Source organism: Streptomyces sp. NPDC107521 (genome assembly GCF_055598485.1).
The window spans coordinates 57,672-113,803 of record NZ_JBVKAT010000015.1 but is presented as its reverse complement, the minus strand read 5'-3'; the positions used below and the strand labels follow the sequence as shown (position 1 = coordinate 113,803).

The window sequence follows — 56,132 nt, the reverse complement described above, 5'->3', positions numbered from 1 at the left end:
TTATCCGATCCTGATCTGGAGGCCATCGGAATAACCCGCAGAGAACGTGATGTGCTGGAACTCATCATCCGCGGCTATTCCAATGCGGAGATTTCAGAAGCGCTTTTCCTCAGTGAAAGCACAGTGAAATCACATGTTCAGCGCATGCTGGACAAGCTCGCATTGCGCAACCGGGTGCACGCCGTGATCTACGCCTACGAAAAGGGCATAGTGCGGGCCGGCGGCAATATTCACTGACACCGTGCGGGACGGCCCCGGAACACCCGTCCCGCACCCGCCGCGCCGGCCGGACCGGGGGAGGGCGCACGAGCGCGCACCGGCACCCCCGGCCCGCACCGCCCGGCCCCGCGCCGGGCACCGGCGCCGGATCACACCACGGAAGACGGCAGGTCCCGCCCGGCCCCGCCCGGACGGGCACCGGCCCGCCGGGCCGCCCGCCGACGGGCACGGCGCCCCGGACCGGGCAGCCGACGCGAACGCCCCGGCCGCCGCGGAGCACACGGCCGCTGGCCCGCCGCCGCGGCGTCACATCCCGGAAGGACCCCGGCCCGTCCCGCCGCCGGCACCCGCCGGACCGGGACACACCCCGCGCCGGACCCCCGGCGGCGGGACCGCCCCGGTCCCCGGAGCCGTCCCGCGCGGCCAACGGCGGCACCCCGCGCGGAGAGCCCGGGGGCACGCCGGGACCCGGCGCCCGCCCGGCTCCGGAAGCGGACACACGGCAGGGCCCACCGTCTGCCGGGACGCGCGCGCCCCGGCCGGAACGGACCGCACACCGGCGCCGCCCCGGGCACGGTGGCCGGCGGGCGCCGCGCCACCGCGGCCACCGCGGCCGACGGGGCGGCCCCCGGAACCCCGGGGCACCGGGACCCACCCGCACCCGAACGAGCGGAGGGAAGGTGCGCGTTCACTGGTGCTCCCAAACGGACGTGGAGGGGGCGGAAGCCGGAACTCGTCCACCACCTGCGAACACAGCACGTCACCGGCGGCGGCCCCGCCATCAAAGAACGGGGCCCGCGCGGGCGGCAACCCAACGAAAACGCGGACTTGCGGCCCCGGGTACCCCGGGGCCGTACCCCCCGGAAGGAACCCCCGCCGCCCCGCCCGCGGCACCCGCCGGGCCGGGAACGGGACCCGGCGACGGCCCGGTCCCCGCGCTCCCGGACCCGCCGGGCACCCGGGGGAGGCGGACGGGACACCGGCGACGGGTGTGCCCGGCGGGCCGCCGGGCATACGCCTCCCGATTCACCGAACGGCGGGTACGGAGAAGGATCTTGGGACAGAATGTCGGCGTGTTCACGGGGAGTGTGGCGGACGAGCCGGGCAGGACGCGGTGTCGCGGGGCCGACTGACGGCGTCCACGTCGGCCGTCGGGGTGGAGAACGTCCTCGCGCTCGCCTACGGCTGCGCACGCGTCGCGACGATCCTGCAGATGCTGCCCTCACTGCCCCGCGGCATGGAGGTGAGCCAGAACCCCCGCCTCTACCTGGTGCTCTGGCTGCTCGCCGCCGCGAACGCCGCGGGCGTCGTCACGGTCGTCGTGCTGCGGCGCCGCGGACTGTCACCGGCCGGCGTCGCCGTGGACGTGGCCCTGTGCACCGCCTTCCTCGTCCTGGGCACCCTCGCGGTGCCGGTGCAGGACCGCGTCGGGACCTGGGTCGGCTGGGCACCCGGCTACTCCCTGGCCGTGGTGGTGGGCGTGGCCGGACTGAGCACGGCCGCCTGGTGCACCGCCGTCGCCACCGTCACCGCCGCCTACGTCTTCTTCGTCGCCGACGCCACCGCCGTCGCCGGCCACTCCACGATCGCCGGCAACACCCTGACCCTCCTCGGCCTCGGCGGCGTCGCGCGGATCGTCGTCCGCTACATCCGCCGCGTCGCCGCCGACGCCGACGCCGCGCGCGCCCGGGTCGCCGAACTCGCCCGCCACGAGGAGAAGCAGCGCGCCCAGCTCACCATGCACGACGCCATCACGATCATGCACCTGCTCACCGACCCCGCCCTGCCCGCCGACACCCGCGCCCAGCTCTGCGAACAGGCCGCCGCCGAGATCCGGCGGATGCGCGCCTACCTGCGCGGCGGGCCCTGCGCCCCGCGCCCGCCCGGCACCGGCGGCCCCGGCGCGGACGGCGACGTGACGCTCCGCGACGTCCTGGAGGAGGGGATGTCGGGATTCGCCGACCTCGGCCTCGAACCCGCCCTGGAACTGGCCGACGGCGTGACGGTGAACGCGGACGCCGGCGAGGCGGTGCGCGGCGCCGTCGCCGGCGTCCTGCACAACGTCCGCCGCCACGCCCGGGCCACGATGGTCATCGTCCACGCCGACGCCGAACGGGACCGCGCCCGCTGGATCGTCACCATCCGCGACAACGGCATCGGCTTCGACACCGCCACCACCGCCCTGGGCACCGGACTGCGCCGCCAGCTCCTCGCCGAACTCGAACGGCACGCGCTCACCGCGAGCATCGCCTCGGCCCCCGGCCTGGGCACCCGGATCACCATCGAAGGGACCCTCCGCCCATGACCGGCGGCCTCACCGCCGTCCTCATCGAGGACGCCACCGCGATCCGGCTCGGACTGCCCGCCCTGCTGCCCGACATCACCTTCGTCGCCGCCTTCGCCCGGACCGAGGAGGCCCTGCGCGCCCGCCCGGCCGCCGACATCGTCATCCTCGACCTCCACCTGGCCAACAGCGGCCAGCGCGACGCCACCCAGGGCGTCGCCGCCGTCACCGACCTCGTCGCCGCCGGATACCGGGTCTGCCTCTACACGCAGGAGGAGCGCCGGTTCGTCCTGGCGGCCTGCCTGGCCGCGGGCGCGCGCGGACTGATCCGCAAGTCCCTGCCCCTGCCCGAGGTCGCCGAGGCCATCGCGCAGTTCGCCGCGGGCCGGGTCGTGGTCCCCCAGAGCCTCGTCGCGCTCACCGAACTCCTCGTCCGCAGGGGCTCGCTGACCATCCTGTCCCCCCGCCAGCGCCAGGTCCTGGCCGGCCGGGCACGCGGCCAGACCTACACCGAGATGAGCCGCACCATGCACCTGTCGGAGTCGACCCTGCGCGGCTACTGGCACGACCTGGCCGCCATCGCCGCCGACCACCTCCAGCAGACCGCCCCCGCGGACATCGAACGCTCCCTGGGCCTGGCACCGGGCGACCTGCTCGACTTCTGGCCCTCCCGCCGCCCCGCCCGCCCCGCGCGGCACCGCCCCCGGCACGGCCCGCGGGAGGGGCCCTAGGGTCGCAGGCATGACAACGTCCCTCGCCGGCAGTGCCTTCGACTCGCTCCGCCTCGACGCCGTGCCCGACCGGGAGGCGCTGCGCCGGGCCTACGCGCTGCCCGGCGACGCCGCCGTGCGCAAGCAGATGACCGAACTCACCGAGCAGACCAGACGGCTGATCGGGTGCTCGTCGCTGGTCCTGGTCGCCAGCGCGGACGCCGGGGGCCGCTGCGACGTCTCCCCGCGCGGCGGCCCCGCCGGGTTCGTCACCGTCCTGGACTCGCGGACGGTGGCGGTACCGGACGCGACCGGCAACAAGCGGCTGGACACCCTGGAGAACGTCGTCGCCACCGGGCGGGCCGGGCTGCTGTTCGTCGTCCCGGGACGCACCACGACGCTCCGGGTCAACGGCCGGGCCTGTGTCTCCACCCGCCCGGACCTGCTGTCGCGGCTGACCGCCGTGGGCAGGCCGCCGGCCTCCGCGCTGGTGCTGGGCATCGAGGAGGTCTATCCGCACTGCCCCAAGTCGTTCCTGCGCGCCGGGGCCTGGAAGCTGGAGCAGTGGCTCCCGGCGGACGCCCAGCCGACCTCGGCCGAGGTGACGCTGGCCCAGCTGCGGAAGCCGGACCTGACGATCGCCGACATCGAGCGGACGGAGGCGGAGTCGCTGAAGTACCGGTACGAGTGACCGGCCGCCCCGCCCGGGCCCCGGGCCCGCCGTCACGCCGTCGGCCGCCCGGCCCCCGGGCCGGGGCACGCCCCTCCTGCGGGCTCAGAGCGCCAGGACCGGGCGGGTGGAGCAGTCCTCGTAGAGGTCCTCCCCGTCCGGCCCGTACACGAACTCGGCCATGAACGGGTTGCGGTGGGCGGTGGCCAGGGGGAGCCAGGCCAGCAGGGCGCCGTAGCCGCCGCACACCGACTCGCCCCCGTCGCCGCCGTGGACGGCGGTGACGTCGCTGCTCAGCTCCGTGCGGTAGGTGTCGTAGGCGATGCGCAGGCCGAAGGCGTTCGGCCGGTGCTGGGGGCCGGGTCGGTCCGCGAGGGGGACGTCGTCGAGGGGGCAGTCGTCGCCCCACCGGAACAGGGTGTCCGCCCCGGCGCCGCAGGCGTGCTCCCACTCGTCGGAGCTCGGCATCCGCAGCCCGCGGGCCGCGAGGACGGCCGGCATGCCGGCGGGGGGCTCGCTCAGGTCCTCGTCCTCGACGGCCATGAGCACGGTCGCCAGGTCCACGCTCCGGCGGGGGCTGAGCACCCGCGCGAGGTGGGCGCGCAGATCGGGCCCCTGGCCGTACCCCTGCTCCAGGCTCCCGGCGTAGTCGGCGGCCTGCTCCGGGGACGGCCGCCAGGCGTCCGGGTCGAAGCCCAGCGTCACCCGGCCCCCCGGCACCAGGGCGAACTCCCGGCCGTCCCGCTCGACGAGGACGCGGTGCAGCGGGCCGTCCGCGCCCTCCGTGGTCTCGACGAGCGCCACCCGGCCGCCCGCCCGGTCGGCGGCCTCCCGGGCGGTGCGCAGGGCGGCGGACCGGTCGAAGGACCGCCATTGACGGAGGGTGAGGCCGGACAGCGACATGGGCGGCAGTGTCGCACGCGGGGCCGGCCCCTCCTGCGACGGGCGCCCCTCCGGCTCAGGGCCTGGTCCAGGCGGGGCCGCCGGCCGAGAGGCGGTGCGCCAGGACGGCCACGCACCCGAGCAGGGGCAGGGTCAGCGTCAGGGCGAGCGCGAGACGGCCGTCCAGGACCAGCCGGGCTCCGCCGAGCGCGCCGAGGAACATGACGAGCACGGCCAGGACGCGGCGGCCCGGCCGGGGCGCCGCCCCGCCCGCGGCCGTGGAGTCCGCGGCCAGCCCCGTCAGGGTCAGGGTGAGGACGGTCGTGGTGAGGTCGGGCACGCCGAGGCGCCGCGCGACCGCGTTCTGCAGCCCCATGCCGAGGGAGAGGAGCACGATCAGCGCGTACTGGACGCCGGTCGTCACCCGCTCCCCGGCCGCCGCGGCGACCACCGCGGCGACCGCGAACAGGACGGCCTGGGCGGCGGACGCCCGGGACAGCAGCCTCCCGCGGTGCGCGGCGAGGCGGACGGAGAGCCGGCCCCCGGCGAGCGCCCCGAGGAGGAACGCCGCCCCCGCGGTCCCGGAGGCGAGCGCGGACAGCCCCGGCGCCCCGACCAGGGAGAAGCCCATGAAGACCACGTTGCCGGTCATGTTGGCGACGAACACCCTGCCCAGCGCCAGGAAGCTCACCGCGTCGGTCAGACCGGTGACCAGGGTCAGGACCAGCAGCAGCGGCGGCAGCGGACCGTGCCGCTCCTCCCGGGGCGGTACGAGGGTGCGGTAGGCGTCCGTCAGCAGAGCGCGCACACGGTCCTCCTCCCACCCCGGCGGGCGGCGGGGACGCCTCGGGGAACCTTCACGGACGCGGCGCCCTCCCCGGCGCGGGGGCGGGCACGGACGGTCCCCGATGCTCGCAGCCCCCGGCCGCCGGGAGCGCCCGGACGCGGGCGGCGCCGCCGTGAACCACCCGGACGTGTGCGCACGGCGGCGGCCCCCGGCGCGGACACGGGCCCCCTCCCGGAGGACGCCCGCCGGACCCGGGGAAGCCCGCAGGTCCCGGGCAACGGCCCCGGCGGCCCGCGCCGCCCCGCCCGGAACGGCCGCCCGCCGCCACCCCGCCCGCCCCCGGGCGTCCGGCGGCCCGCTCCCGGACGCCACCCCGCCCGCCCCCTCACGGGCTCACCGCCGCCGGTGCGGCGCCGCACCGCCACTCGCCGTCCGCACCGCCGCTCGGCGCCCGCCCGGCGGCCCCGGGCTCACCGCCGCCGGTGTGCGTGCCGCACAGTCACCCCGGCCGTACCGGTCCTTCCGCCCAGTGACCGGGGTCACCGGGACGCCTACCTTCAGCGGAATGTTCCGTTCCCGGCCCGGGAGACGCCATGGAAACCACCGCTGAGCAGCACGACGACCACGCTCTGAGCCGGGTGCCCGCAGACCGCAGGCACCACTGGTTCTCCCTCGCCGTACAGCGCTTCGGAATGCTGAGCTCGCTCGCCAGCTTCCTGATCGGCGCCACCCTCGGCTTCGGGATGAACTTCTGGGACGCGGTCCTCGCCATCACCTTCGGCGCGGTCGTCCTGGAGATCGTCACGATCTTCACCGGCATCGCCGGACAGCGCGAAGGACTGTCCACCTCCGTCCTCGCCCGCTGGACCGGCTTCGGCCGGGCCGGATCCTCCCTGATCGGCCTCGCCATCAGCATCTCGGCGCTCGGCTGGTTCGGCATCCAGAACGCGGTCTCCGCCCAGGGCCTGGTCAGCCTCGTCGGCGTCCTGCCGATGTGGGCGTGGGCCCTGGTCTTCGGCCTCGCCGTCACCGCCATCGTGATGCTCGGCATCGGCTCCATGGCCTGGACCGCCTACCTCACCGTGCCCGCGTTCCTGGCCCTGGCCGGCTGGTCCATCGTCAGCGAGCTGTCCCGGCACAGCCTCGGCGACCTGCTCCACGCGGCGCCCGCCGGACCCCAGCTCAGCCTGTTGCAGGGCACCTCCATCGTCGCCGGGGGATTCATCGTCGGTGCCGTCATCACCCCCGACATGAGCCGCTTCAACCGCACCTCCGGGGACGTGGTCCGGCAGACCGTCATCGGCATATCCCTGGGCGAGTACGTCATCGGCCTGATCGGTGTCCTGCTCGCCCTGGCCCTGCGCACCAACGACGTCGTGGCCATCGTCACCTCCACGTCCGGCTTCCTCGGCACCCTGGTGATCATCGCCGCCACCCTCAAGATCAACGACTGGAACCTCTACGCCGCCTCCCTGGGCATCGTCAACTTCGTCGACCAGGCCTTCGGCCGCCGCGTCCACCGCACCGCGGTCACCCTCGCCGCCGGCGTCCTCGGCTCCGTCCTCGGCGCGGCCGGCATCCTCGACCGCTTCACCGACTTCCTGGTACTGCTCGGCGTGATCTTCCCGCCCATCGCGGGCATCATGGTCGCCGAGTACTTCATCGCCCGGACCTGGCGCCCCGAACTGGACGCCTCGCGCGAGCGCGGCACCCTCCCGGACACCGCGCCGACCTGGGTACCCGCCGCCCTGGCGGTGTGGGCCTGCGCCTCGCTCTTCGGCCACTTCGTCGACTGGGGCCTGCCGTCCGTGAACTCCGTGGTCGTCGCGATGCTGCTCTACACGGCGGCGGCCCGGCTCGGCCTGGTCCGCGGCGCCGGCCGGTCCGCCACCCCCCTGCCCCCCACCACCACCGGAACGACGGCGAACCCCGACCGCCCGGCCGCCCGGTGAAGCCGAGCGAAGGAGAACGCACACCATGCTGAGACTGGGAATCGACGTCGGAGGCACCAACACCGACGCCGTCCTCATCGACGGGAACCGCGTCCTGGCCGCCACCAAGGCACCCACCAGCCCGGACGTCACCACCGGCATCGTCACCGCGATCGCCGGACTCAAGGAGGCGTCGGACTTCGACCCCGCCTCCGTGGCCGCGGTGATGATCGGCACCACCCACTTCATCAACGCCCTCGTCGAGGGCGACCGGCTGGCCCCCACCGCCGCCATCCGCTTCGGACTGCCCGCCACCAGCGCCCTGCCGCCCCTGGTCGACTGGCCCGACGGACTGCGCACCGCCATCGGCGACCACAGCTACCTGTGCCACGGCGGACACGAGTACGACGGCACCCGCATCGCCGACTTCGACGAACCGGAGTTCCGCGCCGTCCTGGACCGGGCCGCCCGCGCCGGCGCCCGCTCCTTCGCCCTCTCCTCGGTGTTCTCACCGGTCAACGCCGAGTTCGAGCAGCGCGCCGCCGAGATCATCGCCGAGGAACTGCCCGGCTGCCCCGTCAGCCTCTCCCACGAGATCGGCCGGATGGGCCTGCTCGGCCGGGAGAACGCCACGGTCGTCAACGCGGCCCTGCGCGAACTGGCCGAACACGTCGCCGCCGGACTCACCCGGACCGTCACCGCCGCCGGCATCACCGCCCCCCTCTTCCTCAGCCAGAACGACGGCACCCTGATGGACGTCGACTACGCCCGCCGCTACCCGGTGGCCACCTTCGCCTCCGGCCCCACCAACTCCATGCGCGGCGCCGCCTTCCTCTCCCGCCGGGCCGACTGCGCCGTGATGGACGTCGGCGGCACCACCACCGACGTCGGCATCCTGCGCAACGGCTTCCCCCGCGAGGCGTCCACCGACGTCGCCGTCGCCGGGATCCAGACCAACTTCCGCATGCCCGACGTCCTGTCCGTGGGCATCGGCGGCGGCAGCCATGTCACCCGGGACGGCGCACCGCGCGTGGGCCCCAGGAGCGTCGGCTCCCGGCTCACCGAACGGGCCCTCGTCTTCGGCGGCGACCAGCTCACCGCCACCGACCTCGCCGTCGCCGCCGGCCTCGCCGCCATCGGCGACCCCGGCCGCGTCGCCCACCTCGACAAGGACCTCGTCCGTGCCGGCCTCGACCACATCGCCGACCGGATGGCCGAGACCGTCGACCGGATGCGGATCTCCGCCGAACCCGTCCCCGTCGTCGCCGTCGGCGGCGGCAGCATCCTCGTCCCCGACCGGCTCCCCGGCGCCTCCACCGTCGACCGCCCCGAGCACCACGCCGTGGCCAACGCCATCGGCGCCGCCATCGCCGAGGTCGGCGGCGAGGTCGACCGGGTCTTCTCCGTCCAGCCCGGCCGCCGTGACGCCGTCCTGGACGAGGCCCGGCAGGAAGCGGTCGACCGGACCGTCGCCGCCGGCGCCCGCCCCGGCTCCGTACGGGTCGTCGACATCGAAGAAGTGCCGCTCGCCTACCTGCCCGGGAACGCCACCCGGATCCGCGTCAAGGCCGTCGGCGAACTCAGCCTGGGAGACAACGATGCGTGAGATCACCGTCCACGACCTGCCCGACATGGCCCGCGGCGCCGCCGTACTGGGCACCGGGGGCGGCGGCGACCCCTACATCGGCCGGCTGCTCGCACAGCAGTCGATCCGCCGCAACGGCCCCGTCCGCCTCGTCGACGCCGCCGCACTGCCCGACGACGCCGTGGTCATCCCCACCGCCTTCATGGGCGCCCCCACCGTCATGCTGGAGAAACTCCCCTCGGGCAGCGAGCTCACCGCCGCCCTGAAGGCCCTCGAGGACCTCATCGGCGCCCGCGCCACCCACACCGTCTCCATCGAGGCCGGCGGACTCAACTCGATGATCCCCTTCTCCGCCGCCGCCGAACTCGGCCTGCCCCTCGTCGACGCCGACGGCATGGGCCGCGCCTTTCCCGAACTGCAGATGCTGCTGCCCACCCTCGGCGGCGTCTCCGCCACCCCGATGGCCCTGGCCGACGAACGCGGCAACACCGTCGGCCTGCGCACCGCCGACAACTCCTGGGCGGAACGCCTCGCCCGCTCCGCCACCATCGAGATGGGCTGCAGCGCCGCCGTCAGCCTCTACGTCCTGACCGGCAGACAGGTCAAGGACCACATGGTGCACGGCACCATCACCCTGTGCCGGCACATCGGCACCGCCATCCGCGAGGCCCACGAGAACCACACCGACCCGGTCGCCGCCGCCGCGACCGTCCTCCGCGGCCGCCGCGTCTTCCAGGGCAAACTCGTCGACGTGCGCCGCACCACCGAGGGCGGCTTCGCCCGGGGCGACGCCGTCCTCGAAGGACTCGGCCCCGACCTCGGCGGCCGCATGGACGTCTCCTTCCAGAACGAGAACCTCGTCGCCCGGCACGACGGCCGGGTCGTCGCCAGCGTCCCCGACCTCATCTGCCTCCTGGACACCGACACCGGCGAACCCGTCACCACCGAGACCCTCCGCTACGGCCTGCGGGTCAGCGTCGTCGTCGCCCCCTGCGACCCGCGCTGGCGCACCCCCGGGGGACTCGCCCTGGCCGGCCCCGCCTACTTCGGCTACGACCACCCCTACGTCCCCGTGTGACCGCCCCGCCGCACCCCGGGGACCCCCCGCCGCCGTCTGCGATCATCAGCCCATGACGCCCAACCGGAACGATGTGCTCCGAAGCATCGCCGCGGAGCACATCGACGCCCTGGCCGCGGGCGCCACCCTGCTCGGCTCGGGCGGCGGCGGGGACGTCTCCCTCGCCGGACACCTCCTGCGCCGCGCCCTGGCACCCGCCGCGAGCCGCGTCGAGGTGGTGCCCGCCACCGCCCTCCCGCCCACCGCCCTGGTCGTCCACGCCGGCGTCGTGGGCGCCCCCGACGTGCTCGCCGAACGGCTCCTGGCCCCCGCCGACCTCGCCCACGCCGTCGAAGCCCTCGTCGGCCACCTCGGCGGCGGCCTCGCCGCCGTCGGCGTGATCGAGATCGGCGGACTGAACGCCGTGGCCGCCGTCCTCACCGCCGCCCGCCTCGGCGTCCCCGTCGTCGACGGCGACCTCATGGGCCGGGCCTTCCCCCGGATCAGCCAGACCACGGCCGCCGCCGCGGGCCACCCCGCCGCCCCGCTCGCCCTGGTCGGCCCCGCCTCCGACACCGTGATCGTCCCGGCCGCCTCCCCGGCCATGGCCGAAGCCCTCATCCGCGGCTGCGCCGCCACCATGGGCGGCGCCGCCTGCCTGGCGATGTACCCGCTCACCGCCGCCGCGCTCGCCGCCCACGGCGTCCCCGCCAGCCTCAGCGCCTGCCACGCCCTGGGCACCGCCTTCCTCGCCCACGACCCCGCCGCGGGCGTCCGCGGACTCGCCGCCCGGCTCGGCGCCCGGCCGCTGTTCGAGGGCCGGACCGACGAGATCCGCCCCCCGCTCGCCGGCGCGCCCGGCTGCGTCACCCTCACCGCCCCCGACGGCACCGCCACCGCCCGCCTCGACCACCACGAGGAGTTCCTCGCCGTCACCCTCGACGGCTCCACCGTCGCCCGCACCCCCGACATCATCGTCGCCCTCGCCGCCGGCAACGGCGCCCCGCTGCGCACCGACCAGCTCCGGCTCGGCCAGTCCCTCGCCCTGCTCGCCCTGCCCGCCCTGCACACCTGGCCCCCCGGCACGGACGGCCTCGTCGGCCCGTCCGCCTTCGGCCTCGACCCCGAAGCGGTGACCCCATGACCGGCCGTCCCCGCGTCGCCGACCTGCTCCACGACCCCGTGCTCGACGGTGTGCGCACCGTCGCCGGCGCGGCCGGCACCGAACGGACCGTGCGGGACGTGCGCTGGTACGACGGCGACTTCGACGGCATCGAGGGCCACCTCCTGCTGTGCGGCGAGAGCGACGTGACCCCCCTGTACCGGCTCGACGCCCTGGTCCGGCGGGCCCAGGAGGCCGGCGCCGCCGCCCTCCTCGTCGTCGCCGCCCCGGCCCAGCCGCTGCTCTCCGGCGTCCGCCTGGCCGACCGCCTCCGGATCCCCGTCCTCTGGCTGCGCGAGGACCACCCGGTCCGCCTGGTGCAGGAGCTGACCGCCCGGGTCCGCGCCCCCGAACAGGCCCACGCCCGGACCGTGGAGCGGCTGCTGCGCCGGCTCGCCGCCAGACGCACCGGCCGGGACATCCTGGCCGGCGCCGCGGAGATCCTCGCCGCCCCGCTCTCCCTGGTGACCGCCGAGGGCGACGCCCTCCTCGGCGACCCCGTCACCCTCGACCCCGCTCTCCGCCTCGGACAGCCCGTGCCCCAGCGCGCCGACCGCGTCCTGGTCCACCCCGTCCTCGACCCCGACGCGCACCGCGCGGCCGCCTGGCTGGCCTGCCCCTACGAACGCGTCGCCGGGTCCCGGCTGGACACGCTCGCCGTCGGACTGGCCATGACCGAGCCGTTCGTGCGCTCCTGGCTCTCCGCGCAGCGTGCGCGGACCGTCCGCGACTCCGTCTTCCAGTCCCGGATGCTCTCGGAGATCCTCACCGGCGGCGACTCGGTCAGCCGCGACGTCGTCCAGGGCGCCGTCTCGCTCGGCTGGCGGCTCCAGGGCTGGCACGTCGGACTGCACCTGGCCGCGGGCGACCCGGGCGGGCCCGGCGTCCGCGACCCCCTCGTCGAGGAGTTCCGCGCCGGACTGGCCCGGCACGGCGTCCCCCTGGACGGCGCCGTCAACCGGGGCGACGGATGGGCCCTGTGGACCACCACCGACAGCGAACCCGCGCCCGAGGACGCCCGCGCGACCCTGCGGGCGGTCCGCCGGGTGACCGCCGCCCTGCCCCGCGACCGCGACCTGACCGCCGGCATCGGACGCCCGCACCCCGGCCCCGGCGGCCTCGCCGAGACCCTCACCGAGGCCCGGGACGCCGCGGAACTCGCCCGCAGCCACGACCACCGCCCCGCCGTCGAGCACTCCGACGAACTGGGCGTCGCCCGGCTGCTGGCCACCTGGCAGCGCTCCGAGGCCACCCGCGCCTTCGCCGACACCTCCCTCGCCCCGCTGCGCGACCCCGCGCACACCCACCTGCTGGCCACCCTGCGGACCTACCTGGAGAGCGGCGGGTCCGTCGTCCTGACGGCCCAGGCCCTCGGCGTGCACCGCAACACGGTGACCGCCCGCCTCCAGCAGGTCCGCGAACGCCTCGGCATCGACCTGGACGACCCCAGCCGGCGCCTCGCCCTCCAGATCGCCTGCCGCGCCCTCGGCGGCTGAACGGCGCCCCCGGGAGGACGGCGCCCCACGGGAGTGTGCGGGACGCACAGCACACGGCCGCCCGCAGGGCGTCGCGCACCTTCCCGCCCCCGACCGGGCTGCCTACTCTCCCCGTACCCCCGCTACCGAAGGAGACGAGATGCGCATTCGGGTCATCCTCCCCGTGATCGGCGATGCCCTGATCGAGCACGTCCGCACGGAGGTGACCGGCTGGGCCGCCGCCGGGACCGAGGTCGACGTGGTGTCGCTGGAGCGGGGAACCGCCAGCATCGAGTCGGAGTACGACGAGGCCCTGGCCGCGCCCGGCATCCTCCGACGGGTCGAGGAGGCCGCGGCCCAGGGCGTCGACGGCGTCTTCGTCACCTGCTTCGGCGACCCCGGGGTGCACGCCGCCCGGGAGATCATCGACGCCCCCGTGGTCGGCGGCTACGAACCCGCCGTGCTCACCGCGCTCAGCCTCGGCGAGAGGATCGGCATCGTCACCGTCCTGCCCAACGTGCTGCCCATGCTCCGCTCGCTGGGCCGCCGCTACGGCATCGAGAGCCGGATCGGCACCATCCGCGTCGTCGACCTGCCGGTGCTCGGCCTGGAGGACCGCCGGGTACTCCTCGACCGCCTCTTCACCCAGGCGTCGGACGCGGTCACCCGGGGCGAGGCGGACGTCATCGTGCTCGGCTGCACCGGGATGCTGGGCGTCGCCGCCGAACTCCGCGACCGCCTGGCCGCCGCCGGCCACGCCGTCCCCGTGATCGACCCGACCGGCGCCGCCGTCACCTGGCTGGAGAGCTGCGTCCGCCTGGGCGTCACCCCGAGCCGCACCACCTACATGACACCGCCCGCCAAGACCCGCTCCGTCTGAGGACACCGGACCCGCGGCCCGCCCCGGCACCGGCCGGGCACCGGGCCGCGCCCGCGTGCCCGGCCGGTGCCGCCCCCGAGGAACCGCCGGCGGGCGGCCCGGCGGGGGCGGCACCCCGAGGGCGGGGGCTCAGGAGGTGCCGTCGCGGCCCTCCTCCCACAGCGCGGTCAGCCGCATCAGCCGCTCGTCGCGCCAGCGGACCCGCTCCTCCCACCGCTCCAGCGGGAGCAGGGCGCGGCGCTGGGCCACCGCGTCCGACACGAGGTCCTCCGTCCACGGGTCGTCCTGCCCGCGCTCGGCGCCCATCCGGGCGTAGGCGGGCCCCATGGTCCGCGCGTGCGCGGCCAGCCCGCCGCGGCTGTTGAGGTCGGCGGTCTCGAACGGGCCGATCAGGCTCCACCGGCGGCCGAGACCGCTGCGGACGACCTCGTCGATCTCGTCGGCGGTCGCCACCCCGTCCCGCAGCAGGCAGTAGGCCTCGCGCAGCACCGCCCCCTGGAGCCGGTTGAACACGAACCCCTCCGGTTCGTGGCGGACGGTGACCGGGCGCAGCCCCGCCCCGGCGTAGAGGGCACGGGCCCGCTCGGCCGCCCACCCGGCGGTGGCGGGGGAGGGGACCACCTCGATCACCGGGATGAGGTAGGGCGGATTGCCGGGGTGGCCGACCAGGACCCGTTCCCGCACGGCGCCGGGCAGGCCCTCGGCGAGGAGGCCGGGGCGTATCGCGGAGCTCGAACTGGCGAACACCGCCCGCTCCGGGGCGCTCTGCGCGGCGCGCAGGATCAGGTCCCGCTTGACGTCCGCCCGCTCCGGGGCGCACTCCTGGACGAGCGCCGCTCCCGCGACCGCCTCCGCCAGGTCGTCGACGAACGCGACGCGGGCCCCCGTTGAGGCCGGGTCCCCGGCGAGCCCGTGGGCCGCCAGCCGCTCCAGGCGGTCGGCGAGTTCGCCCCGGGCGCGCTCCAGGGACGCGGGGAAGGGGTCCCACAGCCGCACGGTGTGCCCGGCCCGGGCGAAGACGATCGCGAAGGCGACCCCGATGGAGCCGGCCCCGGCGACCGCGACCGGCGCCGGAGCGTCCGGCGGGGGAGCGGAGGGGGCGCCCGTCATACCGACCACCAGGTGCGGTCGTTGTCGTAGCCGCGCCGCAGGATCTCGACCACCGACGCGTGGGTGAGGTCGCGCGGGTTGTTCGCCGTCAGACGGGTCGCCAGCATCGCCTGGTCGGCCACGCGGGAGAAGTCCTCCGGGTCCAGGCCCAGCGTCCGCAGATCGGTCGGGCAGCCGACGGTCTCCAGCAGCTCCTCCACCCGGGAGATCCCGGCCCGCGCCTGCTCCACGGGCGCCGTCCCGGCATCGGCGGCCCCGAGCAGCCGCCCGATCTCGGCGAACTCCGCGACCCGGGCCGGGAGGTTGAAGCGCATCACGTACGGCAGGAGGGCTCCCACCCCGAAGCCGTGCGAGGTGCCGGTCAGCGCGCCGATCGGGGACTGGATCGCGTGCGCCGCGGCGGTGCCGGCGGTGTTGATGGCCATCCCGGCGTTGTACGCGGCCAGCATGGTCGCCGAGCGCGCCCCGAGGTCGGACGGGTCGGCGGCCACGGCCTCCAGGGAGGTGTTGAGCAGGGTCAGCCCGCTGCGGCAGAAGATGTCGGTCAGCGGGTTCTTCCCGACGTAGAGGTGACGGTCCAGGAACTCCGGCGTCACGTCCTTGACCCGGTCGGTGAACGTCTCGACCAGATGGGTCAGCGCGTCGGCCGCGGTGGCCGCGGTGAGCGCCGGCGGGCAGGTGAGGGTCAGCTCGGGGTCGATGACCGCGGCGTACGGCTCCAGGTGCGGGCTGGCCACGCCGACCTTCATGCCCCGCTCCCGGTCGAAGACGACGGAGACGCAGGTCACCTCGGCGCCGGTGCCGGCGGTGGTGGGGACGGTGACGACCGGGAGCCCGGGGCCCGGGACGAGGAACTCGCCGTAGTAGTCCCGCACGTCGCCGCCGTGCGCGAGGACGGCGGAGGCCACCTTCGCCAGGTCCAGGCAGGACCCGCCGCCGACCGCGAGCAGCACGTCCACACCGGCGCCGCCGTGCTCCCGGACGACGGCGAGCGCGTTCTCGCGGGGCAGGTCCGGCTCGGTCCCGGAGAACACCGAGACCGTGAGCCCCTCCGCCTCGACGGCGGCCACCAGGTCCGTGAACACGGCCGATCCCGCCATGCGGGCGTCGGTGACGACCAGGACGTGCCGTCCGGTCCCGGCGAGCAGACGGGGCAGGTGGCGCCGCTCACCGGGACCGAAGATCACGGTCCGGGGCTGGCGCAGCACACCGGTGGGGAAGACGTCCGCGCTCACAGTCCGGCCCCCGTCCCGTTCACGGTGATCGCCAGGTACTTGGGTTCGAGGAACTCGTAGATCGCCTCGTGCCCGCCCTCGCGGCCCAGGCCGGAGGCCTTGATGCCGCCGAACGCCGCCGCCGGGTCGGCCATCACCCCGCGGTTGACGCCGACCATGCCGAAGTCGAGCCGCTCGCTCACGGCGATGGCGCGGTCCACGTCACGGGTGAACACGTAGGCGGCCAGCCCGTAGCCGGTGTCGTTGGCCGTCGCGACCGCCTCGGCGACCGAGTCCACCGTGTAGATCGCGGCGATCGGCGCGAACAGCTCCCGGCGGCAGATGTCGGCGCCCGTCGCCGCCCCCGCCATCGAGAAGACGGTCGGCTCGAAGAAGAACCCGTCGCCCGGCACCTCCCGGCCGCCGGTCAGCAGCGTCGCGCCGGTCTCCCGGAAGCCGTCCACCAGCTCCCTGACGGTGTCGCGCTGGCGGGCCGAGATGATCGGGCCGATCTCCGTGGCCGGGTCGAACCCGTCGCCGACCCTCAGCTTCTCGGTCAGCGCCACGAACCGGGCCGTGAACTCCTCCGCGACCTTGCTGTCGACGATGATCCGGTTGGCCGCCACGCACGCCTGACCGGCGTTGCGGAACTTGCACAGCACCGCCTGCTCCGCCGCCAGTTCGAGGTCGGCGTCGTCCAGCACCAGGAACGGGCCGTCGCCGCCCAGCTCCATCGAGGCGTTGGTGATGTTCGCGGCCGCCTGGCCCAGCAGGGTGCTGCCCACACCGGTCGAGCCGGTGAAGCTCACCTTGCGCAGCCGGCTGTCCGCCATGAGCGCCGCCGACACCTTCGCCGAGGACGTGGTGTGGACGAGGTTGACCACACCCGCCGGGAAACCGGCGTCGTGCAGGGCCCGCACGAACAGCGCGCAGGTCAGCGGCGTCTCCTTCGCGGACTTCACCACCACCGCGCAGCCCGCCGCCAGCGCCGCCCCGGCCTTGCGGGCGATCATCAGCAGCGGGAAGTTCCACGGGGTGATGAGCAGGCACGGCCCCACCGGCTGATGGGTGGTCACGATGCGGTAGTCGCCCCGGGAGCCGTGCGCGTAGGTGCCGTGCAGGTGCGCGATCTGCTCGGCGTACCAGAGGAAGAAGTCGGCCGAGAGCTGGAACTCGCCCCGGGCCTCGCCCAGCGGCTTGCCGCTCTCCAGCGTCATGGTCTCGACGATCTCGTCGGCCCGCTCCAGGAGCAGCCGGTGCGCGCGGTGGAACAGGTCGGCACGCTCGCGCGGGAGCACGTGGCGCCAGCCGTCCTGGGCGGCGACGGCCGCGTCGAGGGCGCCGAGCGCCTGCCCGACGCTGCCGTCGGCGACCTCGGCGACCGTCCGGCCGTCGGCCGGGTTGACGACCGGGAACGTCCCGGCGGCCGGTGTCCACACGCCGTCGACATACAGGCCGACGGGAATCTCCCGTCCGCGGACCTGCGCGGTGACCGGCGCGGTCGGAGTCGTCATGGAAGGGGTCCTCCTCGTTTCGGCGGCAGCAATACGGCGGCGGCCGGCCGGCCCGGCGGGACTGCCCCCGGTGCCGCACGGCGCGTGCACGCCCATGACGTATGACCGTCATCCCGTAATACGCTAGGGGCCCGAGGGCCGGATCAGGCCCGGTGCATCGATTTGAGACAGCTGCCCCACGGACCCGGACGAGCCGGGGACGGCGGGCAGCGGCTGGAGTTTGAGGAACCCGTCATGAGCACCCCGAGACTGACCCGGCACGCGGCACCCCTGCGGCAGCAGATCACGCGCCTCCTGCGGGAGGACATCCTGAGCGGTGCCCACCAGCCGGGCGACGCGCTGCGGGAGAGCGCCCTGTGCGAGGCCTACGGGGTCTCCCGCACCGTCGTCCGGGAAGCGCTGCGCCAGCTGGAGACCGAACGGCTGGTGACCGTCGTCGCCCACCACGGCCCGGTCGTCACCGTCCTGACCCCGCAGGACATCGAGAAGATCTACGAGGTCCGGCGCGCCCTGGAGGGCCTGGTGGGGGAGCTCTTCGCGGTCCACGCGCCGGAGCGGACCAGGACCGCCCTGCGGGAACTCCTGGCCGGGATGGACGTCACCTACCTGCGGGGCACCGTCCGCACGCGCGAGGAGGCCAACGAGCGGTTCTACGGCCTCCTGCTCGAAGGCGCCGGGAACCCCGTCCTCACCGAGGAGGTCGCCCGCATCCACGCACGGGTCCAGATCTTCCGCCGCTACGCCTTCACCGACCCCCGGCGGGCACGGATCTCCTTCGAGCACTTCGGCCGCATCACCCGCGCCGCGGCCCTCGACCGCGACCCCGCCGAGGCACGCGTCGCGTGCGAGGACCACGTCCGGGGCGCGGCGGCCCTGGCCGCCGAGGAGCACCGCCGCCGCACGGCCTGAGGGGGACGGCGGCCCGCACGGTCCGGGGCCGACCGTCTTCTCCTATTACCGGATGATGTGATGTGGCACTATACGCGCCATGTCGCACAATGCTCCGACTCTGCTTCAGGAAGGAGAAGAGCATGTCGATGGCGCCAATCCACACGCTCAAGGACGAGTGGCTGACAGGGGGCACCGAACGCATCGGCGTCGCACCCGAGCTGCTGCGGTCCTGGCAGCGCTCCCGGGAGGCGCTCGGCGTGCCGGCCAACGTCCGCGAGGTTCCGCGGGTGGCGGAGGACGAACTCGACCAGCATCTCCTGGACCTGTTCCAGGCGCCGATGTCCCGCTTCTCCAGCGACCTGTCCGGAACGGGCGTGGGGCTGCTCCTGGCCGACGCCCAGGGCCGCATCCTGGGCCGATGGGCCGCTGACCGCGACTCCTCCCGCCACTTCGACCGGGTCGGCACCGGCCGCGGCGCCGTCCTGGACGAGTCGCTGGTGGGCACCAACGGCGTCGGCACGGTCCTGGCGACCGGGCAGAGCGTCCAGATCACCGGCGCCGAGCACTACGCCGACATGTACAGCGACTCCGTCTGCACCGGGACGCCGATCCGGCACCCCGCGACCCAGAAGATCGTCGCTGTGGTGACCCTCTCCAGCGGGCTCATCGACGGCCGCTCACTGCTGCGGCCCATGGTCAGGGCGGTCGCCGACCAGCTCGAACAGCACCTCCTCGACGTGGCCTCGCCCAAGGCGCGGGCCGTCTTCCAGGCGTTCCTGGACGCCTCGAAGGCACGGGCCGGCGCGGTGGTCGGGTTCGGCCCGCAGGGGCTGATCATGCAGAGCCAGGGCGCCTCCCGGCTGTCCAGCGCCGATGTCGCCGCGCTCGGCGACCTGGCCCAGCGGGGGTCCGACGGCCGGTTCGTCGTCGAACTCTCCGGCGGCCCCACCGAGGTCCGGCTGGCCCCCGTGGAGGGCGGCGCCGGGGCGATCGTCTCCCTCCAGCGCGGCAGGACCCCGGCGGCCACCGCGCCGGGACGCGCCCGGCCCCAGCTCATCGGACGCTCCCCGGACTGGATGGCGGCCCTGCACGCCGTCGCCCGGCGGCGCGAGGCGCCCCGCCCGGTGGTCATCGCCGGCGAGGCGGGCGTCGGGAAGACCTCCCTCGCCCTGGGACTCCCGTTCCGTCCGGGCGAGTCCGGACCGGGCGCCCACATCGTCATCGACACGGTCGAACGGACCCTGGTGGGCGGGAAACGCTGGCTGCGCGGCATCGCGGAGCGGCTGCAGAGCGGCGCGCCCGTGATCGTCAAGGGCATCGACGCCCTCGACCCGGCGGCCCGCATCGCCCTGGCCGGACTGCTGGAGATGAGCGTCCCCAAGGGCCCCGTGATCCTGACCGCCACGCTGCGCACGGCCGCCGAGGCCGAGGAGACGGCGGTGGGCCTCGGGGCGTCGCACGTGTGGGTCCCCCCGCTGCGGGAGCGCACCGCCGACCTGCCCGCGCTGTGGCGCTACTTCACGGACCGCGCCATGCCGGGGGTCGGCCTGGAACCCCGCTCGGAGACCCTCGACCTGCTCACCGGCTACGAGTGGCCCCGCAACCTCAAGGAACTCCACAACGTCGTCGAGGGGCTGGCCCTCGCCGGGAAGCGCGGCTACGTCCTCCCCGGCGACCTGCCCGAACGCATCCAGGGCGCCCGCGCGCTGACCATGATCGAGCGGGCCGAACTGGAGGCGATCTCCCGGGCACTGCGGGAGGCCGACGGGAACCGCTCCCGCGCCGCCGCGATGCTGGGCCTGTCCCGGGCGACGATCTACCGCAAGATGAAGTCCTACAAGCTCACCGGCACCTGACGGCGATCCCGGCCCCTCCCGCATCCCCTTCCCGTACCCCCTCTTCCCGGCCCCGCGCCCGCATCACGGCACGCGGCACCGGCACGGCGGCACCGGCCGGGGCGGGGTGCCGCCGTGCGGGCCGCGGGGCCGTGGTGCGTGTCCGCGGTGCGGGCGGCGCGGTCCGGGAACCCCCTTCCCGGACCGCGCCGCCGCGTGTCCGCGGGCCGTCCTCAGCCGGCCGCGGGCACCGCTGCCCTTCTGCGCCGGGCCGCCCGGCGCAGGACGGGGGCGGCCTGGCGCAGCAGGACCACCGCGGCGAGGACCGCCGCCTGCGCGATGAGCTGCTGGGCGTCGTTCCAGCCCAGCGAGCGGAGCAGCTGGCCGAGCTGGGTCAGGAACAGCGCCCCGATGCCGCTGGCCACGATGCTCGCGATGCCGCCGGACAGCGCGGTGCCGCCCAGGACGACGGCCGCCACGGTCGGCAGCACATAGCTGTCCCCGATGAACAGGCCGGGGGTGCGGGTGTAGCCCGCCAGCAGGACCCCGGCGACACCGTAGGCGAGGCCCGCGAAGCCGTAGGCGGTGACCTGGTGGCGGACGACCCGGATGCCCAGGGCCGAAGCGGCGGGCACACTGACCCCGATGTACGTCAGCCGCCGTCCGGCCGCGGACCGCCTGGCGACGACACCGCCGACGGCGAGGACGGCGACCGCGATGAGGAAGGTGTTCGGGACGCCGAGGGTCCGGTCGACGGAGAACCGGCTCAGCCCGTCGGGTGCCGTGGCCGGCGAACCGCCGGAGATCTTCAGCACCGTGCCGAGCAGCACCGCGTTCATGCCGAGGGTCACGACCAGCGGCATCACCCGGGTGACGGCGACCAGCACACCGTTGAGCAGGCCCACGAGGGCGGGCGCGGCCACGGCGACGGTGATCGCCAGCCATGTCGGCCAGCCGTGGTACTGGACCGTGCAGGTGGAGACGGCCGCGGCGAGCGCGATCATCCCCGGCACCGACAGGTCCAGCCCGCGCTGCTGCACGACGAGGGTCTGCCCGGCCGCCGCGATGGCGAGCACCGCGGCGAAGGGCAGCATGCTGAGCAGCGGCGCCGAACCGGTGCTGCCGGGCGCGACGGCGGGAGAGAGGACGAACAGGAGCAGCGTGGCGAACGTGATCCCGGCCCAGCCGCCCGAAAGGAGGCGGCGCCAGGCCGCACCCCCGCCGGAGCCGTTGTCGTTCATGTCGTCCTCCCGGTGACTGGGAATGCGGCGCGGGGCGCCGAAGGGCCGTGTGCTCATGCGTGCGCTCCCGTCCCCCGGGTACGGCGCAGCTGCGCGTACAGCACGGCGGCACCGATCGTGACCAGGCCCGGGAGCCAGTAGCCCCAGGCGGGGGAGAGGTCGAGGAACGGGGAGACGCTGACGAGCTGCTGGGCGAGCACGGCGGCGGCGATGACCCCGATGAAGGAGCCGCGGCCCCCGAAGATGCTGGTTCCCGCGAGAACGACCACGGTCACCGAGTTGAGCGTGTAGGCGAGACCGGGCCGGCCGTCGCCGACACCGATCTGGGCCATGAGGAGGACACCCGCGGGCAGCACCAGGAGCGAGCAGACCACGTACGAGGCGAACCGGATCAGCCGGACCCTCACCCCGAGGCGCTCCGCGGCGTCCGGTTCGGACCCGACGGCCCGCAGCTCGACGCCCCACCGGGTGCGGCGCAGGGCCAGTTCGAGGAGCAGCACGAGGAGCACCGCGAGGACGGTCGCCAGCGGCACCGCCCCGAAACGGGCCTGCACCGCGTCCACCACCGGCGGGAAGACGGTGCCGCCCGGGGTGTCCCGCAGGGACAGGTAGACGCCCTGCAGGGCCATGTACACGGCGAGGGTCGCGACGACCGGGTTGATCCGGAACCAGGTGACCATCACCCCGTTCAGGACCCCCACCGCGAGCGCGCCGAGGGCCATCAGGACCAGGCCGAGGACGAGGTTCCCGCCGTCCACGATCCAGTACGACGAGATCACCACCAGAAGGCCCATGAGGGGGCCGACCGAGAGGTCGAACCCGGCGCCCAGGACGACGACCTGCTGCGCGGCACCGACCAGCAGCAGCGGCGCGATCATCAGCATGAGGTTGCCCAGGTTGAACTGGCCGAGGTAGTCGCCGTTGTGGAGCCCGGTCCCCAGACCGAGGAGCACCACGAACACGGCGAGGACGGCCGCGGGGGCCTGGTCGCCGGCCAGCAGGGCCCGCAGCCTGCCCCGCCCCGCCGGGCGGGCCCGGTCCTGGTCGCGCACGGTCGTCGAGGTCAGCGCCGCGTGGGTGATGGCCGCCTCGGTGATCTCCGCACCGGCCAGCTCCTCCACGACGTTCCCGCGCGACATGATCAGCACCCGGTGGCACAGCCCCTCCAGCTCGACGTTGTCGGAGGAGAGCACGATGACGGCGGCGCCGTCGTCGGCCGCGGCGCGCAGGATCCGGTACAGGTCGACACGGGCTCCGGCGTCCACGCCCTGGGTGGGCTCCTCGACCACGAGGACCTTCGGCGCGGCCAGCAGGGTGCGGGCCATGACGGCCTTCTGCTGGTTGCCCCCGGACAGGGAGCCGATGGGCGTGTCGGGCGTCGGGGTCTTGATCGCGAGGCCGCGGATCTGCTCCTCGGCGGCGGCCCGGGCCAGCGTGTCGCTGACGAGGCCGGAGCGGGAGACCCTGCGCAGGGTGCGCGCCACGATGTTCTCGCCCACGCCCAGCGGCAGGAAGACGCCCTCGCCGTGCCGGTCGGCGGGCACGTAGACGACGCCGGCGTCCGCGGCGGCCGCGTTCCCGCCGCGTACCTGCACCCCGTCGACGGTGATCCGGCCCGAGGCCGGGGCGAGCCCGGCCAGGGCGCGGACGAGTTCGGTCTGCCCGTTGCCCTGGACGCCGGCCAGGCCGACGATCTCGCCGGCGCGGACGGTCAGGGAGACGCCGTCGAAACCGGGACCGGACAGCCCGCTCACCACGAGACGCCCGGCCGCGCCCGCGGGCACCGGCTCCTTGGCGGGGAAGACCGTCTCCAGCCGGCGGCCCACGACCCGCTCGACGATCTGGTCCTCGGTGACGCTCCCGGCGTCGAAGGTCCCGCGGGTCCGGCCGTCGCGCAGCACGGTGATCCGGTCCGCGATCTGCTTGACCTCGGGAATGCGGTGGGAGATGTAGACGACGCCGGCGCCCGCCGCGACGGTCTCGCGGACCTTCGCGAAGAGACGCTGCACCTCCTCGGCGCTCAGGTGCTCGGTGGGCTCGTCCAGGATCAGGACCTTCGGGTCCAGCGCGAGGGCCTTGGCGATCTCGACGATGAACCGCTTCTCCATCGACAGGTCGGCGACACGGGCCCGCGGGTCGATGTCCATCCCCCACGGCGCGAGGGTCTCGCGGGTCCAGGCGGCGGCCCGGCGCAGCCCGCCCACGCGCCGGTAGCCGACGCCGAGCGCCATGTTCTCCGCCACGGTCAGGTCGGGCAGGAGCGCCGGGTGCTGGCGCACGATGCCCAGGCCCAGGCTCCGGGCCTGCTCGGGCTGCGCGTGGGTGAGCCGGCCGCCGCCGATGAGGACCGCGCCGTCGTCGGCCGCCAGGGCCCCCGAGGCCACGGCCATCAGGGTGGACTTGCCGGCGCCGTTCTCGCCGACCAGGGCGTGCACCTCGCCGGGGCGGACGTCGAAGCTCACCGCGTCCAGCGCACGGACACCGGGGAAGGACTTCCCGATGTCCCGCAGGGAGAGCACCGGCGCGACGGGGCCGGCCGCCCCGCGGGACGGGTCGGGAGCGGGGCCCGCGCCCCGTTGCGGTGGCCGGACCCGGGTCTCGGGTCCGTTGCTGCCGGAGTTGGTCACGTCGGATCTCCTGGAAGAGTTGGGGAGGCACCGGCCCGGGCGGCCGGCCCGGTGCCCGGCCCGTCGCCGGGCCTGTTACTGGGCGAGGTAGCCGCCGTCCACGACGAGTTCGGAACCGGTCACGAAACTGGACTCGTCGGAGGCGAGGAAGACGACCCCGGCGGCGATCTCCTCGGGCCGCCCGGCACGGCCCATCGGGGTCCGGGAGATGACGAACTCGTTCACCTCCGGGTCCTGGGCGTCCGTCAGCGGGGTCCGCACGAAGCCGGGGTGCACCGAGTTCACGCGCACACCCTCCCGGGCGTAGCTGACGGCGGCGCTCTTGGACATGTTGCGCACCGCGCCCTTGGTCGCGTGGTAGGCGTGTGCCCCGGCGACGGCGGCGCTGCCCCAGATCGAGGAGACGTTGACGATGCTGCCGCCGCCCCGGGCCACCATGTGCGGGATCACCTCGCGCATCCCGAGCCAGGTGCCGGTCTGGTTGACCGCGACGACCCGGTTCCACTCCTCGCCGGTCAGCTCGTGGACGCCCTCGTAGGCGATGATGCCGGCGTTGTTGACGAGGAAGTCGACGTGCCCGTGGCGGTCGACGGTCCCGGCGACCACGCGCCGCCAGTCGTCCTCGCTGGCCACGTCGAGGGACGCGTAGGCGACCCCCGCGCCGAAGGAGTCGTCGGCGGCGGCGCGGCTGGTCGCGACGACGGCCGCGCCCTCGGCCGCCATGGCCTCGACGATCGCGCGGCCGATGCCCCGCGAGGCGCCGGTGACGATGCCGACCTTGCCGGCGAGTCGGTTCATGGGTGCTCCTCGGTCGGTCCCCCGCCCGCGGTCCGCTCCCGTACGGGAGGACGACGGGGCAGGGGAGGGGGGAAAGCGGTGGGGAAGGAGGGGGGAACGGCGGCGCCGGTCCGGCCGGGACGGCCCGGGAGCCGCCCCGGCCGGACCCGGATCACTTGTAGAGCTCCTTGATCTGCTCGGTGGTCAGACCGGAGGAGAGGATCGCGTCGGCCGGCAGCGACTTGTCGTGCTTGGGCAGCAGCTTCGGGTTGGTCGAGTCCTCGATGATCTCCAGCTTGTACGTCGAGGGCTCGTCGTTGTCGATGCCGTTGTAGGCCGCCAGACCCTTGTTCAGGGCGGCCTGGACGACCCAGTTGCGGGAGGACTCGGTCGCGACCTGGTAGCTCGGGTACCGCTTGTGGTAGCGGTGCCAGAGGCCCGCGAACTCGTTGGAGTCGTTGGCGGCCCACACCGGCAGCGGCTTGTCCGCGGCGATGAACGCGCGGATGCCGCCGACCGAACCGCCGCCGAAGTCGGAGACGATGCCGTCGATCTTTCCGTGCTTCGTGATGAGACCGGCCACGACCTGCTGCGTCTTGCTGACGTCCCAGTCGGTGGCGACATAGCCGTCGGGGTTGAGCAGACGGATGTCCGGGTGCGCGGCGACGGCCTTCTTCACACCGTCGTAGACGGTCTGGGAGTAGGCGCTGCCGGCGACACCGCCGAGCATCACCAGGTTCCCCTTGCCGCCCATGGTCCTGGCCGCCCAGTCGGCGAGCGTGGTGCCGTACCCCTCGACGTCCTCGGCGACGAAGTCGACGTAGTCCTTGCCCGGCGTGCCGCCGATGCCCGAGACGATCGGCACGACCGCCACCCCGGCCTCGTTCGCCTTGCGGATGGCGGGCAGCAGGGCCTGCCCGGCGTCACCGAAGGTGACGATCACGTTGACGCCCTGCGCGACCATCGAGTTGATGTCCGAGATCGCCTTCTGCGTGTTGTTCTGGGCGTCGGTCACCTTGACCTGGGTGATGTTCGGGCACTTGGCCGCCTGGGCCTGGAACAGCGCGATCGTGGCCTTGCGCCAGGTGTTGTTGGCGTTGCCGTCGGCATAGCCGACCTTGATCGGCTTGGTGCCGCAGAACGCGCTGACGTCCTTGATGTCGGACTGCACACCGACACCGCCCACCTTCACGGTCGGCCACGGCCCGCCGGAGTCACCGGCAGCGCCGGAGTCCCCGGAGCCGGCCGACAGCCCGCCGCAGGCGCTGAGCGCCAGGGCCGCGGCGGCCGCGGCGGCGGTCGCCGTGACGGCCCGCTTCTTGACGTACATGGGATGTCTCCTCGCTGAGAACGGTGAAGGACCTCGGTGACCCGGAGGACCCGGAGGAACCGGGCGACCGGGTGCACGGAGGCGCGGAGCCGGGGGGCGGCCCGGATCCGAGGGGCGGGGTCGCCGGTGCGCTCGGAGCGGCGCGATCGCCCGGGTGAGGGGAACCGGGCCCGGTGGGGGCCTCGTCGAAGGCTGTCGTGAGCGGGGCCGTGTGACACGAGCCACCGTGAGACAGGGGTGCCTCATTTTGTGACAGCGCTCATGCGGGGCGCGCGGGGGCGGAGATGCTCGCCACCTCGGGACGGCCGCGTTCGCCGCCCCGGAGCAGCACCGACCACCGCCCCTGACACCGAGGAGCGCCCACATGCCCCTTCCCCGCCCCACAGACCCCCTCGGAGAGATCTACGCCGAGTGGAGCGTGGAGTTCGAGGCCCATCCGCAGATGTCGCTCCAGCTCATGCGCTGGGTCTTCGAGGACTGGCAGCGGGCCACCGCCGAACCCGAGGAGGTCGGCTACGCCACGACCTCCCTCGGCGGCGTCCCCGGCATCCTCGTGACCCCGGCCGGCGCGGACCCCTCCCGGATGATGGTGGTCATGCACGGCGGGGGCTTCGCGCTCGGCTCCGCCTCCAGCCACCGCAAGCTCGCCGGGCACCTGGCCCGGGCCTGCGGGGCCCACGCCTTCGTCGTCGACTTCCGCCTCGCGCCGGAGTTCCCCTTCCCGGCCCAGATCGAGGACGGACTCGCCGTCCACCAGGCACTCCTGGACCGGGGCATCCGGGCCGAGGACATCTGCTTCGTCGGCGACAGCGCCGGGGGCAACCTCGCCATCGCCATGACGCTCACGCTGCGCCGCGACGGCCGCCCGCTGCCCGGCCGGGTCCTGACGATGTCGCCGTGGCTGAACATGGAGAACACCGGCGCCACGATCGAGACCAACAACGACACCGACTTCCTGATCACCCGCGAGGGCCTGGCCGGGAACATCGACCGCTACCTCTCCGGCGGCACCGACCCGAGGGACCCGTACGTCAACCCCCTGTACGCCACCTACGAGAACTTCCCGCCGCTCTACGTCTGCGCGGCCGACACCGAGTCCCTCTTCGAGGACTCCAAGCGCCTGGTCGCCCTGGCCAGGAGCGCCGGCACGGACGTGACGTTCTCCGTCGGCAGGGGCATGCAGCACGTCTTCCCGTTCCAGGCCGGGCGCCTCGCCCGCGCCGACGAGGAGATCGCCGCCATGGCCGCCTGGTACCGGTCCTGACCGCGACCGCCGGGCCCCGCCCCCCACTGCTTCCGCGCCCCGCCCCGGGCGCCCCCTCCGCCACCACCCGGTGAAAGGACCCACAGACATGACCAGCAAGCCCGACCACGACGCGATCGTCATCGGCGCCGGCTTCTCCGGCCTCGCGATACTCCACCACCTGCGCGAGATCGGCCTGTCCACCCTCGTGGTCGACGGCCAGGACGGCATCGGCGGCACCTGGTGGGTCAACCGCTACCCCGGCGTCCGCACCGACAGCGAGTACAGCTACTACTCCTTCTCCTTCTCCAAGGAGGTCCGCGACGAGTGGACCTGGACCGAGCGCTACCCGGCCGGCGAAGAGGTCCGCAGGTACCTCGAGTTCGTCGCCGACCGGCTCGACCTGCGCCGGGACATCCGCCTGTCCACCCGCGTGGAGAAGGCCGTCTACGACGAGGACGCCAACCTCTGGACCGTCCACCTCGCCGACGGCACCGCCCTGACCACGACCTACCTCGTCTCCGGCATGGGCGTCCTGTCCCAGGCCGTCCTGCCCGCCATCGACGGCATCGACGCCTTCCGGGGGGAGAAGTACCACTCCTCGGCGTGGCCCCGCGGCGGCGTGGACCTGAAGGGCAAGCGGGTCGGCCTCATCGGGCTGGGTGCCTCCGGCATCCAGATGGTCCCCGAGATCGCCAAGGACGCCGGCGAGTTCCACGTCTTCCAGCGCACCCCGAACTTCGTCGTCGAGACCACCAACGACCCGGTGACCGAGCAGGACATGGCCCACCTGCGCGACCACTACGACGAGATCTACGAGAAGGCCGCCGGCCACCCCTTCGGCGTCGCGATGGAACCGGCCCCCTGCGGCGCCCTCGAGGTCTCCGCGCAGGAACGCGACCGGATCTTCGAGAGCAAGTGGAACGAGGGCGGGTTCCACTTCGCCAACGAGTGCTTCAACGACCTGGCCACCAGCCACGAGGCCAGCGAACTCGCCTCGGAGTTCATCCGCCGCAAGATCCACGAGATCGTCGAGGACCAGGACGTCGCCGACCTCCTCTCCCCGACCGGCTACTCCTTCAACGGCAAGCGCGTCCCCACCGGCCACCACTACTACGCGACGTTCAACCGGCCCAACGTGCACCTCGTCGACGTCGCCTCGCAGCCGATCAGCCGCATCTCCGAGCGCGGCGTGGTCGTCGGCGACACCGAGTACGAGGTCGACGTGCTGGTCTTCGCCACCGGCTTCGACGCCATGACCGGCACCCTGACCGGCATCGACATCGTGGGCCGCGGCGGACGCACGCTGCGCGAGAAGTGGCTCGCCGACGGACTGCGCTCCAACCTCGGCATCGGCGCCCACGGGTTCCCCAACTTCTTCATGTCCCTCGGCCCGCAGACCCCCTACTCCAACCTGCCCGTCCCGATCCAGCTCGGCGCCCAGTGGCTGCAGCGGGCCGTCGCCTGGGCCCGGGAGAACGACGTCCCCTTCCTGGAGGCCACCCCCGAGTCGGAGGCCTGGTGGGTGGAGGAGACGGAGCGCGCCGGGAAGGCCACCGTCATGTACTCCGAGGGCAAGAAGGCCAAGGCCTGGTTCCTCGGCGACAACATCCCCGGCAAGCCCGAGGAGTTCCAGGTCTACATGGGCGGCGGCCAGGTGTACCAGCAGTTCTGCCGCGACGCCGAGGCCGACGGCTACCGCTCCTTCCTGGCCAACCAGCCGGCCGGCGCCTGAACCGGACACGAGGAGAGGGGACACCGTCATGGGACGCCTGGAGAACAAGACCGCTCTGATCACCGGTGCCGCGATGGGCATGGGCCGGGCGACCGCGGAGCTGTTCGCGGCCGAGGGCGCCGCCGTCGCGGTCACCGACCTGGACGAGACCCGGGGCCGCGAGACCGTGGCGGCCATCCGCGCCGCCGGCGGGACCGCGGAGTTCTGGAGCCTCGACGTCGCCCGGGAGAGCTCGGTCAAGGAGGTCGTCGACGCCGCGGCACAGGAGTTCGGCGGCCTCGACATCCTCGTCAACTGCGCCGGCATCATCGGCGTCGACAAACCGACCCACGAACTCACCGAGGCCGAGTGGGACGCCCTGTTCGCGGTCGACGTGAAGGGGGTCTTCTTCTGCACCAAGCACGCCATCCCGCACATGATCGCCCGGGGCGGCGGCAGCATCGTCAACTACTCGTCCATCTACGGGATGATCGGCAACGACGAGTTCACCGCCTACCACGTGGCCAAGGGCGCAGTCTCGATGCAGACCAAGCAGGACGCGGCCACCTACGGCAAGTACAACATCCGCGTGAACTCGGTGCACCCGAGCACCGTCCTGACCCCGCTGGTCGAGGGCATCGCCGCCGACTTCCCCGGCGGCCTGCCCGCCTACGAGGAGCACATGACGGGCAACCAGTCGCTGCGCCGCCTGGGCCGCCCCCTCGACGTCGCCTACGGCGTCCTCTACCTCGCCTCCGACGAGGCGGACTGGGTGACGGGCGTGAACCTGCCGATCGACGGCGGCTACACCGCGCGCTGACCGGCCCGGGGCGGGGCCGCACCGGCCCCGCCCCGCCACCGGCCCGCCCGCCCGGGCACCCGCGGGCGGGCACATGCGAGGGCCCGGACCACCCTGGTGGTCCGGGCCCTCGCATGTGCCGCGCCGGTCAGCGCAGTTCGACGCCGAGACGGGAGCGCAGCTCCGCGACGGTGATGCCGTGGGTCTCCCGCACATGGACCCCGTCGGGCCGCAGGTCGAAGGTGGCCAGCTCGGTGTAGACGCGGCTGACGCAGCCGACGCCGGTGAGCGGATAGGTGCACCGCGGGACCAGCTTGGGCGCGCCCGACTTCGTGAAGAGCGTCATCATCACGTAGACCTCCTTGGCCCCGATGGCGAGGTCCATCGCACCGCCCACGGCGGGGATGTCGTCGGGCCTGCCGGTGTGCCAGTTGGCCAGGTCGCCGCCGGTGGAGACCTGGTAGGCGCCCATCACGCAGACGTCCAGGTGACCGCCGCGCATCATGGCGAAGGAGTCCGCGTGATGGAAGTACGCCGCCCCCGGCAGCTCGGTGACCGGGACCTTGCCCGCGTTGGTGAGATCGGGGTCGACCAGGTCCCCCTCGGCCTTCGGCCCCATGCCGAGCATGCCGTTCTCGGTGTGCAGGACGACGCCCAGCTCCTCGGGCAGGTGGTCGGCGATCGTGGTCGGCCGGCCGATGCCGAGGTTGACGAACGACCCGGCCGGGATGTCCCGCGCGATCGCCGCGGCCACCTCGTCCATGGTCAGCGGCCTTTGCGCGGACGGGTCCGCCGGGCCGGCCGGAAGGGTCGTACCGGTGCTCATCGTGCCCCCTGGACGGTGTAGTGACGGGCGTCGACCCGGACGATCCGGTCGACGTGGACGGACGGGGTGACGACCGCCTCCGGGTCCAGCCCGCCGAGCGGGACGACCTCGCCGACCTGGACGATCGTCGTGGCGGCCGCGGTCGCCATCACCGGGCCGAAGTTCCGGGCGGTCCTGCGGTAGACGAGGTTGCCCATCGGGTCCGCCCGGTGGGCGGAGATGAGCGCGTAGTCGCCCCTGATCGGGTACTCCAGCAGGTAGTCCCGCCCGTCGATGCGGCGCACCTCCTTGCCCTCGGCCAGCGGGGTGCCGACCGCCGTCGGGCAGTAGAACGCGCCGATCCCGGCACCGGCGGCCCGCATCCGCTCGGCGAGGTTGCCCTGCGGCACCACCTCCAGCTCGATCCGCCCCTCACGGTGCAGCGCGTCGAAGACATGGGAGTCGACCTGCCGGGGGAACGAGCACATCACCTTGCGGACCCGGCCCGCCGCGAGCAGCGCCGCCAGCCCGACATCACCGTTGCCGGCGTTGTTCGAGACGATCGTGAGGTCCTTCGCCCCCTGCCGGATCAGGGCGTCGATGAGGTCGAACGGCATCCCCGCCAGACCGAACCCGCCGACCAGGACGGTCGACCCGTCCTCGATCCCGGCGACGGCCTCGTCGGTGGACTCCACCACCGCGGCACGGCTCACTTCGACACCTCCGTGTTCTCCAGGACGACGGCCAGCGCCTGGCCGACACCGATACAGATCGCGGCCACGCCGTACCGCTCACGGCGCTCGCGCAGGACGGCGGCCAGCGTCCCCAGGAGACGGCCGCCCGAAGCGCCCAGCGGATGCCCGATCGCGATGGCCCCGCCGCGCTGGTTGACGATCCCGGGATCGCGCAGACCGCTTCCGGTCCACGCGTCGACACAGGCCAGCGCCTGCACCGCGAACGCCTCGTTCAGCTCGACCGCGCCGACCCGGCCCCAGTCGATGCCCGCCCGCGCCAGCGCGCGGTCGGCCGCCTCCACCGGCGCGTAGCCGAACTCCCGGGGGTCCAGCGCCATCGCGCCCCGGCCGACGATCCGGGCGAGCGGATCGCACCCCAGGACCTCCGCCGCCGACTCGTCGCCCAGCAGCACCGCGGAGGCACCGTCGGAGAGCGGCGAGGCGTTGCCCGCGGTGATGGTGCCGTCCGGCCGGAACGACGGCTTCAGCGCGGCGAGCTTCCCGGTACTGGTGTCCGCCCGGATCCCCTCGTCGCGCTCCAGACCGCCGGCCGGGGTGACCAGCGCGTCGTAGAAACCCTCCTCCCACGCCCGGTGCGCCAGCCGGTGGGAGCGCACCGCGAACTCGTCCTGCCGCTCGCGGGAGATCCCGAACCGCTCCTGGAGCTGCTCGTTGCACTCGCCCAGCGAGACCGTCCACTCCCGCGGCATCAGCGGGTTCACCAGCCGCCAGCCCAGCACCGTCGACACGGCGGCCGTGTCACCCGCCGGGAAGGCCCGCGACGGCTTGGGCAGCACCCACGGCGCCCGCGTCATCGACTCCACGCCGCCCGCGAGCACGATCCCCGCGTCACCCGTCTCGATCATCCGCGAACCGGCCATCGCCGCGTCCAGACCCGAACCGCACAGCCGGTTGACCGTCGTCCCCGGCACCCCGGCCGGCAGCCCGGCCAGCAGCGCCGCCATCCGGCCGACGTTGCGGTTCTCCTCCCCGGCGCCGTTGGCGTTGCCCCAGACGACCTCGTCGATCGCACCGGGGTCCAGGGACGGTGTCCGCGCGAGCACACCGCCGATCGCGGCGGCCGCCAGGTCGTCGGGCCGGATACCGGCCAGCGCCCCGTTGAACCTGCCGAACGGCGTCCGTGTCGCGGAGTAGAGGAATGCACTGCTCATGCACTCGACGCTAGCCCCGGGCGCCAGTATCGTGAAGTATCCATATCCGCCCCGATTGAGACGCGAGGACTATGGATCTGCGGAGACTGCGCTACTTCGTCGCCGTCGCGGAGGAACGCCACTTCGGACGCGCCGCCCAGCGCCTCCACATGGCCCAGCCCCCGCTCTCACAGGCGATCCGGCAACTCGAGGACGAACTCGGCGTCCTCCTTCTCCGGCGCACCACCCGCCGCGTCGACCTCACCGACGCCGGCCGCGCCTACCTCGGCCGCGCCCGGGCCATCCTCGCCGACGTCGACGAGGCCGCCCACCACGCCCGCCGGGTCGCCGCCGGCGCGGTCGGCCACCTCACCCTCGCCTGCGTGGGCTCCGCCACCTACAGCCTCCTGCCCGCCCTCTCGCGCCACCTCGCCACCGAACTGCCCGGCATCGACTTCTCCTTCCGCGGCGAGATGCTCGCCCCGGACCAGGTCGAGGCGCTGCGCGGCGGCACCATCGACGTCGCCCTGCTGCGCCCGGTCGCCGCCGACCCCTCCCTCACCGTCCACACCCTGCGCCGCGACCGCCTCGTGGTGGCGCTCCCCGCCGAGCACCCCCTCGCGGCACGCGCCCGGGTGCGCGCCGCCGACCTCGCCGGCACCGACCTGATCGTCCACGCGGCCGACCGCCACTCGGTCATGCACGGTGTCGTCCTCGGCCTCCTGCGCGAGGCCGGCGTCGACCCCCGCATCCGCCACGAGGTCGGGGAGACCTCGACCCTCATCACCCTCGTCGCGGGAGGGCTCGGCGCTGCGGTCGTGCCCGAACCGGTGACCGCGCTCGCCCTCGACGGCGTCGTCTACCGGCCCCTGGTCCGCCCGGCGGCGACGATCGACCTGGCCGTCGCCCACCGCGCCGACCGCACCGAACCCCACCTGGCCCGCGCGGTCGAGGCCGTCCGCCGGCTGTTCTGACGGCCCCCGCGGACGCGCGGACGCGCGGCCGCGGCGGCCGGACGGACCCGGGCCCGGCACCACGGACGGGGGGAAGGGCACCCCGACGGCACCACGGACGGGCACCCCGCCGGGCGCCCCCCCGGGGCCCGCCCGGCGCTCACGCGCCGGCGAGGAGGTGCACCCGTCGCGGACGGGTGAAGGCGGAGGGGCGGGGAGGGCACGCGAGGGCCTCCTTGATTCGCAGCGCGCACGCCGGGGGCCCGCCGCACCGGTGTCGCACTCCACGTCGTACTCCCCGTGGGCGTGGACCACGCCGTACTGCCGGGCCGCGAGCCCCGCGGGACGGTCGCCCCGGGCCGCCTCGCGGCGGACGAGCCCGTCCAGCGGGCAGTGGACGCCGACGAACAGCACGTCCTCGGGCGGCAGCACCGCCAGGCAGTCCAGCAGCCGCCACGGCTCACTCGGCACATGGTCGACCACGATGCCGTTGCCCACCCCGGCCATGGCCGCGACCGACCGGTGGAAACCCGTCCGGGTCCGCCGCAGCGCCGCGTCCAGCTCCTCCGCCCCCAGCTCCCTCCTGCTGCGCATGGCGTTGAACCCGTCCACCGCCGGATCGAAGCAGACCCCGTCGTCCAGGACCTCCAGGAGCTCCCGCGCGATGCTCGACTTCCCCGAACTCGACGTACCGTTCAGGAAGATGATCCGGCCAGGTGGTGTCATACCGGCATGGTCACACCGCGCCGCTCCCCGCCGGCGCGCTCCCCCCGGCAGCCCCGGGCGCCGGCCCGCGGCCCCGCCCCCGTCCGGCCGGACCGGGAGGGCGGGCCCGCACCCCGCGGCACGGCCCCGGGGAAAGGCCCTACCATCGGGTCCCATGCCGTACACGCTGTCCGTGGGCCGCTCCGGGGCCGATCCGAGTCTGGACGACTGGTACCTCGACGGCGCCCCCCTGGCCCGGTGGATGTCCTGGTTCGCCTGCCCGGGCCCGACCCCGCGGCGCAACGGCGTCCTCGTCACCTGGCTCGCCGAGGACCTGCGCGGACTCCTCGGACGCCCCCCTGCCGACCCGGCGCCGTACCGGCACGGGCCGCGCGGGACCGCGGCGCACGCGCCCGGGCCCCGTGTCCTGACATCGGGCCGGGTGCCGCTCTACGTGTGCTCCCACTGCGGCGACCTCGGCTGCGAGAGCTTCGCCGTCCGCGTGGAGGTGGACGACTCCACCGACCCGGCGACGGTCGTCTGGAGCGACTTCGCCCGCGAATCCGACAGCGCGCCGAGACCCGGCCCGGCACCCGACTACACCGCCCTGCCCCCGGTCGAGTTCTCCCTCGCCCAGTACGAGACGGTGATCCGCCGGCTCCTCCTGTGACCGGCCCCACCGCCCGCCCCCGGGGCCGGGCGGCCCCGGGCGCACCGCCCCGGAGGGAAGGGCCGGTCCTCTGCGATGGGCCCTGGCGGGCCCACCGGCCGGGCACCCGCACTTCTGCCGCCCCGCCACCTCGGGGCCACGGAACCGGACCGGCCGCACGGCTGTGGTTTCATGTTCACGTCTGTGAACAAGGGAAGGCCGACATGTCCCCAGCGTCCGGTGCGCAGGTCCTGCGCTACACCGCCTTCAGCACCGATCCCGCCGGGGGCAACCCCGCCGGTGTCGTACTCGACGCCGCCGGCCTCGACGACGACGACATGCTCCGGATCGCCGCCGAGGTCGGCCACTCGGAGACCGCCTTCCTGACCGGCGGCACCGGCCGGACCTACGAGGTGCGCTACTTCAGCCCGCTGACCGAGGTCCCCTTCTGCGGCCACGCGACCGTGGCCACCGCCGCGGCGCTGACCGAGCTGGTGGGCCCCGGCGAGCTGACCTTCGCCACCAGGTCCGGAACCGTCCCCGTCACCACCACCGTGGACGCGGGCGGCACCGCGCGAGCGACGCTGACCAGCGTCGAACCGAGCGTCCACCCGGTGACCGACGCGGACCTGGACGAAGCCCTCGCCGCGCTCGGCTGGCGGTCCGCGGAACTGGACCCGGCGCTGCCGCCCAGCATCGCCTACGCCGGCGCCCGCCACCTGGTCCTCGCGGCCGACACCCGCGCCCGGCTCGCCGACCTCGACTACGACTTCGACCGGCTGGGCGCCCTCAGCCGCTCCCTGGACCTGGCCACGGTGCAGCTGGTCTGGCGCGAGCCGGACACCCTCACCTTCCACGTACGCAACCCCTTCCCCGTCGGCGGTGTCGTCGAGGACCCCGCGACGGGCGCCGCGGCCGCCGCCTTCGGCGCCTACCTCCGCGACCTCGGACAGGCCGGGCCGTCGGACGAACTGCTCCTCCTCCAGGGGGAGGACATGGGCCGCCCCAGCACCATCGAGGTGCGGTTCGCCGAGCACGACGCCCGCGTCCGGGTCAGCGGCTTCGCCGTGCGCTGCGCCCCGGAGGCATAGGCACCGCCCGGCGGACACCGCCCCGCCCCGGCCGCGCGGGCACGGGGCGGACGGCCACCGCGGCGGGGGCGCCCTGCCCGCGGCGGACCCCCGCCCCCGCCCCCGCCCCCGCTCCCGCTCCCGTGGCCGGCCCGGCCCCGCCCGTCGGCGAACCGCGTGGCGACCCGGCCGTCCCCGTACACGCGGGGTGCCGCGCGGATAGGCTGACGGGGTGATCGAGACCGAACGGCTCTCACTGCGGCCCCTCCGGACCGACGACGTCGACGCCTTCGTCGCGCTCCACGCCGATGAGCGGGTGAGCCGGTTCGTCGGCGCCTACTCGCGCGAACGCGCGCTGGAACGGCTGGCCGCCGTCGAGCGGCAGTGGGCGCGGCGGGGCCACGGGCTGTGCGCCGTGGAGCTGAGGGCCGGCGGAGAGTTCATCGGCCGGACCGGGCTGAACCACTGGCCCGAGTTCGACGAGGTGGAACTCGGCTGGACGCTGAAGCCCGGGGCATGGGGCCACGGTTACGCGACCGAAGCGGCCCGCGCCTGTCTGGACTGGGGATTCGCGACCCTGGACACGGACCGCTTCACCTCCATGGTCCGCCCCGGGAACACCGCCTCGGTCCGGGTGGCGGAACGGCTCGGCTTCACCCCCCTGCGCGAGGACACCCTCTTCGGCGGCCCGGTCACCGTCTACTCCCTGGACAGGCCGGCCGCCGCCTGACGCACCGCCCGCGCGGACGGGGGCCTCAGGCCGCAGGACCGGCCCCGGACGGCCACCCGCCCCGGCGGGGGCCTCCCGCCGGGGCGGGCGGGGTCCACCACGGAACGGAGGAACCCGCCGGGCGGAGTCATCACTTTGTCGAGGGCCCCGCCCCGGCCGGTGGCCCTCCCGCGCACCCCTGCGGCGCCCGACGGGCCGTCAAGAATGTGCACGTCAAAGCGAATACGCGGAGTCGGGCATGACTCGGGCGTTTCAGGGTGTTTCGCATCACTGTCACCCCGGCGAGGTGACTCTCTGTGAGATGTGCTGCATATTGAGCCGTATGAGGACATATAAGCTGAGACGCGGCGCCGGAAGAACCGTGCGCGTCGCGGTGGCCGTGACCGCGGCGGTGGCGATGACCGGCGCGCTGGCGCCCGCGGCCGCGGCCGCTCCGCTGCCCGGAGGGCTCGGCCCCTGCCTGGGGAGCGACTGCCCCACCGACTGGCCGGGCCTGAACAACGGTCCCGTCACCCACCACGACGGGAACATCAACATCTTCGTCGGCGGGGACTTCCTGGTACGGGAGGCCGCCGCCGAGGCCGAGGGCAAGGCCGTCGTCCTCGGTGACTTCGACATGGACAAGCGCGCGGGCGTCTCGCAGATCTACAACGTCGGCGTCGCGGGCGTCGGCTCCCGGGTGCCGCCGCCCGACGGCTCCGACTACCTCACCGTGGGCCGGGACCTGACCGTGGCCGAGGGCGAACGGCTGCTCGCCGAGGAGGGCACCAGCCACGGCGTGGTGAAGTACGGGCGGGACCTGAGCGGCACGGTCTCCCCGGACCCGGTCAAGGACGCCGACGCGGTGGCGCCGTACACCGCCCTGCGCGGCCGGCTCACCCTGGCCAGCCAGTGCTACGCCTACGACGACGGCAAGGACCACCGTCGCCCGGCCACCGGGACGGTGGAGGACGCGGGCCACGAGAGGGTCTTCACGGGCGACGGCACCTCCGCCCTCCAGGTCTTCTCCCTGGACGCCGACCTGGCGAACGCCCAGGGCGGCGCGCAGGACATCAGGTTCGAGAACATCCCGCAGGGCGCGACCGTCCTCGTCAACATCTACGGCGCGAGCCGCGCCATCAGCACCCTGATGGACGCCCTGCCCCAGACGGGGCTGCGCGAGCACCTGATGTGGAACTTCCCGGACGCCACCGAGATCCGGCTGAGGGGGGCCGCCCAGTTCCAGGGCAGCGTGCTGGTCGGCGACCCGTCGAGCATGACGACGCTCTCGATGAGCGGCACCAACGGCCGCTTCTACACGGCCGGTTCACTGACCCACACGTCGGAGGGCCAGTCGGGCGGCCAGGAGCTGCACGCCTACCCCTTCGAGGGCGACCTGCCCGGCTGCGACGAGGACTCCACACCGGATCCGACCGGTTCGCCGACCCCGTCGGACGGACCCGACCCCAGCGATTCCCCGACGCCGTCGGAGAGCGCCGGTCCGAGCGGCTCCCCGGACCCGTCGCAGGGTCCCGGCCCGAGCGGTTCCCCCACGCCGTCGGAGACCCCGACGAGCCCGCAGCCCACGGCCTCCCCGGGCCTGCCGTCCGCCCCCGGCGGTTCCGAGGGCCCCGGCGGCTCCGAGGGTCCCGGCGGGCCGGGCGGTTCCGAGGGTCCCGGCGGTCCCGGCGGTCCCGGCCCGGACCAGTCCGGTTCCGACGGGTCGCTCGCGAGCACCGGAGCCGGCTCCGGCAACTGGCTGCTGGCCGCCACCGGGGCCCTGCTGGTCGCGGCCGGATCGGCGGCCGCCGTGGCGGTCCGCAGGACGCGCCGCCTGGGCTGAGGCGTGCCCGCGCCCCGGGCCTCCCGGCGGCGCGGCCCGCGTGCCTCCCCCCGCCGGCCGGGTGTCCCGGCGGCGGGGGGAGCGGCCGCGCCGCGTGCCGTTACAGCGACACCACCCAGCCGCCGTCGACCGTGAGCGTGTGGCCGGTCACGTACGCGGAGGCGTCCGAGGCCAGGAAGAGCACCGCGCCCGCGAGGTCGCCGGGTTCGCCGACGCGCCCGAGCGGGATGTGGGTGGCGACGAGCCGGTCCTCCTCGGCCCGGTCGGGCAGGAGGTCCGTGGTCATGGCGGTGCGCATGTAACCGGGGGCGATGGCGTTGACCCTGATGCCGTAACGGCCCCATTCGTAGGCCATGTTCTTGGTGACCTGGACGACGGCGGCCTTGGACGCGTCGTAGACCGAGGAGCGTTCGCCGTCGACCACGAGGCCGCCGATGGAGGCGAGGTTGATGATCCGGCCGCCCCCGCGTTCCCGCATGGCGCGTGCCGCGCGCTGCGCGGTGAAGTAGGTGCCCCGCAGGTTGACGGCGAGGGTGGTGTCGAACTCCTCGGGGGTGGCCTCCAGCGCGCTGTTGCGCAGGGAGACGCCCGCGTTGTTCACCAGGACGTCCGGGAGGTCCCCGGCCGCCTCCAGGGCGTCGAAGGCGGCCTCGACGGCGCTCGTGCTCGTGGCGTCGAGTTCCAGGGCCGCGCAGTCGACCGACCGCCGGGCGAGGTACGCGCGGGTCTCCTCGGCGGCGGCCGGGTCGAGGTCGGAGACGATGATCCGGGCGCCCGCCGTGCCCAGGGCCTCGCACTGGGCGCGGCCCAGGCCGCCGCCGGCGCCGGTGACCAGGGCGGTCCGGCCGGCCAGGGAGAAGAGGCCGGGCGGGGCGGAGGGCGGGGCGGTGGCGTGATCGGCCGGCATGGAGCGGTACTCCTCGGGTGGGGCCGCGCGGGGCGGCGGTGCCTACAGTCCGTAGTCGGTGAGGATCCGCACGACGTTCTGGGAGTCGTGCAGGACGTGTGCGCGGATGTGCTCGGCGGCGGCCCCGGTGTCCTGCCGGACGATGGCCTCGGCCAGGGGGCGGTGGTCGACGGCGGTGCCGCCGGGGGAGGTGACGACCTTCGAGCAGAAGTACCACTGCCGCAGCGCGAGGTTGAAGTGGATCTCGGCGGTGGCCGCGAGGTGCACGTTGCGGGTCATCGCGTACATCGCGCGGTGGAACGCGGCGTCCAGGTCGATGCACTCCTGGAGGTTGGCGGTCTCCGCCTGCCGTTCGGCGAGTGCCAGCAGGCGCTCCTTCTCCGCGTCCGATCCGCGGCGGCAGGCCAGGACCGCGGCGAGCGACTCGAGTTCGAGCCTCAGCTCGGTCACGGAGCGGGAGTTCTTCAGGGCGATGTCGGTGGCGTAGGTGCCGCTGCGGGGGTACACCACCACCAGCCGCTCGAAGGCGAGCCGTCTGACCGCCTCGCGGACGGGGGAGGCCCCCAGGCCGAGACCGCTGCGCAGCTCCGGCTCGCTGAGCCGTTCCCCGGGCATGATCTCGCAGCGCACCAGGCGTGAGCACAGGGCGTTGTAGGCCGAGGTGCTGAGCAGGCTCGGCGGGGACGCCTCACCCTCGGCCGCTGAATCGCCGACGACCTTCACGGAACACACCGGACGACCTCTCTGTGGGGGAGCCAACGGCAGGGCCGTTGGCGCCGTGGGCGGTTGACTGGGAGCAGGCTACGGGGTGGCCGTGCCCCGGGTGTCCCGCGCCGCCGGGTCCGCGAGCAGGTCGTCGATGACGGTGGAGATGCCGTTCTCGACGGTGCAGGCGTAGTCGCCGACGGAGTACTCGCCGCCGAGGACCTCCACCAGTTCCAGCTCGACGCCGTTGACGGAGAGGGCCGGGGAGAGGTCGACCTCGGCCGGGCCGAACGACTTGTGCCGGAGGACGAAGTCCTTGGAGGTGTCGCGGGAGATGATCTCGAAGGTCTTGAACCCGGGCCCGTTCGCCTCGGGAAGCGCGTGGACCTGGAGGTGCGGGTACAGGCGCATGTCCGACCAGGCGTCGGCGGAGTGGCCCTCCCGGGCCGTCATGGCGATGCGGAAGATCTGGGACCCGGCGCGGGTGACCGTGCCGCGGGCGCCGTCCTCGTCGTCGGTCAGCTCGATCTCGGCGTACTGCTTGGGGTAGCCCCACACCTCGCGGCCGAAGGCCACGCTCCAGGGCTGGTCCTCGAACTCGAAGAAGTAGGTCACCGCCGTGGTGCCCTTGTAGCGGACCGGGATGACGATCCCGGAGTCGTAGAAGGCGCCCGGGGTGGCGTTGCCGAAGTCCGCTATCTGCACGACGAACCGGTCGTCGGCCGGCTCGAACGGCGTGGGCTCCAGCAGGGCGGCGAGGTTCGCGGCGTCCCCCCGGCAGTAGACGGAGAGGGTCCGCAGGTCCTTCGACCAGTACGGCTGGTCGCCGCCGGGGTAGCCGAGGTACTTGAAGAAGTTCTTCACGTCGTAGGGCTGAGGCATCGTCAACTCCCGTTGTCCATAGGGTTCTCGTGCGAAGGGTGCCGGTGGCCGCGGGGTGCGGCGCGGCGGGCGGGGCCGGCGGGCGGTCCCTCAGTTCCGTCCCGCCTCGTGGATGCGGCGCAGGAAGTTCTTCAGTTCGGGGCTGCGCGGCTCGTTGAAGATCTGCTCGGGCGGGCCCTGCTCCAGGATGTTCCCCTTGTGCAGGAAGCAGAGCTTGGACGAGATCTCCCGGGCGAAGGGCAGTTCGTGGGTGGTCATCATCATCGTGATGCCGTCGTCCGCCAGTTCGCGGACGAGGTTGAGCACCTCGATCACCAGCTCCGGGTCCAGGGCCGAGGTGATCTCGTCCAGCAGCAGCACCTCCGGGCGCATCAGCATCGCCCGCGCGATCGCCACCCGCTGCTGCTGTCCGCCCGAGAGCTGTTCGGGATAGGCGTCCGCCTTGTCCCCGAGGCCCACGCGTTCGAGCATGACGCGCGCGTCGGCCTCGGCCCGGGCCTTCGTGGCGACCTTGGCGCGGACGGGCGTGAGGGTGCAGTTGCGCAGGACGGTCATGTGCGGGAAGAGGTTGAAGCTCTGGAACACGATGCCGACCCGGCGGCGCAGCCGGACCAGGTCGACCCCGTCGCCGGAGACGACGTCCCCGTTGAGCGAGATCCTTCCGCCCTGGATCGGTTCGAGTCCGTTGACGCAGCGCAGGAGCGTCGACTTCCCGGACCCGGACGCGCCGATGAGGGTGACGACCTCGTTCCGCTCCACCGAGAGGTCGACGCGGTCGAGGACCGTGGTGGCGCCGTACTGCTTCGTGACCTCTTCCAGGGCCACATGTGCGGTTGTCGTCATGTCAGACTCTCTTCAGCTTTGTGCCGGAGCGCGCCAGCAGGTAGTCGACGAAGCGGGTCTGCGGGATGGTCACGAGGACGAAGACGAAGCACACGGCGGTCACCGCGGACAGGTTGAAGTCGTTGGCGGAGTAGATCTTCGCCTGGCTGAAGGCGTCGATGATGCCGACGACGATGACCAGCGCCGTGTCCTTCTGCAGCCCGATGAACTGGCTCAGCATGGGCGCGGCGATGTTCCGCGACATCTGCGGCAGGAGGACGAACCTGAGCACGTCCGGCTGCGAGAGGCCCATGGAGAGCGCCGCGGAGGTCTGCCCCGGGTTGATGGACTCGATGCCGGCGCGGTACAGCTCGGCGTTGTACGCGCTGTAGGTGAGCGCCAGGGCGATGACGGCGTAGACGACCGGGTCGCCCTCGCTGAGCACCGGCACCTCGGTCAGCGGCAGTCCGAAGCAGACCAGGTAGATCAGCACCACGGACGGGATGCCGCGGAACACGTCGATGTACGCGATGGCCAGCACCCGGACCGGCCAGAAGCCCTTCCCGGGCAGGAGCCGCGCCACGGCGAGGAGCAGGCCGAAGGTCATGGCGAGGAGCTGGGCGCCGACGGCGATCTGGATGTTGATGAGGAGGGCCCCGAAGACGTCCCCCAGGCTCCGGGTCATGAACGACATGTTGAAGAAGGTCTTCTGGACCGCGCCGTCGTTGGTGAAGACGAGCAGCCCGGCGACCGCCACGACGGCGACGAAGCCCGTCAGGCCCAGGGAGGACACCGAGGCGTTCCTGGACCGGGCGGCCGCGACCCGCGACTCGGTGTGGCGCCCGGCCTCCCACTCCTCCTCCGAGAGCCGGTTGCGCTGGTGGGCCAGCAGCAGCGGCCCGCCCAGGACGAGCACCGGCAGGACGGCCCCGGCCAGGAGCCTGGGGACCGGTCCGGTCAGCAGGGTCCCGGCGAACTGGTAGCACAGGACGACGGTCAGCAGGGCGAGGACCGCGGCCGCGCCGAGGTATCCCGAGGTCCGCAGCGGACGGGCCGGGGCGGAGCCCTCCGCGCCGGGCGCGGACCCGTCGGCGGGGCCCTTGTCGAGGGTTGCCGCGCTCATGCTCAGGCACTCCAGTCGGGGAGCGCGTTCGGGTCGCCGCCGAGGATCGGGTTGAGCCACTTGTCCATGATCGCCTTGAGGGTGCCGTCCTTCTCCATGTCGGCGAGGATCGCGTTCACCGCCGCCACGTTCGGCGACCCCTTCGGGAACAGCGGCGCGACGTCGCCGCCGACCGGGTACCTGCCGACGACCTCCAGCTTCCCGTCCGACTTGGCGGCACGCGGCATCACCGTCGCGGTGTCGTTCAGGGCGGCGTCGATCTGGCCGGAGAGCACGGAGTTGAAGAGGTCGTCGTTGGAGTTGAACACCCGCACCTTCCCGGGCTTCAGGGTGTCCTCGGCGAACTTCAGCTGGAGCGACCCCGCCAGCACACCGACGGTCGCGTTCTTGATGCCGGACCGGGAGATCCCGGAACCGGTCTTGGTGAGGACGCCGGTCTCGTAGGTGTTGTACGGGCTGGCGAAGTCGACGGCCCTGCGGCGCTCCGGGGTGACCAGGATGTCCCACACCGCGAAGTCGAAGTTCGACGTCTTGGCCGTCACCAGCGCCTCGAAGGAGGCGTTGACCAGGGTGATCTTCTTCAGGCCCGCCCGGTTGGCGATCTCCGCGTCGAGGCAGTACATGTAGCCGCCGTCGATGGAATCCAGCGTGTTGCCCCGGTATCCCGCGGGGAAGGGCAGCGAGGCGGCGACGGTCAGCTCGCCGTCCTTCCTCGTCTTCATCTCGTGGACCGGGGGATTCTCGGTGACCTCGCAGTCCCCGAACGGCTTCGCCCGGTTCTCACCGCCCGACCCGGTCCCGCCGGAGCAGGCGGTGAGCGCGACGAGGGCAGTGGCGATGGCCACGCCGCCGCTGATTCTCGGTGACTTCTTCATGTGCGACCTCTGTGGAGGATGGCTTCGGAGTACGAAGAGCAGCGCGAGTCCACGCCATGCACTGCCGCGCGAACCTTGGAACATCACTGACATGTCAGTGATGTGTGACAGAGGCTATACACGGGTGTGCATTTTTGGCCAGGGCTTGGCGCAAAGTGGATATTGACGCCGCGTCACGGCGTCACACTGCCCGAATCCGGACCGGAAGGGCGGGGAAACAGCCCGGGCCAGGGCGCCCCGGGAGCGAGGAACACCGGGGCGCAAGGGTTTCCGGATCAAGGGGCGCCGGGGCCGGAGGGCGTCTCCGGGCGGACACGCCGGGGGAGGGGCGCGCCGTTCCCGGCCGGCACGGGCTCCCGCCCCGCCCCCGGCGCGGTATCGGCCCCGCCCGGCCCCGGCGGCCCCGCGCCTGCGCGCCGCACCCCGGAGCCGGACCGCCCCCGCTCGACCCGGCCGGGACGCTGCCCGTCGACGCGGGGCGGCGCCGAACTCTCCGTGCGCGCGGTCGCGTCGGCGGCCGGAGCGCGGCTGGGCCGCCTCCCGTACCGCTTCCCGGCACGCGCCGACCTCGTGACGGCGCTCCCGGACCGCGTACTGCGCCGCTCCGAGCGGCGCCCGCACCCTCTGCCCGCCGCACCCGGACTGCCGCCGGCCCGGACCCCGCCGGCCCCGTCGACGTGCTCGGCACCGCCCTGCCCGCCGGCCGGGACGGCCCGCGCCCGGTCCGGCAGTCCGCCGGACCGCGGGCCCCGGCCGCCCGCGACGAGGCGGTGGCGCGGGCCGTCCGCCCGCTTCGCACGGGATACCGGGAGAAGGGATCGCCACCCGCCCGGACCAACGGGCGCCGCACCCGGCCGGGGAGGCCTGCCGGGCCCGGGCGCAGGTTCCTGATGCCGGTCGAGGACGCCTCGCCGTTCCGCACCGGCCTCGCGGGCGCACGCGATCCGGCGGCGGACGGGACACCGCTCCGCACCGCCCGGTCCCTGCCGACGGGCCGCGCCCCGAGCGGGCCGAACGGCGCGGTCCCCCGGCGGGGGACCGCGCCGGGGGGCCGCGCCGCGCCCGGCGCGGCGTCCGCGCCGGGCGCGCACCGGCCGCACCGGCGCGCGCCGCGGGGGCTACCGGGTGAGGAAGCCCCCGTCCACGGGGACATAGGCGCCGTTGATGAAGGAGGCGCCGTCGCCGGCGAGGAACACGGCCGCCTTCGCGACCTCCTCCGGGTCACCCATGCGCCCCGCCGGGTGCTGGGCGTCCAGGTCGGCCCGCACGGCGGGTTCGAGGGCGGCCTCCAGGCCGGTGCGGATGAAGGCGGGGCCGATGGTGACCGCGCGGATGCCCCGGGCGGCGTACTCGAGGGCGATCTGCTGGGTGATCCCGTCCACGCCGTGCTTGGCCGCCGTGTAGGGGGTCAGCCCCGGGAAGGCGACCCGGCTGAGGATGCTGCCCATGTTGAGGATCGTCCCGCCCCCGGCGGCGAGCATGGCGGGGAGCTGGTGGACGACCCCGAGGAAGACCCCGGTCAGGTCCACGTCGATGACCCGGTGCCAGAGCTCCGGCGTGATCTCCGCCAGCGGGGTCATCGGCGGCGCGACCCCCGCGTTGTTGCAGGCCACGTCCAGACCGCCCCAGGCCGCGACGACCGCGTCGACCAGGGCCTTCTGGTCCGCCTCGGAGGTGACGTCGGTGTGCGCGAAGAACGCCTCGCCCCCCAGGCCGCCGATCAGCGCGACCGTCTCCTCGCCGGCCGCGTCGTCGATGTCCGCCACGGCCACCCGGGCGCCCTCCGCCGCGTAGGCCAGGGCGATGGCGCGGCCGATGCCCCGGCCCGCTCCCGTGACCAGTGTCCTCTTGCCCTGAAGAGTCATCAGATATCTCCTTCTGGATGTACCGTACGCACCGGTCGCACGGCCGGCGCGCGTTCCGCGCCGCCGTCCACCGGGTCCACGCCGTCCACCGGGCCGATGCCCTCCACCGGGCCGGCGCCGTCCGCCGCGGCCGGCGGGGAGCCGGCCGAGGCGGCGCTGCGCAGCCGGTCGGCAGTCCCGGCCGCGGCGGCGCCGAGCGCGGTGAGGCAGGCGTCGATGTGGTCACGGGTGAACCGGGCGGTGGGGACGGCCACCGTGATGGCGGCGACGGGCTGCCCGAGCACACCCGTGACGGCCATGCCGATGCCGCTGACCCCCTGCTCCGTCTCCTCGTCGTTGCGGCCGTAGCCCTGCTGCCGTACCCGGACCAGCTGCCGCTTCAGGGTGCCGAGGTCGCCGAGCTTGGCGGTGGGCCAGACCGGCAGCCCCGTCTGGTAGAGGCGGTCCAGGTCGGCGTTGCTCATCGCCGCGAGGAGCGCCTTGCCGCCGGCCGAGCAGTGCGCCGGCATCTTCTCGCCGTTGCGGACCCCGACCCGCAGCGGCAGTTCGCTCTCTATCCCGTCGACGAAGCGGATGCTGCGCCGCTCCAGCACCATGAGCTGGACCGTCTCGCCCGTGCGCTCGTGCAGCGTCTCCAGGGAGGAGTGGGCCAGGGCCCGCAGCCCGCCGAGGGTCAGGGGCGTGGCGGAGGCGGGCACGAGGGCGGGGCCGAGGCGGTAGCGGCGGTCGCGGCCCTGGACCGCGTAGCCGCGGTAGACCAGGGACGAGAGCAGCCGGTAGGCGGTCGACACGACGACACCGAGCCGCTGGGCGGCGTCGGTGGCGCTGAGTTCGGTGCCGTCGTGGAGGATGGTCAGCAGCCGCAGCGCGCGGTCGACCGACTCGATCGGCGGCTGGCCCGGCGGCTCGCTCACCTCGTCCCCCCGAGTCCCAGCAGGCGCACGGCGTTCCCCTTGAGGATCTTGTGGCGGACCGGTTCGGGCATCTCCAGCCTCTCGAAGTCCGCGCACCACCGGTCGGGCATGAGCACCGGCAGGTCGGACCCGAAGAGCATCTTGTCCTGGAGCAGCGTCCGGGCCTGGCGCACCAGCTGGGGCGGGAAGTACTTCGGCGACCAGCCGGACAGGTCGAGGTGCACGTTGGCCTTGTGCGTCGCCATGGAGAGGGACGAGTCGACCCAGGGGACCGACGGGTGGGCGAGGACGATGTCGAGGTGCGGGAAGTCGGCGGCGACGTCGTCCACGAGCATCGGGTCGGAGTAGCGGAGCTTGATGCCCCGCCCGCCGGGCAGGCCGGCGCCGATGCCGGTCTGCCCGGTGTGGAAGAGGGCGATGACGCCGAGCTCCTGGAGGGCGTCCCAGAGCGGGTAGTGGGCGCGGTCGGAGGGGTCGAAGGCCTGCAGGCTCGGGTGGAACTTGAAGCCCCGCACCCCGTGGGTCACGACCAGGCGCCGGGCCCGCTTCACCGCCTCCGCCCCGTGGTGGGGGTCGACGGAGCCGAAGGGGACGAGGACGTCGGCGTGCGCGGCGCAGGACTCGGCGATCTCCTCGCTGGACAGCGCGGGCCGCCCGAGGAAGGTGCTCGCGTCGACGGTGAACACGACGGCCGCCATGCGGCGTTCGCGGTAGATGCCGGCGATGGTCTCCAGGGTGGGGGTGCGGTCCTGGCCGCCGCGGAAGTACGCGGCGGAGGCGTCCAGGAGTTCCTGGTCGAGGGCGTAGTGGCCGTGGCCGTCGGTCTCGATGTGGGCGTGGAAGTCGAGCGCCGTGAGGGCGTCGACGTCGATGCGCGGTTCGTAACGGGTCACCGGTCCGCTCCGATCGCCGCGAAGAACGCCAGCGCCTCCGCGTCGTCGACGGCGTCGGGGTCGAGGACCGTCGCGGCCGGGCTGCCGGCCAGGATGCGCTTGATGGGCAGTTCGAGCTTCTTGCCGGTCCGGGTGCGCGGGATGGCCGGCGCCGCGACGATGCCGTCGGGAGTGTGCCGGGGGGAGAGCCGGGTGCGGATGGCGGTGCGGATGCGTCCGCGCAGCGCGTCGTCGAGGACGGCGCCGTCGGCGGGGGTGACGAAGAGCAGCAGCTCGCCCGCGCCCCCGTCGGGGTCCTCCAGGTGGACGACGAGGCTGTCGGAGACCTCGGGCATGCCCTCCACCACCCGGTAGTACTCCGCCGTGCCCAGGCGCACCCCGCCGCGGTTGAGGGTCGCGTCGGAGCGGCCGGTGATGACGCAGCTCCCGGTCCCGCTGAAGCGGATCCAGTCGCCGTGGCGCCACACGCCGGGGTAGACGTCGAAGTAGGCGGCCCGGTAGGTGCTGCCGTCGGTGTCGCCCCAGAAGCCGACCGGCATGGACGGCATGGGCGAGGTGATGACCAGTTCGCCGAGTTCGCCCACGACCGGCCGGCCGTGGTCGTCGAAGGCGTGCGCGTCCACCCCGAGGCTGCGGCCGGACATCTCCCCGAGCCAGACCGGGCTCAGGGGGTTGGCCTGCACGATGCCGGAGCAGACGTCGGTGCCGCCGCTGCCGACGTTGAGGAGCACCTCGTCGCCGAACTGCTCGTACACGTACTGGTAGCCCTCGGGGGGCAGCGGGCTGCCGACCACGCCGAGCTGGTGGAGCGAGCCGAGGTCGAACTCCTTGGCCGGGTGGCGGCCCTCGCGGCGGCCCTGCATGAGCAGCCCGGCGCTGATGCCCATGACGGTCGGCCGGGTGCGCTCGGCCAGCCGCCACTGCTGGGAGGTGTCGGGATGGGTGATGTCGCCGTCGATCATGACGATGCCGGCGCGCACCAGCAGGGTGGAGACGAGCGCGTTCCACATCATCCACGCGGTGGTGGTGAACCACAGCAGCCGGTCGCCGGTGCCCAGGTCCCAGTGCAGGGCGTGGTTCTTGAGGTGCTCCAGCAGCAGGCCGCCGTGGCCGTGGACGATGGGCTTGGGCTGGCCGGTGGTCCCGGAGGTGAACAGGACCGAGACCGGGTGGTCGAAGGGGACGGCCTCGAACTCCAGGGGCGCGTCCGGGCCGAGGGGCCCGCCGAGCAGCTCCTCCCAGCTCACCGAGTCCTCGATGGGCAGGCCCAGGTAGGGCACGTGGACGACGTGCTCGACCGAGGGCAGCCCGGCGCGGATCTCCCGTGCCTCGTCGGCCCGTTCGATCCGCTTGGTGCCGTACCGGTAGCCGTCGACGGTCAGGAGGACCTTCGGCTCGATCTGCCGGAACCGGTCCAGGACGCCGGTGGCGCCGAACTCGGGGGCGCAGCTCGCCCAGACCGCGCCCAGGCTGATGGTGGCCAGGTAGGCGATCATCGTTTCGGGGATGTTGGGCAGGTAGGCGGCGACCCGGTCGCCGCGCCGGACGCCGAGCGCCTTCAGCCCGGCCTGGGCCCGGCGGACCTGTTCGCGGACCTCGCCGAAGGTGAGCTCGATGTCGGGGCGGGTCTGGGAGACGGCGATGACCGCGGTCTCGTCGTCCAGGTCGTGGTGGCGCAGCATGTGCTCGGCGAGGTTGAGGGTGGCGCCCTCGAACCACTGGGCGCCGGGCATCTCCCGGGAGCCCAGGACCCGTTGGTGGGGGGTGTGCGAGACGACCCCGAAGTGGTCCCAGACGGACGACCAGAACGCTTCGAGGTCGGTCACCGACCACGTCCACAGCTCGTCGTAGGTGGCGAAGGAGAGTCCGCGTTCGCGTTCGAGCCAGTCCAGGTAGTGGCCGATCCGGGAGCGTCCGCGGATCCCGGCGGGGGGCTCGCTCAGCAGGGCGGGCGGGGCCGGGCGGGCGGGTGCGGTGTCGTCAGCCGTGGTCATGGCCGGCCTCCCGGGGTGCCTGTCCGGAGGCGGCGGAGCTGATGCTGCCGGAGATCCAGGACATCAGTCCCGCCGCCCCGTCGAATCGCGGTGCGCGCTCCCTGCCGCTCCACACCGTTTCGGGGCGGCACTGCAGCAGGAGCAGGTTCTGGCCGTCGGGCAGGTCCTCGTCGACGGCGAACTCGATGTCCTGGGGGGCCCGGTGCTGCCTCTCGACGGTCTTGGCGAGGGCGGCCAGGGCCAGTGCCTCCTCGTCGCGCAGGCAGAACTCCCGCTGGCGGTCCTCCGCGACGGGGACCGGGCCGCTGCCGTCGCGGTACTCCACGCGCTTGGCGCCCAGGACCTTGTCCTGGAGGTTCAGGCCGACCTTGCTGACGGTGTAGCGGTCGGGGGTGACCTCGCCGCCGACGACGGACAGGCCCAGGCCCCAGCTCGACTCCAGCACGATGCGGGAGCGGTCGCCGGTGATGGGGTCCAGGGTGAACATGACGCCGGCGGAGCGGGCGCGGACCACCTTCTGGACGACGACGGCCATCTCGACGCCCGCGAGGTCGACGCCGCGTTCGAGGGCGTAGTGCAGGACGCGGCTCGCGTACACGCTGGCGTAGCAGCGGTGGACGTGCGCGAGGACGTCGTCGGCGCCGGTGATGTCGACCCAGGTCTCGAACTCGCCGGCGAAGCTGTCGGCGACGGAGTCCTCGGCGGTGGCGCTGGAGCGCACGGCGACGGCCAGGCCGGGCACGCCGAGCTGGTCGCACAGGGCGTGGTAGGCGGTGGTGATCTCGGCGGCCAGCTCGTCGGGCAGCGGCTGGGCGGTGAGCAGGTCCTCCAGGGTCCCGGAGACGCGTTCCACGGAGGCGGCGTCGCGGAGGTCGACCCCGGCGACGAGGGCGGTGATCCGCTCGCGCAGTCCGCCGCGGTCGAGGAAGTCCCGGTAGGCGGCGGCGGAGACGGTGAAGCCGGGCGGGACGGGCAGTCCCGCCTGGGTCATCTCCGCCAGCCCCTTGCCCTTGCCGCCGACGGCGCGGGCGTCGAGGCAGCCCGGGTCGGAGAAGGGCAGGATGAAGGTGCTGCGGGTCAGGACGGGCGCGCTCACGGGGTGTCCTCCAGGATGGTCACGGTGCCGGTGTTGCCGTCGAGGCGGACGCGCTGGCCGGTCGTGAGGTTGGCGGTGGCGAAGCCGGTGCCGACGACGGCGGGCACGCCGTACTCGCGGCAGACGATGGCGGCGTGGCTCATCATGCCGCCGATGTCGGTGATGACGCCGGTGACCACCGAGAAGGCGGCGGCCCAGGAGGGGGCGGTGATCGGGGCCACCAGGATCTCGCCGGGCTGCAGCAGGGCGAGGTCCTTCTCGGTGCGCAGGACCCGCACCGGGCCCTCGACGACACCCGGGCCGCCGGGTATGCCGGTGAGGGTGGTGGCCGACCCGTCGGACGCGCCGAGCCACTCCCTGACCCGGTCGGTGGTCACGCCGTAGTTCATCACCGCGAACGGGTCGGTGACCTCCTCGGGCGGGATGCCGTAGGCGGGCGGGGCGGTCCGGGCCTGGAGGGCGGCGACGATCGGGCGGCGGCGGGCGATGACGTCGGCCCACTTCTTCCTGCCGCGGACCTCCACGCCGATCGCCCAGGACTGCACGACGTCGGCGAGGACCTGGTCGAGTTCGAAGCGGTTGAGGTAGAAGACGTCGTCGCGGGCGGTGGCGAACCCGGCCGAGACGAGGAAGTCGCCGAGTTCCCAGGCCTTCTCCCAGAAGACGGTGTGGGTCCAGTGCTCGACGTAGATGTTGTGCTCCTCGATGAACGGGAACACCTTGCGGGCGAGGCCGAGCAGTTCGTCGAACTGGGCCTGCTCCTGGGGGCTGAGGAGACCGCGGTACTCGGCGACGATCTCGTCGCGCTCGCGGGAGAGCCGCTCGACGGGGCGGGCGATGTCCTCGCCGGCGCGGATGCGGGCGGCGTAGCGGGCGATGCCCTGGAGGGGGATCTCGGGGTTGGAGTTCCAGGTGTCCTGGTCGTGGGTGAAGCCGTACTCCGCGAAGTAGTTGAACCACGGCTCCCGGGCGTCCTCGTAGGCCTTGAGCCAGGTCCGGCCGTTCTCGCTCAGGGCGAGGGCGGCGAACTTCTCGCCGGCCGTCCCGGGGCCCGACAGGACGTCCACCAGCTCCAGGTCCGCGGCCCTGCGGGCCAGCTCGCGCAGTTCGTCGTCCGGCCGGAAGGCGAGGACGTCGACACCGGCGACGAGGCGGGCGACCTCCTGCTCGGTGATCTGCGGGAACGCCTGCTTGCAGAACTGGAAGAAGACGATGTACCCGCCGTAGCCGAGGTTGAGGAACTCGAAGTGGTACTGCCAGACCAGGAAGAACTCGTCGATGAGCCGGTGGTAGTTGGCGATGATGTCCCACGAGGTGGAACGGCCGCGGGCCTCGGTGACGACCTCCACCGGGTCCAGCTCACCCAGGGGCGGGAAGCTGATCGTCCTCATGCGGGCGACCGCGTCGGTCACCTTGGTCTTCCACTTGGCGTACAGCTCGTCCCAGTTGGCGTAGTAGTGGCCGGCCCGCTCCTGGAAGAGGACGGCACGGCGCCGGACCTCCTCGGGGTCGGTGACCGGCACGCCCGCGATGTAGACGTAGCCGTTGTGGACGCGGACGTCCAGGCCGAGCGAGGTGGGCAGGACGAAGATGCGGGTGCTGTTCTGGCCCGCGCCGAGGTAGACCGCCTCGGCGCCGATGCTGTCGAACGGGTGGACGCCGCGCGACCAGTGCATGGTGTCGGCGAACCAGAGGACGGAGTCCTCCCAGTCGCGGGTCTCCTCGCGGGGGAGCAGGTAGTAGGGGTACATCGACTCCCACCCCTCGGCGCCCTCGGGTGCCGGGGTCTCGTGGAAGAAGGGGAAGCGCGAAACCTCACCGCTCATGAGAAGACTCCTTGCTGTGACACGGGTTGGGAGGGGCCCAGACGGCGGTGGAGCTCCGCGACGTCGTCCAGGACGAGGTCGGGGCGCTGGTCCGGGGTCATGCGGTCGAGGTCGGCGGGGGTGAGGGCGCCGCTGAGCACCGTCACCGACCGGGCGCCCATGTGGCGGGCGAGGGCGATCTCGGCGACCGCGTCGCCGACCACGGCGACCTGGTCGGGGGGCAGGGCCAGCCGCCGCAGCAACGACGCGGCCAGGACGGGGGACGGCTTGCCCCCCACGGCCGGGGCGGTGCCGGTGGCCCAGGTGATGCTGGCCGCGACGGCCCCCGAGACGGCCAGCGAGCGGCCGAGGCCGCCGTGGAACCAGGCGGAGCCGACGGTGGTGTAGAAGGCGGCCCCGGCGTCGACCGCGAGGGCGGCGGCGCTGAGGTCGGCGGCGGAGTACGAGGAGGCGGCGCCGACCACGACGACGTCGGCGGGTTCGGCGTCGTCCGCACCGGCCCGGGTGATGCCCGTCTCGCGCAGCGGCACCGTGAGCCCCTCGTCGCCGACGGCGAGGACACGGGCGCCGGGGTGGTGGGCGTGGATGTGGTCGACGGTGGCGCTGCCGGCCGTGACGAACGCGGCGTCCTCGACCGGCAGGCCGATGGAGCGCAGGTGGTCGGCGTAGGCGGCGGGGGCCTTCTCCGAGGCGTTGGTGCACACGATCACGCGGTGCCCCGCGGCCCGGAGCGCGGCCAGGAGCCCGGCCGCGCCGGGAAGGGCGGTGCCGCCCCGTCCGCCGGCCCGGCTCGTGCGGACCAGGCAGCCGTCGACGTCCAGGACCCAGCCGCGGATCCGCTCCAGTGAGGTCATGACGACGCCTCCGGTGCGCGTTCGAGGGTGAACCGGGTGGTGCCGCTGCTGACCGACATGCTCAGGCCGGGGCGCCGCTCGGCGGTCCGCAGCAGGCCCTTGAGGACGGCGGCCGGGGACTCCCGGCGTGCCGCGACCATCGCGTCGACCTGCTCGCCGGGCATGACCGCCCGCAGCAGCAGTTCCTCGTCGGTGAGGTTCTCGCCGAAGCGGTGGCGCAGGTCGGCGAGGGTCACCTCCTCCTTGCCGTCGGAGGCGGGCAGCCGGCCCCGGCGGGTGGCCGTCGCCCGGTCGAGGAGGTTCTGGTCGACCTCGCCCGGCAGCGGCCCGAAGTCGCCCCGCAGCAGGTCGATGACCTCGTCGCTGAGCTGCTTGTACCGCTCGCCCGTGATCACGTTCAGGGTCGCCTGGGTGACGATGTACTGGGCGAAGGGGGTCATCACGATCGGCCAGCCCAGGTCGCGGCGGACCTCGACGGACTCCTCGATGACCGCGTCGAACAGTTCGGGGCGGCCCAGCTCGCGCAGCTGGCGGGAGAGCGTCGACTGGACGCCGCCCGGGATGGTGTGGCGGTGGTACGCCTCGTCGTACTCCATCGGCGCGCCGACGGGCAGCCGCTTGGTCCTCGCCTGCCGCCGCAGGTAGGCCGAGGCCCGTTCCATCGCGTCGGTGTCGACGTCGACCTCGTGGCCGCGGGCCCGCAGGTTGCGCACGAGCTGGGGGGCCGCGGGGTGCGAGGTGCCGTTGGCCAGCGGCGGCAGGGCGCAGTGCAGCTTGGTCATGCCCAGGTCGGCGGCCTCCAGCAGGGTCAGCGGGGCGAGTCCCGTGGTGGCGTGGCTGTGGATCTCGTCCAGGCGCAGCCGCCGCAGGGAGGACCGGAGCCCGGGGACCAGGGAGCGCAGCCGCTCGGGGGTGAGCAGGCCGGCCGGGTCCTTGAGGTAGACGCTGTCGATCGCGGCGCAGGCGTCGAGTTCGGCGATCCTGGCGGCGTAGTAGTCGTCGGTGTGGACGGGGCTGTTGGTGTAGCAGATCCCGGCGACCACGTCGGTGAAGCCGACGCGCTTGGCCATCTCCGCCATGCGCCGGGCGCCCTCCATGTCGTGCATGGGGTCGACCACCCACAGGCGGCTGACGCCGTTGCGGACCAGCAGGGTGAAGGCGAGTTCGAAGAGGGACTCGGGGGTGCGGTAGAAGGTGATGAACCGCTTGCCGGTGGTGAGGAACGCCAGGGGCGTGCGGGGCATCAGCCGCTTGGCGGTCCGCAGCGTCTCCCAGGGGTCCTCCTGGTGGAAGCGCACCGACGTGGCGAGCAGGGTGCTGCTGGCCAGCTCGACGGCCCGGTAGCCGACCCGGTCGAGGTCGGGCGCCATGGCCTCGATCATGCGCCGGGTGATGCCGACGGCCCCCCAGAGGCTCTGGTTGCCGTCGCGGATGGTGACGTCGACGAGGCTGACGGCGGTCATGCGGACCCCCCGGTGAGGATGGTGTCGGCGAGCCAGTGCGTGGTGACCGAGTCGTCGGCGAAGTCGGGGTGGGCGATGATCCGGGCGAGCAGGTCGCGGGAGGTCACCGGGCCGCCGATGCCGAAGCCGGCCAGGGCCTGTTCCATGCGGGTGCGGGCCGCCTCGCGGTCGGTGCCCCAGGTGATGAGCTTGGCCATCAGGGCGTCGTAGTAGGGCGGGAACACGTAGCCCTGGTAGATGTGGGTGTCCAGGCGGATGCCGCCGCCCGCGGGCGGCCGCCAGTGCGTGACGGGGCCGGGGCTGGGCAGCAGGTCACGGGCCGGGTCCTGGGCGGTGATGCGGCATTCGATGGCGTGGCCGGTGACGGTGATGTCGTCCTGGGTGACCGAGAGCGGCTCGCCGAGCGCGGCCAGGATCTGCTCGCGGACCAGGTCGACACCGGTCACCTGCTCCGTCACCGGGTGCTCGACCTGGAGGCGCGGGTTGACCTCCAGGAAGGCGACCTCGCCGCGGGCCACGTCGTAGAGGAACTCCACGGTGCCCAGCCCGACGTAGTCCAGCTCGCGGGCTATCGCGAGCGCGCTGGTGGTCAGGACGTCGCGGGTGGCCGCGTCGAGGGCGGCGCAGGGCGACTCCTCGACCACCTTCTGGTAGCGGTACTGCACCGAGCACTCCCGCTCGCCCAGGTGGACGTGGTGGCCGTGCCGGTCGCCGAGGATCTGGACCTCGACGTGCTTGGCGTCGGCGACGTAGCGCTCCAGGAAGACGGTGCCGTCACCGAAGGCGGCCTCGGCCTCCGAGGAGGCCAGCGCCCATGCCTCGGCGAGGTCCTCGGGGGTGGTGACCAGCTTCATGCCGCGTCCGCCGCCGCCGTGGGCGGCCTTGACCAGGATCGGGAAGCCGACCTCGGCACCCAGCCGCTCGACCTCCCGCAGCGAGGTGGCCGTGCCGCCGGGGGAGACGGGCACCCCCAGGCGGGTCGCCATGGCGCGGGCGCTGAGCTTGTCGCCCAGGGACTCCAGGGCCTCGGGCGAGGGGCCGATGAAGACGATGCCGTTCTCGGCGCAGGCACGGGCGAGGTCCGCGCGCTCGGACAGGAAGCCGTAGCCGGGGTGGAGCGCCGTGCAGCCCGTCTCGACCGCCGCGTGCACGACACCGGCGACGGACAGGTAGCTGTCGCGGGACTGCGGGCCGCCGAGGACGACGGAGCGGGTGGCGCGGCGGGCGCCCAGGGTCGTGGTGTCGGCGCTGGAGACGCCGAGCACGGTCTCGAACCCGAGCCGCTCGCAGGCCTCGATGATCCGGACGGCGATCTCGCCGCGGTTGGCGATGAAGATCCGGTGCGTCACGGCAGCCG

At 73.9% G+C, this 56,132-nt stretch carries 48 protein-coding genes and 1 pseudogene (2 of these 49 cut by a window edge); 20 read left to right on the top strand and 29 right to left on the bottom strand.

Annotated elements, in window-relative coordinates:
* From ACZ7LB_RS22205 to ACZ7LB_RS22190, 4 genes are all read left to right on the top strand, one after another.
* A protein-coding gene (locus tag ACZ7LB_RS22205; protein WP_471470534.1) for a response regulator transcription factor crosses the window boundary here: on the top strand, positions 1-237 show its 3' portion. It extends 453 nt beyond the left edge of the window; only the last 237 of its 690 coding nucleotides appear in the window; its start codon lies off the left edge, out of view; the stop codon is at positions 235-237.
* A 1,096-nt stretch (positions 238-1,333) separates the two neighbouring features.
* Positions 1,334-2,524 carry a sensor histidine kinase gene (locus ACZ7LB_RS22200; RefSeq protein WP_471470533.1) on the top strand — a complete coding sequence of 397 codons (1,191 nt, stop codon included), beginning with the start codon at positions 1,334-1,336 and terminating at the stop codon, positions 2,522-2,524.
* Positions 2,521-3,234 carry a response regulator transcription factor gene (locus ACZ7LB_RS22195; RefSeq protein WP_471470532.1) on the top strand — a complete coding sequence of 238 codons (714 nt, stop codon included), beginning with the start codon at positions 2,521-2,523 and terminating at the stop codon, positions 3,232-3,234. Before ACZ7LB_RS22200 ends, ACZ7LB_RS22195 begins: the two co-directional genes overlap by 4 nt.
* 10 nt (positions 3,235-3,244) lie before the next feature.
* On the top strand, positions 3,245-3,904 hold the full coding sequence (locus ACZ7LB_RS22190; protein WP_471470531.1) for an MSMEG_1061 family FMN-dependent PPOX-type flavoprotein: 660 nt from the start codon (positions 3,245-3,247) through the stop codon (positions 3,902-3,904).
* An 84-nt stretch (positions 3,905-3,988) separates the two neighbouring features.
* On the opposite strand, the gene ACZ7LB_RS22185 is transcribed toward ACZ7LB_RS22190, so the two are convergent.
* Entirely contained in the window at positions 3,989-4,786 is a 798-nt protein-coding gene (locus ACZ7LB_RS22185; protein WP_471470529.1) for a hypothetical protein, read from the bottom strand.
* A 55-nt stretch (positions 4,787-4,841) separates the two neighbouring features.
* Entirely contained in the window at positions 4,842-5,573 is a 732-nt protein-coding gene (locus tag ACZ7LB_RS22180; protein ID WP_471470528.1) for a YoaK family protein, read from the bottom strand.
* 572 nt (positions 5,574-6,145) lie between these two features.
* Between ACZ7LB_RS22180 and ACZ7LB_RS22175 the strand changes: the two genes are divergently transcribed.
* The 6 genes from ACZ7LB_RS22175 (at position 6,146) to ACZ7LB_RS22150 (ending at position 13,642) form a co-directional block, all read left to right on the top strand.
* Positions 6,146-7,504, top strand: a complete 1,359-nt coding sequence (locus tag ACZ7LB_RS22175; RefSeq protein ID WP_471470527.1) for a purine-cytosine permease family protein — start codon at positions 6,146-6,148, stop codon at positions 7,502-7,504.
* A gap of 25 nt (positions 7,505-7,529) precedes the next feature.
* Complete coding sequence (locus ACZ7LB_RS22170) at positions 7,530-9,089, top strand: hydantoinase/oxoprolinase N-terminal domain-containing protein (RefSeq protein ID WP_471470526.1); 1,560 nt, start codon at positions 7,530-7,532, stop codon at positions 9,087-9,089.
* Positions 9,082-10,146 (top strand): DUF917 domain-containing protein, encoded by a 1,065-nt coding sequence (locus ACZ7LB_RS22165; RefSeq protein WP_471470524.1) that lies wholly within the window; start codon positions 9,082-9,084, stop codon positions 10,144-10,146. Before ACZ7LB_RS22170 ends, ACZ7LB_RS22165 begins: the two co-directional genes overlap by 8 nt.
* Positions 10,147-10,198: 52 nt before the next feature.
* On the top strand, positions 10,199-11,269 hold the full coding sequence (locus tag ACZ7LB_RS22160; protein ID WP_471470523.1) for a DUF917 domain-containing protein: 1,071 nt from the start codon (positions 10,199-10,201) through the stop codon (positions 11,267-11,269).
* Positions 11,266-12,783, top strand: coding sequence for a PucR family transcriptional regulator (locus ACZ7LB_RS22155; RefSeq protein WP_471470521.1), 1,518 nt, complete (start codon positions 11,266-11,268; stop codon positions 12,781-12,783). The genes ACZ7LB_RS22160 and ACZ7LB_RS22155 overlap by 4 nt, the downstream gene beginning before the upstream one ends.
* A gap of 139 nt (positions 12,784-12,922) precedes the next feature.
* Positions 12,923-13,642 carry an aspartate/glutamate racemase family protein gene (locus tag ACZ7LB_RS22150; protein WP_471470520.1) on the top strand — a complete coding sequence of 240 codons (720 nt, stop codon included), beginning with the start codon at positions 12,923-12,925 and terminating at the stop codon, positions 13,640-13,642.
* Positions 13,643-13,771: 129 nt separating this feature from the next.
* On the opposite strand, the gene ACZ7LB_RS22145 is transcribed toward ACZ7LB_RS22150, so the two are convergent.
* Genes ACZ7LB_RS22145 through ACZ7LB_RS22135 form a run of 3 tightly spaced genes read right to left on the bottom strand, consistent with a single transcriptional unit; the run spans position 13,772 to position 17,480 of the window.
* Positions 13,772-14,752, bottom strand: coding sequence for a 3-hydroxyacyl-CoA dehydrogenase (locus ACZ7LB_RS22145; RefSeq protein WP_471470518.1), 981 nt, complete (start codon positions 14,750-14,752; stop codon positions 13,772-13,774).
* On the bottom strand, positions 14,749-15,987 hold the full coding sequence (locus ACZ7LB_RS22140; protein WP_471470516.1) for an iron-containing alcohol dehydrogenase: 1,239 nt from the start codon (positions 15,985-15,987) through the stop codon (positions 14,749-14,751). The genes ACZ7LB_RS22145 and ACZ7LB_RS22140 overlap by 4 nt, the downstream gene beginning before the upstream one ends.
* Positions 15,984-17,480: an NAD-dependent succinate-semialdehyde dehydrogenase gene (locus ACZ7LB_RS22135; protein ID WP_471470515.1), complete on the bottom strand. Its 1,497-nt coding sequence runs from the start codon at positions 17,478-17,480 to the stop codon at positions 15,984-15,986. Before ACZ7LB_RS22135 ends, ACZ7LB_RS22140 begins: the two co-directional genes overlap by 4 nt.
* A 234-nt stretch (positions 17,481-17,714) precedes the next feature.
* On the opposite strand from ACZ7LB_RS22135, the gene ACZ7LB_RS22130 reads away from it, so the two are divergent.
* Positions 17,715-18,389 carry a GntR family transcriptional regulator gene (locus ACZ7LB_RS22130; protein ID WP_471470514.1) on the top strand — a complete coding sequence of 225 codons (675 nt, stop codon included), beginning with the start codon at positions 17,715-17,717 and terminating at the stop codon, positions 18,387-18,389.
* Positions 18,390-18,511: 122 nt separating this feature from the next.
* Positions 18,512-20,227, top strand: coding sequence for a sigma-54-dependent Fis family transcriptional regulator (locus ACZ7LB_RS22125; protein WP_471470512.1), 1,716 nt, complete (start codon positions 18,512-18,514; stop codon positions 20,225-20,227).
* A 212-nt stretch (positions 20,228-20,439) separates the two neighbouring features.
* Here ACZ7LB_RS22125 and ACZ7LB_RS22120 read toward each other — a convergent pair whose 3' ends face one another.
* The 4 genes from ACZ7LB_RS22120 to ACZ7LB_RS22105 all read right to left on the bottom strand — a co-directional run bounded on the left by ACZ7LB_RS22120 (position 20,440) and on the right by ACZ7LB_RS22105 (position 26,181).
* Positions 20,440-21,504, bottom strand: a complete 1,065-nt coding sequence (locus ACZ7LB_RS22120) for an ABC transporter permease (protein WP_471470510.1) — start codon at positions 21,502-21,504, stop codon at positions 20,440-20,442.
* Positions 21,501-24,074: an ATP-binding cassette domain-containing protein gene (locus ACZ7LB_RS22115; RefSeq protein ID WP_471470509.1), complete on the bottom strand. Its 2,574-nt coding sequence runs from the start codon at positions 24,072-24,074 to the stop codon at positions 21,501-21,503. Before ACZ7LB_RS22115 ends, ACZ7LB_RS22120 begins: the two co-directional genes overlap by 4 nt.
* 75 nt (positions 24,075-24,149) lie before the next feature.
* Positions 24,150-24,872 carry an SDR family NAD(P)-dependent oxidoreductase gene (locus ACZ7LB_RS22110; protein WP_471470508.1) on the bottom strand — a complete coding sequence of 241 codons (723 nt, stop codon included), beginning with the start codon at positions 24,870-24,872 and terminating at the stop codon, positions 24,150-24,152.
* Positions 24,873-25,023: 151 nt separating this feature from the next.
* A complete protein-coding gene (locus ACZ7LB_RS22105) occupies positions 25,024-26,181 on the bottom strand; it encodes a substrate-binding domain-containing protein (RefSeq protein WP_471470506.1) in 1,158 nt (385 codons plus the stop codon).
* Positions 26,182-26,545: 364 nt separating this feature from the next.
* On the opposite strand from ACZ7LB_RS22105, the gene ACZ7LB_RS22100 reads away from it, so the two are divergent.
* The 3 genes from ACZ7LB_RS22100 to ACZ7LB_RS22090 all read left to right on the top strand — a co-directional run bounded on the left by ACZ7LB_RS22100 (position 26,546) and on the right by ACZ7LB_RS22090 (position 29,958).
* Positions 26,546-27,445 (top strand): alpha/beta hydrolase, encoded by a 900-nt coding sequence (locus ACZ7LB_RS22100; RefSeq protein ID WP_471470504.1) that lies wholly within the window; start codon positions 26,546-26,548, stop codon positions 27,443-27,445.
* An 88-nt stretch (positions 27,446-27,533) separates the two neighbouring features.
* The gene (locus ACZ7LB_RS22095; protein ID WP_471470503.1) at positions 27,534-29,159 is read left to right on the top strand and encodes a flavin-containing monooxygenase; all 1,626 of its coding nucleotides are present in this window, start codon (positions 27,534-27,536) and stop codon (positions 29,157-29,159) included.
* Between the two features lie 28 nt (positions 29,160-29,187).
* Complete coding sequence (locus ACZ7LB_RS22090; RefSeq protein ID WP_161226179.1) at positions 29,188-29,958, top strand: SDR family NAD(P)-dependent oxidoreductase; 771 nt, start codon at positions 29,188-29,190, stop codon at positions 29,956-29,958.
* Positions 29,959-30,085: 127 nt separating this feature from the next.
* Here the strand turns inward: ACZ7LB_RS22090 and ACZ7LB_RS22085 are convergent, their stop codons facing one another.
* The 3 genes from ACZ7LB_RS22085 to ACZ7LB_RS22075 are packed head-to-tail and all read right to left on the bottom strand — an operon-like array spanning position 30,086 to position 32,648.
* Positions 30,086-30,763 carry a 3-oxoacid CoA-transferase subunit B gene (locus ACZ7LB_RS22085; protein WP_471470502.1) on the bottom strand — a complete coding sequence of 226 codons (678 nt, stop codon included), beginning with the start codon at positions 30,761-30,763 and terminating at the stop codon, positions 30,086-30,088.
* Positions 30,760-31,455: a 3-oxoacid CoA-transferase subunit A gene (locus ACZ7LB_RS22080; RefSeq protein WP_471470500.1), complete on the bottom strand. Its 696-nt coding sequence runs from the start codon at positions 31,453-31,455 to the stop codon at positions 30,760-30,762. Before ACZ7LB_RS22080 ends, ACZ7LB_RS22085 begins: the two co-directional genes overlap by 4 nt.
* On the bottom strand, positions 31,452-32,648 hold the full coding sequence (locus ACZ7LB_RS22075; protein WP_471470498.1) for a thiolase family protein: 1,197 nt from the start codon (positions 32,646-32,648) through the stop codon (positions 31,452-31,454). The genes ACZ7LB_RS22080 and ACZ7LB_RS22075 overlap by 4 nt, the downstream gene beginning before the upstream one ends.
* A 71-nt stretch (positions 32,649-32,719) precedes the next feature.
* Between ACZ7LB_RS22075 and ACZ7LB_RS22070 the strand changes: the two genes are divergently transcribed.
* On the top strand, positions 32,720-33,601 hold the full coding sequence (locus ACZ7LB_RS22070) for a LysR substrate-binding domain-containing protein (RefSeq protein ID WP_161226183.1): 882 nt from the start codon (positions 32,720-32,722) through the stop codon (positions 33,599-33,601).
* A gap of 139 nt (positions 33,602-33,740) precedes the next feature.
* On the opposite strand, the pseudogene ACZ7LB_RS22065 reads toward ACZ7LB_RS22070, so the two are convergent.
* Positions 33,741-34,306 (bottom strand): annotated as a pseudogene (locus ACZ7LB_RS22065) (chloramphenicol phosphotransferase CPT family protein).
* 154 nt (positions 34,307-34,460) lie between these two features.
* Here ACZ7LB_RS22065 and ACZ7LB_RS22060 point away from each other — a divergent pair.
* The 4 genes from ACZ7LB_RS22060 (at position 34,461) to ACZ7LB_RS22045 (ending at position 38,556) form a co-directional block, all read left to right on the top strand.
* Positions 34,461-34,955 carry a hypothetical protein gene (locus tag ACZ7LB_RS22060; RefSeq protein WP_471470496.1) on the top strand — a complete coding sequence of 165 codons (495 nt, stop codon included), beginning with the start codon at positions 34,461-34,463 and terminating at the stop codon, positions 34,953-34,955.
* 203 nt (positions 34,956-35,158) lie between these two features.
* Positions 35,159-36,025 carry a PhzF family phenazine biosynthesis protein gene (locus ACZ7LB_RS22055; RefSeq protein ID WP_471470495.1) on the top strand — a complete coding sequence of 289 codons (867 nt, stop codon included), beginning with the start codon at positions 35,159-35,161 and terminating at the stop codon, positions 36,023-36,025.
* 211 nt (positions 36,026-36,236) lie between these two features.
* Positions 36,237-36,734 carry a GNAT family N-acetyltransferase gene (locus tag ACZ7LB_RS22050; RefSeq protein WP_471470494.1) on the top strand — a complete coding sequence of 166 codons (498 nt, stop codon included), beginning with the start codon at positions 36,237-36,239 and terminating at the stop codon, positions 36,732-36,734.
* Positions 36,735-37,056: 322 nt separating this feature from the next.
* Positions 37,057-38,556, top strand: coding sequence for a choice-of-anchor A family protein (locus ACZ7LB_RS22045; protein ID WP_471470493.1), 1,500 nt, complete (start codon positions 37,057-37,059; stop codon positions 38,554-38,556).
* A 100-nt stretch (positions 38,557-38,656) separates the two neighbouring features.
* On the opposite strand, the gene ACZ7LB_RS22040 is transcribed toward ACZ7LB_RS22045, so the two are convergent.
* From ACZ7LB_RS22040 to accB, 16 genes are all read right to left on the bottom strand, one after another.
* Complete coding sequence (locus ACZ7LB_RS22040; protein WP_471470491.1) at positions 38,657-39,463, bottom strand: SDR family NAD(P)-dependent oxidoreductase; 807 nt, start codon at positions 39,461-39,463, stop codon at positions 38,657-38,659.
* A 42-nt stretch (positions 39,464-39,505) separates the two neighbouring features.
* The gene (locus ACZ7LB_RS22035) at positions 39,506-40,195 is read right to left on the bottom strand and encodes a GntR family transcriptional regulator (protein ID WP_471470489.1); all 690 of its coding nucleotides are present in this window, start codon (positions 40,193-40,195) and stop codon (positions 39,506-39,508) included.
* A gap of 69 nt (positions 40,196-40,264) precedes the next feature.
* Positions 40,265-41,050, bottom strand: a complete 786-nt coding sequence (locus ACZ7LB_RS22030; RefSeq protein ID WP_471470488.1) for an acetoacetate decarboxylase family protein — start codon at positions 41,048-41,050, stop codon at positions 40,265-40,267.
* Between the two features lie 90 nt (positions 41,051-41,140).
* Positions 41,141-41,893 (bottom strand): amino acid ABC transporter ATP-binding protein, encoded by a 753-nt coding sequence (locus tag ACZ7LB_RS22025; protein ID WP_161226188.1) that lies wholly within the window; start codon positions 41,891-41,893, stop codon positions 41,141-41,143.
* A 1-nt stretch (position 41,894) separates the two neighbouring features.
* Complete coding sequence (locus ACZ7LB_RS22020) at positions 41,895-42,995, bottom strand: amino acid ABC transporter permease (RefSeq protein ID WP_471470486.1); 1,101 nt, start codon at positions 42,993-42,995, stop codon at positions 41,895-41,897.
* Positions 42,996-42,997: 2 nt separating this feature from the next.
* A complete protein-coding gene (locus ACZ7LB_RS22015; RefSeq protein WP_471470485.1) occupies positions 42,998-43,840 on the bottom strand; it encodes an ABC transporter substrate-binding protein in 843 nt (280 codons plus the stop codon).
* A gap of 1,148 nt (positions 43,841-44,988) precedes the next feature.
* Positions 44,989-45,735, bottom strand: coding sequence for an SDR family NAD(P)-dependent oxidoreductase (locus ACZ7LB_RS22010; protein ID WP_471470483.1), 747 nt, complete (start codon positions 45,733-45,735; stop codon positions 44,989-44,991).
* Positions 45,735-46,649, bottom strand: a complete 915-nt coding sequence (locus ACZ7LB_RS22005; protein ID WP_471470482.1) for an IclR family transcriptional regulator — start codon at positions 46,647-46,649, stop codon at positions 45,735-45,737. The genes ACZ7LB_RS22010 and ACZ7LB_RS22005 overlap by 1 nt, the downstream gene beginning before the upstream one ends.
* Positions 46,646-47,521, bottom strand: coding sequence for an amidohydrolase family protein (locus ACZ7LB_RS22000; protein WP_471470630.1), 876 nt, complete (start codon positions 47,519-47,521; stop codon positions 46,646-46,648). Before ACZ7LB_RS22000 ends, ACZ7LB_RS22005 begins: the two co-directional genes overlap by 4 nt.
* A 17-nt stretch (positions 47,522-47,538) precedes the next feature.
* A complete protein-coding gene (locus ACZ7LB_RS21995) occupies positions 47,539-49,536 on the bottom strand; it encodes an acetoacetate--CoA ligase (protein WP_471470481.1) in 1,998 nt (665 codons plus the stop codon).
* Positions 49,523-50,632: a PEP/pyruvate-binding domain-containing protein gene (locus tag ACZ7LB_RS21990; protein ID WP_471470480.1), complete on the bottom strand. Its 1,110-nt coding sequence runs from the start codon at positions 50,630-50,632 to the stop codon at positions 49,523-49,525. The genes ACZ7LB_RS21995 and ACZ7LB_RS21990 overlap by 14 nt, the downstream gene beginning before the upstream one ends.
* Positions 50,629-52,458: a PEP-utilizing enzyme gene (locus ACZ7LB_RS21985; protein WP_471470479.1), complete on the bottom strand. Its 1,830-nt coding sequence runs from the start codon at positions 52,456-52,458 to the stop codon at positions 50,629-50,631. The genes ACZ7LB_RS21990 and ACZ7LB_RS21985 overlap by 4 nt, the downstream gene beginning before the upstream one ends.
* Complete coding sequence (locus tag ACZ7LB_RS21980; protein WP_471470478.1) at positions 52,455-53,312, bottom strand: HAD-IIA family hydrolase; 858 nt, start codon at positions 53,310-53,312, stop codon at positions 52,455-52,457. Before ACZ7LB_RS21980 ends, ACZ7LB_RS21985 begins: the two co-directional genes overlap by 4 nt.
* On the bottom strand, positions 53,309-54,775 hold the full coding sequence (locus ACZ7LB_RS21975; protein ID WP_471470477.1) for a biotin carboxyl carrier protein: 1,467 nt from the start codon (positions 54,773-54,775) through the stop codon (positions 53,309-53,311). Before ACZ7LB_RS21975 ends, ACZ7LB_RS21980 begins: the two co-directional genes overlap by 4 nt.
* Entirely contained in the window at positions 54,772-56,124 is a 1,353-nt protein-coding gene (locus ACZ7LB_RS21970; RefSeq protein ID WP_471470476.1) for an acetyl-CoA carboxylase biotin carboxylase subunit, read from the bottom strand. Before ACZ7LB_RS21970 ends, ACZ7LB_RS21975 begins: the two co-directional genes overlap by 4 nt.
* Positions 56,121-56,132: the final stretch of an acetyl-CoA carboxylase biotin carboxyl carrier protein gene (gene accB / locus ACZ7LB_RS21965; protein ID WP_471470475.1), read on the bottom strand. It continues 510 nt past the right edge of the window; only the last 12 of its 522 coding nucleotides appear in the window; the start codon falls outside the window, past its right edge; the stop codon is at positions 56,121-56,123. Before accB ends, ACZ7LB_RS21970 begins: the two co-directional genes overlap by 4 nt.

Excerpts from the sequence above, each read along its gene's own strand:
- ACZ7LB_RS22160 (WP_471470523.1), top strand. The coding sequence starts at position 10,199 with ATGACGCCCAACCGGAACGATGTGCTCCGAAGCATCGCCGCGGAGCAC.
- ACZ7LB_RS22090 (WP_161226179.1), top strand. The coding sequence starts at position 29,188 with ATGGGACGCCTGGAGAACAAGACCGCTCTGATCACCGGTGCCGCGATG.
- ACZ7LB_RS22010 (WP_471470483.1), bottom strand. The coding sequence starts at position 45,735 with ATGACTCTTCAGGGCAAGAGGACACTGGTCACGGGAGCGGGCCGGGGC.
- ACZ7LB_RS22110 (WP_471470508.1), bottom strand. The coding sequence starts at position 24,872 with ATGAACCGACTCGCCGGCAAGGTCGGCATCGTCACCGGCGCCTCGCGG.
- ACZ7LB_RS21980 (WP_471470478.1), bottom strand. The coding sequence starts at position 53,312 with ATGACCTCACTGGAGCGGATCCGCGGCTGGGTCCTGGACGTCGACGGC.
- ACZ7LB_RS22185 (WP_471470529.1), bottom strand. The coding sequence starts at position 4,786 with ATGTCGCTGTCCGGCCTCACCCTCCGTCAATGGCGGTCCTTCGACCGG.
- ACZ7LB_RS22095 (WP_471470503.1), top strand. The coding sequence starts at position 27,534 with ATGACCAGCAAGCCCGACCACGACGCGATCGTCATCGGCGCCGGCTTC.
- ACZ7LB_RS21985 (WP_471470479.1), bottom strand. The coding sequence starts at position 52,458 with ATGAGCGGTGAGGTTTCGCGCTTCCCCTTCTTCCACGAGACCCCGGCA.
- ACZ7LB_RS22165 (WP_471470524.1), top strand. The coding sequence starts at position 9,082 with ATGCGTGAGATCACCGTCCACGACCTGCCCGACATGGCCCGCGGCGCC.
- ACZ7LB_RS21995 (WP_471470481.1), bottom strand. The coding sequence starts at position 49,536 with ATGACCACGGCTGACGACACCGCACCCGCCCGCCCGGCCCCGCCCGCC.
- ACZ7LB_RS22075 (WP_471470498.1), bottom strand. The coding sequence starts at position 32,648 with ATGAGCAGTGCATTCCTCTACTCCGCGACACGGACGCCGTTCGGCAGG.
- ACZ7LB_RS22055 (WP_471470495.1), top strand. The coding sequence starts at position 35,159 with ATGTCCCCAGCGTCCGGTGCGCAGGTCCTGCGCTACACCGCCTTCAGC.
- ACZ7LB_RS22120 (WP_471470510.1), bottom strand. The coding sequence starts at position 21,504 with ATGAGCACACGGCCCTTCGGCGCCCCGCGCCGCATTCCCAGTCACCGG.
- ACZ7LB_RS22175 (WP_471470527.1), top strand. The coding sequence starts at position 6,146 with ATGGAAACCACCGCTGAGCAGCACGACGACCACGCTCTGAGCCGGGTG.
- ACZ7LB_RS22030 (WP_471470488.1), bottom strand. The coding sequence starts at position 41,050 with ATGCCTCAGCCCTACGACGTGAAGAACTTCTTCAAGTACCTCGGCTAC.
- ACZ7LB_RS22190 (WP_471470531.1), top strand. The coding sequence starts at position 3,245 with ATGACAACGTCCCTCGCCGGCAGTGCCTTCGACTCGCTCCGCCTCGAC.
- ACZ7LB_RS22170 (WP_471470526.1), top strand. The coding sequence starts at position 7,530 with ATGCTGAGACTGGGAATCGACGTCGGAGGCACCAACACCGACGCCGTC.
- ACZ7LB_RS22070 (WP_161226183.1), top strand. The coding sequence starts at position 32,720 with ATGGATCTGCGGAGACTGCGCTACTTCGTCGCCGTCGCGGAGGAACGC.
- ACZ7LB_RS22100 (WP_471470504.1), top strand. The coding sequence starts at position 26,546 with ATGCCCCTTCCCCGCCCCACAGACCCCCTCGGAGAGATCTACGCCGAG.
- ACZ7LB_RS22085 (WP_471470502.1), bottom strand. The coding sequence starts at position 30,763 with ATGAGCACCGGTACGACCCTTCCGGCCGGCCCGGCGGACCCGTCCGCG.
- ACZ7LB_RS22105 (WP_471470506.1), bottom strand. The coding sequence starts at position 26,181 with ATGTACGTCAAGAAGCGGGCCGTCACGGCGACCGCCGCCGCGGCCGCC.
- ACZ7LB_RS22130 (WP_471470514.1), top strand. The coding sequence starts at position 17,715 with ATGAGCACCCCGAGACTGACCCGGCACGCGGCACCCCTGCGGCAGCAG.
- ACZ7LB_RS22195 (WP_471470532.1), top strand. The coding sequence starts at position 2,521 with ATGACCGGCGGCCTCACCGCCGTCCTCATCGAGGACGCCACCGCGATC.
- ACZ7LB_RS21975 (WP_471470477.1), bottom strand. The coding sequence starts at position 54,775 with ATGACCGCCGTCAGCCTCGTCGACGTCACCATCCGCGACGGCAACCAG.
- ACZ7LB_RS22020 (WP_471470486.1), bottom strand. The coding sequence starts at position 42,995 with ATGAGCGCGGCAACCCTCGACAAGGGCCCCGCCGACGGGTCCGCGCCC.
- ACZ7LB_RS22155 (WP_471470521.1), top strand. The coding sequence starts at position 11,266 with ATGACCGGCCGTCCCCGCGTCGCCGACCTGCTCCACGACCCCGTGCTC.
- ACZ7LB_RS22060 (WP_471470496.1), top strand. The coding sequence starts at position 34,461 with ATGCCGTACACGCTGTCCGTGGGCCGCTCCGGGGCCGATCCGAGTCTG.
- ACZ7LB_RS22025 (WP_161226188.1), bottom strand. The coding sequence starts at position 41,893 with ATGACGACAACCGCACATGTGGCCCTGGAAGAGGTCACGAAGCAGTAC.
- ACZ7LB_RS22125 (WP_471470512.1), top strand. The coding sequence starts at position 18,512 with ATGTCGATGGCGCCAATCCACACGCTCAAGGACGAGTGGCTGACAGGG.
- ACZ7LB_RS22045 (WP_471470493.1), top strand. The coding sequence starts at position 37,057 with ATGAGGACATATAAGCTGAGACGCGGCGCCGGAAGAACCGTGCGCGTC.
- ACZ7LB_RS22040 (WP_471470491.1), bottom strand. The coding sequence starts at position 39,463 with ATGCCGGCCGATCACGCCACCGCCCCGCCCTCCGCCCCGCCCGGCCTC.
- ACZ7LB_RS22135 (WP_471470515.1), bottom strand. The coding sequence starts at position 17,480 with ATGACGACTCCGACCGCGCCGGTCACCGCGCAGGTCCGCGGACGGGAG.
- ACZ7LB_RS22145 (WP_471470518.1), bottom strand. The coding sequence starts at position 14,752 with ATGACGGGCGCCCCCTCCGCTCCCCCGCCGGACGCTCCGGCGCCGGTC.
- ACZ7LB_RS22150 (WP_471470520.1), top strand. The coding sequence starts at position 12,923 with ATGCGCATTCGGGTCATCCTCCCCGTGATCGGCGATGCCCTGATCGAG.